Origin of the sequence: Pseudarthrobacter sp. AB1 (genome assembly GCF_014926485.1) — a bacterium.
In the GTDB taxonomy this organism is placed as follows: Bacteria; Actinomycetota; Actinomycetes; order Actinomycetales; family Micrococcaceae; genus Arthrobacter.
This window is the reverse complement of sequence record NZ_PZKO01000013.1, coordinates 1-57,024: the sequence shown is the minus strand read 5'-3', so window position 1 is coordinate 57,024 and position 57,024 is coordinate 1. Positions and strand designations below refer to the sequence as shown.

General features: G+C 64.2%; 52 protein-coding genes and 1 pseudogene (1 of these 53 only partly in view). 35 read left to right on the top strand and 18 right to left on the bottom strand.

All coding sequences use genetic code 11. The features are described 5' to 3' along the window. Positions 1 to 2,100, bottom strand: the 5' portion of a protein-coding gene (locus DAD99_RS04020) for a hypothetical protein (protein WP_193340446.1). 339 nt of this gene lie to the left of the window's left edge; only the first 2,100 of its 2,439 coding nucleotides appear in the window; it begins with the start codon at positions 2,098 to 2,100; its stop codon lies off the left edge, out of view. Between the two features lie 33 nt (positions 2,101 to 2,133). Further along, positions 2,134 to 2,850, bottom strand: a complete 717-nt coding sequence (locus DAD99_RS04015; protein ID WP_193340445.1) for a peptidoglycan-binding protein — start codon at positions 2,848 to 2,850, stop codon at positions 2,134 to 2,136. A gap of 176 nt (positions 2,851 to 3,026) precedes the next feature. On the opposite strand from DAD99_RS04015, the gene DAD99_RS04010 reads away from it, so the two are divergent. The 3 genes from DAD99_RS04010 to DAD99_RS04000 all read left to right on the top strand — a co-directional run bounded on the left by DAD99_RS04010 (position 3,027) and on the right by DAD99_RS04000 (position 5,005). Then, positions 3,027 to 3,416 carry a VOC family protein gene (locus tag DAD99_RS04010; protein ID WP_193340444.1) on the top strand — a complete coding sequence of 130 codons (390 nt, stop codon included), beginning with the start codon at positions 3,027 to 3,029 and terminating at the stop codon, positions 3,414 to 3,416. 51 nt (positions 3,417 to 3,467) lie between these two features. Further along, a complete protein-coding gene (locus DAD99_RS04005; protein ID WP_185262737.1) occupies positions 3,468 to 3,620 on the top strand; it encodes an LPXTG cell wall anchor domain-containing protein in 153 nt (50 codons plus the stop codon). Between the two features lie 62 nt (positions 3,621 to 3,682). Next, positions 3,683 to 5,005, top strand: coding sequence for an alpha-amylase family protein (locus tag DAD99_RS04000; protein WP_193340443.1), 1,323 nt, complete (start codon positions 3,683 to 3,685; stop codon positions 5,003 to 5,005). Positions 5,006 to 5,048: 43 nt separating this feature from the next. Here the strand turns inward: DAD99_RS04000 and DAD99_RS03995 are convergent. Beyond that, positions 5,049 to 5,314, bottom strand: a pseudogene (locus tag DAD99_RS03995) (dihydrofolate reductase family protein); the annotation flags it as partial. Between the two features lie 85 nt (positions 5,315 to 5,399). Here DAD99_RS03995 and DAD99_RS03990 point away from each other — a divergent pair. Next, positions 5,400 to 5,543, top strand: a complete 144-nt coding sequence (locus tag DAD99_RS03990; protein ID WP_156380336.1) for a hypothetical protein — start codon at positions 5,400 to 5,402, stop codon at positions 5,541 to 5,543. A gap of 633 nt (positions 5,544 to 6,176) precedes the next feature. On the opposite strand, the gene DAD99_RS03985 is transcribed toward DAD99_RS03990, so the two are convergent. Further along, complete coding sequence (locus DAD99_RS03985; protein ID WP_193340442.1) at positions 6,177 to 6,827, bottom strand: TetR/AcrR family transcriptional regulator; 651 nt, start codon at positions 6,825 to 6,827, stop codon at positions 6,177 to 6,179. A 63-nt stretch (positions 6,828 to 6,890) separates the two neighbouring features. On the opposite strand from DAD99_RS03985, the gene DAD99_RS03980 reads away from it, so the two are divergent. Next, positions 6,891 to 7,340, top strand: coding sequence for a nuclear transport factor 2 family protein (locus tag DAD99_RS03980; RefSeq protein WP_193340441.1), 450 nt, complete (start codon positions 6,891 to 6,893; stop codon positions 7,338 to 7,340). Next, a complete protein-coding gene (locus DAD99_RS03975) occupies positions 7,337 to 8,218 on the top strand; it encodes an SDR family oxidoreductase (RefSeq protein WP_193340440.1) in 882 nt (293 codons plus the stop codon). Before DAD99_RS03980 ends, DAD99_RS03975 begins: the two co-directional genes overlap by 4 nt. Positions 8,219 to 8,250: 32 nt before the next feature. Here the strand turns inward: DAD99_RS03975 and DAD99_RS03970 are convergent, their stop codons facing one another. Further along, a complete protein-coding gene (locus tag DAD99_RS03970; RefSeq protein WP_193340439.1) occupies positions 8,251 to 9,003 on the bottom strand; it encodes a metalloregulator ArsR/SmtB family transcription factor in 753 nt (250 codons plus the stop codon). A 453-nt stretch (positions 9,004 to 9,456) separates the two neighbouring features. Between DAD99_RS03970 and DAD99_RS03965 the strand changes: the two genes are divergently transcribed. Both DAD99_RS03965 and DAD99_RS03960 read left to right on the top strand, forming a co-directional pair. Beyond that, complete coding sequence (locus DAD99_RS03965) at positions 9,457 to 10,719, top strand: DUF1524 domain-containing protein (RefSeq protein ID WP_227007634.1); 1,263 nt, start codon at positions 9,457 to 9,459, stop codon at positions 10,717 to 10,719. Positions 10,720 to 10,765: 46 nt separating this feature from the next. Next, positions 10,766 to 11,437: an excalibur calcium-binding domain-containing protein gene (locus tag DAD99_RS03960; protein ID WP_193340437.1), complete on the top strand. Its 672-nt coding sequence runs from the start codon at positions 10,766 to 10,768 to the stop codon at positions 11,435 to 11,437. Positions 11,438 to 11,531: 94 nt separating this feature from the next. Here DAD99_RS03960 and DAD99_RS21505 read toward each other — a convergent pair whose 3' ends face one another. After that, positions 11,532 to 11,687, bottom strand: coding sequence for a hypothetical protein (locus DAD99_RS21505; protein WP_227007664.1), 156 nt, complete (start codon positions 11,685 to 11,687; stop codon positions 11,532 to 11,534). Between DAD99_RS21505 and DAD99_RS21500 the strand changes: the two genes are divergently transcribed. From DAD99_RS21500 to DAD99_RS03890, 14 genes are all read left to right on the top strand, one after another. Continuing rightward, positions 11,680 to 11,820, top strand: coding sequence for a hypothetical protein (locus tag DAD99_RS21500; protein WP_255527425.1), 141 nt, complete (start codon positions 11,680 to 11,682; stop codon positions 11,818 to 11,820). The genes DAD99_RS21505 and DAD99_RS21500 overlap by 8 nt on opposite strands. A 130-nt stretch (positions 11,821 to 11,950) precedes the next feature. Continuing rightward, on the top strand, positions 11,951 to 12,166 hold the full coding sequence (locus tag DAD99_RS21495; RefSeq protein ID WP_227007633.1) for a hypothetical protein: 216 nt from the start codon (positions 11,951 to 11,953) through the stop codon (positions 12,164 to 12,166). 85 nt (positions 12,167 to 12,251) lie between these two features. Beyond that, entirely contained in the window at positions 12,252 to 12,923 is a 672-nt protein-coding gene (locus DAD99_RS03945; protein WP_193340436.1) for a hypothetical protein, read from the top strand. Between the two features lie 180 nt (positions 12,924 to 13,103). Further along, entirely contained in the window at positions 13,104 to 14,498 is a 1,395-nt protein-coding gene (locus DAD99_RS03940) for an OFA family MFS transporter (protein ID WP_193340435.1), read from the top strand. A gap of 1 nt (position 14,499) precedes the next feature. Further along, positions 14,500 to 14,643 (top strand): hypothetical protein, encoded by a 144-nt coding sequence (locus DAD99_RS03935; protein ID WP_185263886.1) that lies wholly within the window; start codon positions 14,500 to 14,502, stop codon positions 14,641 to 14,643. A gap of 160 nt (positions 14,644 to 14,803) precedes the next feature. Beyond that, positions 14,804 to 17,146: a CHAT domain-containing protein gene (locus DAD99_RS03930; RefSeq protein ID WP_193340434.1), complete on the top strand. Its 2,343-nt coding sequence runs from the start codon at positions 14,804 to 14,806 to the stop codon at positions 17,144 to 17,146. After that, on the top strand, positions 17,143 to 17,544 hold the full coding sequence (locus DAD99_RS03925; protein WP_185262756.1) for a CU044_2847 family protein: 402 nt from the start codon (positions 17,143 to 17,145) through the stop codon (positions 17,542 to 17,544). Before DAD99_RS03930 ends, DAD99_RS03925 begins: the two co-directional genes overlap by 4 nt. Before the next feature lie 39 nt (positions 17,545 to 17,583). Continuing rightward, positions 17,584 to 18,948 (top strand): MFS transporter, encoded by a 1,365-nt coding sequence (locus tag DAD99_RS03920; protein ID WP_193340433.1) that lies wholly within the window; start codon positions 17,584 to 17,586, stop codon positions 18,946 to 18,948. Positions 18,949 to 19,002: 54 nt separating this feature from the next. After that, complete coding sequence (locus DAD99_RS03915) at positions 19,003 to 19,614, top strand: heme-binding protein (protein ID WP_193340432.1); 612 nt, start codon at positions 19,003 to 19,005, stop codon at positions 19,612 to 19,614. 491 nt (positions 19,615 to 20,105) lie between these two features. After that, complete coding sequence (locus DAD99_RS03910; protein WP_193340431.1) at positions 20,106 to 20,525, top strand: hypothetical protein; 420 nt, start codon at positions 20,106 to 20,108, stop codon at positions 20,523 to 20,525. A 4-nt stretch (positions 20,526 to 20,529) separates the two neighbouring features. Next, positions 20,530 to 21,765 carry a hypothetical protein gene (locus DAD99_RS03905; protein ID WP_193340430.1) on the top strand — a complete coding sequence of 412 codons (1,236 nt, stop codon included), beginning with the start codon at positions 20,530 to 20,532 and terminating at the stop codon, positions 21,763 to 21,765. A 107-nt stretch (positions 21,766 to 21,872) separates the two neighbouring features. Further along, complete coding sequence (locus DAD99_RS03900) at positions 21,873 to 22,325, top strand: OsmC family protein (protein WP_193340429.1); 453 nt, start codon at positions 21,873 to 21,875, stop codon at positions 22,323 to 22,325. Between the two features lie 221 nt (positions 22,326 to 22,546). Continuing rightward, the gene (locus DAD99_RS03895) at positions 22,547 to 23,647 is read left to right on the top strand and encodes a class I SAM-dependent methyltransferase (RefSeq protein ID WP_193340529.1); all 1,101 of its coding nucleotides are present in this window, start codon (positions 22,547 to 22,549) and stop codon (positions 23,645 to 23,647) included. Between the two features lie 326 nt (positions 23,648 to 23,973). Continuing rightward, positions 23,974 to 24,294: a GYD domain-containing protein gene (locus DAD99_RS03890; RefSeq protein ID WP_193340428.1), complete on the top strand. Its 321-nt coding sequence runs from the start codon at positions 23,974 to 23,976 to the stop codon at positions 24,292 to 24,294. A gap of 106 nt (positions 24,295 to 24,400) precedes the next feature. On the opposite strand, the gene DAD99_RS03885 is transcribed toward DAD99_RS03890, so the two are convergent. The 4 genes from DAD99_RS03885 to DAD99_RS03870 all read right to left on the bottom strand — a co-directional run bounded on the left by DAD99_RS03885 (position 24,401) and on the right by DAD99_RS03870 (position 27,356). Beyond that, complete coding sequence (locus DAD99_RS03885) at positions 24,401 to 24,658, bottom strand: hypothetical protein (RefSeq protein ID WP_227007632.1); 258 nt, start codon at positions 24,656 to 24,658, stop codon at positions 24,401 to 24,403. Positions 24,659 to 24,892: 234 nt separating this feature from the next. Next, positions 24,893 to 25,153 (bottom strand): SulP family inorganic anion transporter, encoded by a 261-nt coding sequence (locus DAD99_RS03880; protein WP_227007631.1) that lies wholly within the window; start codon positions 25,151 to 25,153, stop codon positions 24,893 to 24,895. A 114-nt stretch (positions 25,154 to 25,267) separates the two neighbouring features. Then, positions 25,268 to 25,780: an isoprenylcysteine carboxylmethyltransferase family protein gene (locus tag DAD99_RS03875; protein ID WP_193340427.1), complete on the bottom strand. Its 513-nt coding sequence runs from the start codon at positions 25,778 to 25,780 to the stop codon at positions 25,268 to 25,270. 4 nt (positions 25,781 to 25,784) lie between these two features. After that, entirely contained in the window at positions 25,785 to 27,356 is a 1,572-nt protein-coding gene (locus tag DAD99_RS03870; protein ID WP_193340528.1) for a serine hydrolase, read from the bottom strand. Positions 27,357 to 27,519: 163 nt separating this feature from the next. Here DAD99_RS03870 and DAD99_RS03865 point away from each other — a divergent pair, with 163 nt between their 5' ends. Further along, complete coding sequence (locus DAD99_RS03865; RefSeq protein ID WP_193340527.1) at positions 27,520 to 27,786, top strand: hypothetical protein; 267 nt, start codon at positions 27,520 to 27,522, stop codon at positions 27,784 to 27,786. A gap of 172 nt (positions 27,787 to 27,958) precedes the next feature. Then, positions 27,959 to 28,312: a type II toxin-antitoxin system HicB family antitoxin gene (locus DAD99_RS03860; protein ID WP_193340426.1), complete on the top strand. Its 354-nt coding sequence runs from the start codon at positions 27,959 to 27,961 to the stop codon at positions 28,310 to 28,312. 143 nt (positions 28,313 to 28,455) lie between these two features. Here DAD99_RS03860 and DAD99_RS03855 read toward each other — a convergent pair whose 3' ends face one another. Continuing rightward, entirely contained in the window at positions 28,456 to 29,295 is an 840-nt protein-coding gene (locus DAD99_RS03855) for a GIY-YIG nuclease family protein (protein ID WP_193340425.1), read from the bottom strand. Positions 29,296 to 29,476: 181 nt separating this feature from the next. Here DAD99_RS03855 and DAD99_RS03850 point away from each other — a divergent pair, with 181 nt between their 5' ends. Next, positions 29,477 to 30,220 carry a hypothetical protein gene (locus tag DAD99_RS03850; protein WP_193340424.1) on the top strand — a complete coding sequence of 248 codons (744 nt, stop codon included), beginning with the start codon at positions 29,477 to 29,479 and terminating at the stop codon, positions 30,218 to 30,220. A gap of 111 nt (positions 30,221 to 30,331) precedes the next feature. Here DAD99_RS03850 and DAD99_RS03845 read toward each other — a convergent pair whose 3' ends face one another. Together DAD99_RS03845 and DAD99_RS03840 are read right to left on the bottom strand one after the other, a co-directional pair. Beyond that, entirely contained in the window at positions 30,332 to 30,805 is a 474-nt protein-coding gene (locus DAD99_RS03845; RefSeq protein WP_193340423.1) for a hypothetical protein, read from the bottom strand. Between the two features lie 321 nt (positions 30,806 to 31,126). Then, a complete protein-coding gene (locus DAD99_RS03840; RefSeq protein ID WP_227007630.1) occupies positions 31,127 to 31,951 on the bottom strand; it encodes a FadR/GntR family transcriptional regulator in 825 nt (274 codons plus the stop codon). Between the two features lie 96 nt (positions 31,952 to 32,047). Between DAD99_RS03840 and DAD99_RS03835 the strand changes: the two genes are divergently transcribed. The 3 genes from DAD99_RS03835 to DAD99_RS03825 are packed head-to-tail and all read left to right on the top strand — an operon-like array spanning position 32,048 to position 35,124. Beyond that, positions 32,048 to 32,926, top strand: a complete 879-nt coding sequence (locus DAD99_RS03835; RefSeq protein WP_193340422.1) for a carbon-nitrogen hydrolase family protein — start codon at positions 32,048 to 32,050, stop codon at positions 32,924 to 32,926. A gap of 9 nt (positions 32,927 to 32,935) precedes the next feature. Beyond that, positions 32,936 to 34,294 carry an APC family permease gene (locus DAD99_RS03830; protein WP_193340421.1) on the top strand — a complete coding sequence of 453 codons (1,359 nt, stop codon included), beginning with the start codon at positions 32,936 to 32,938 and terminating at the stop codon, positions 34,292 to 34,294. Positions 34,295 to 34,341: 47 nt separating this feature from the next. Continuing rightward, entirely contained in the window at positions 34,342 to 35,124 is a 783-nt protein-coding gene (locus DAD99_RS03825) for a carbon-nitrogen hydrolase family protein (RefSeq protein ID WP_193340420.1), read from the top strand. 80 nt (positions 35,125 to 35,204) lie between these two features. On the opposite strand, the gene DAD99_RS03820 is transcribed toward DAD99_RS03825, so the two are convergent. Both DAD99_RS03820 and DAD99_RS03815 read right to left on the bottom strand, forming a co-directional pair. Further along, on the bottom strand, positions 35,205 to 36,878 hold the full coding sequence (locus DAD99_RS03820; RefSeq protein ID WP_193340419.1) for a thiamine pyrophosphate-binding protein: 1,674 nt from the start codon (positions 36,876 to 36,878) through the stop codon (positions 35,205 to 35,207). Between the two features lie 118 nt (positions 36,879 to 36,996). Further along, entirely contained in the window at positions 36,997 to 37,500 is a 504-nt protein-coding gene (locus tag DAD99_RS03815; RefSeq protein ID WP_193340418.1) for an Lrp/AsnC family transcriptional regulator, read from the bottom strand. Between the two features lie 93 nt (positions 37,501 to 37,593). On the opposite strand from DAD99_RS03815, the gene hisC reads away from it, so the two are divergent. Genes hisC through DAD99_RS22095 form a run of 3 tightly spaced genes read left to right on the top strand, consistent with a single transcriptional unit; the run spans position 37,594 to position 40,766 of the window. Next, positions 37,594 to 38,703, top strand: coding sequence for a histidinol-phosphate transaminase (gene hisC / locus DAD99_RS03810; protein WP_193340417.1), 1,110 nt, complete (start codon positions 37,594 to 37,596; stop codon positions 38,701 to 38,703). Between the two features lie 43 nt (positions 38,704 to 38,746). Continuing rightward, positions 38,747 to 40,159: an amino acid permease gene (locus DAD99_RS03805; RefSeq protein ID WP_193340416.1), complete on the top strand. Its 1,413-nt coding sequence runs from the start codon at positions 38,747 to 38,749 to the stop codon at positions 40,157 to 40,159. Between the two features lie 22 nt (positions 40,160 to 40,181). After that, complete coding sequence (locus tag DAD99_RS22095; RefSeq protein WP_305072176.1) at positions 40,182 to 40,766, top strand: hypothetical protein; 585 nt, start codon at positions 40,182 to 40,184, stop codon at positions 40,764 to 40,766. A gap of 132 nt (positions 40,767 to 40,898) precedes the next feature. Here the strand turns inward: DAD99_RS22095 and DAD99_RS21485 are convergent, their stop codons facing one another. Continuing rightward, complete coding sequence (locus DAD99_RS21485; protein WP_227007629.1) at positions 40,899 to 41,699, bottom strand: alpha-amylase family glycosyl hydrolase; 801 nt, start codon at positions 41,697 to 41,699, stop codon at positions 40,899 to 40,901. A gap of 121 nt (positions 41,700 to 41,820) precedes the next feature. Then, on the bottom strand, positions 41,821 to 43,668 hold the full coding sequence (locus DAD99_RS03790) for an SIR2 family protein (RefSeq protein WP_193340415.1): 1,848 nt from the start codon (positions 43,666 to 43,668) through the stop codon (positions 41,821 to 41,823). Between DAD99_RS03790 and DAD99_RS03785 the strand changes: the two genes are divergently transcribed. The 4 genes from DAD99_RS03785 (at position 43,655) to DAD99_RS03770 (ending at position 56,223) form a co-directional block, all read left to right on the top strand. Beyond that, complete coding sequence (locus tag DAD99_RS03785; protein ID WP_193340414.1) at positions 43,655 to 46,810, top strand: DUF3427 domain-containing protein; 3,156 nt, start codon at positions 43,655 to 43,657, stop codon at positions 46,808 to 46,810. The two genes, DAD99_RS03790 and DAD99_RS03785, sit on opposite strands and share 14 nt — an antisense overlap. A 541-nt stretch (positions 46,811 to 47,351) precedes the next feature. After that, the gene (locus tag DAD99_RS03780) at positions 47,352 to 50,570 is read left to right on the top strand and encodes a helicase-related protein (protein WP_193340413.1); all 3,219 of its coding nucleotides are present in this window, start codon (positions 47,352 to 47,354) and stop codon (positions 50,568 to 50,570) included. Beyond that, a complete protein-coding gene (locus DAD99_RS03775; protein ID WP_193340412.1) occupies positions 50,567 to 53,293 on the top strand; it encodes a DUF1156 domain-containing protein in 2,727 nt (908 codons plus the stop codon). The genes DAD99_RS03780 and DAD99_RS03775 overlap by 4 nt, the downstream gene beginning before the upstream one ends. Beyond that, complete coding sequence (locus tag DAD99_RS03770) at positions 53,290 to 56,223, top strand: DUF499 domain-containing protein (RefSeq protein ID WP_309233195.1); 2,934 nt, start codon at positions 53,290 to 53,292, stop codon at positions 56,221 to 56,223. The genes DAD99_RS03775 and DAD99_RS03770 overlap by 4 nt, the downstream gene beginning before the upstream one ends. A gap of 306 nt (positions 56,224 to 56,529) precedes the next feature. Here the strand turns inward: DAD99_RS03770 and DAD99_RS03765 are convergent. Next, positions 56,530 to 57,024: transposase (locus DAD99_RS03765; RefSeq protein ID WP_193340411.1), on the bottom strand; the 495-nt coding region annotated here is incomplete at its 5' end.

Here is a 57,024-nt window from a genome sequence, read left to right as displayed (position 1 = left end):
GGACAGGGGGACGTTCTGGAGGTTCCGCCCGAACTCGGCAATGTCGGCCCACAGAGCGTTGAGCCTGGCCGTTCCGCCGTCGCTCAGCGGCCCGTCGAGCGTGAGAACGAGTTGACTGGCCAGTGCGTACGTCAGGCAGCGGAGGCAGTTGTAGTTGGCGGCCGCGGAGAGATTCTCGGGCACGATCACATTGGCCTGACCCACGATGAGCACCACCTGGAAGCTCACGGCCACGGCGGCGCAGTCGGCGCAGCTGGCGAACGCATAGGCCTCGTTGGTGGTGTCCACGGGTTCGCCGTCTACGGCCCACACCAGCGCGAAGGCGACGTCGTAGACCACAGAGCCGTCCGTGGTGTTCACCGCCAGAGCCTGGTTGCCGTCCTGCTCCGGGGCAGCGGGCTGGTTGAACGGGAATACCCACGACGGCGCCGCGGCGGCACCGGCCGTCGTGCCGGGCGTTGCCCCGGCGCCCGCAGGAGCGGTGCGGGGCACCAGGACCGTGCTGAGCTGCGGGTTTTCCCGCGTCGGCTTCGCTGCTCCTGCGGGCCACAGGGCCACCGTCTTCCCGGTCCCGCCTTCCCGCAGGGCGGAGTACGCCGCCGTCGGAAATACGGCTGTGGTGACGTCGGCCAGAGTGCCGCGTTCGTACGGCTGCACCGGCCGGTAGGTGTCTGCTCCGGGCCACCAGGCCCAGGCCAGCCCGGCGGTCACCGCTGCGATGGCGGCCATCGCTACGGCCCGCTGCAGCGTCTTGCCGCGGGTTTTCTGCCAGAGTCCGGTGGTCAGCTGCCGGACCAGCCGGAGCAGGATGTAGCCAACGCCCAGGATGGGAAGTACGACGGCGGCGATCGCCAGGGTGCGCACCGCGGCTCCGGCGATGTCCCCGGTAGCCAAGCTTTCGGACAATTCCGACTGCTGTTTCAGGACGCTGGCCCATGCCGTGCCCAGGAGCCGCGGCAGCGAGAGGACCATCATGACCAGGCTAAGTACCAGCAGGGGCACCGTGACCAGCACCCATGCCGTGACCACTGCCCGTGCCCATGGCTTGAGCGCCTGGGCTGCGGGGTCCGTCCGGCGCCACGGCAGCAGCCCCAGCAGGGTCGGTTTGATGCGCTGGAAGAGGTCCGGAACGCCGGTGGCGTCGGCCAGGATGTGGTAACCGTCAAACCGCACCAACGGAAGCAGCTGCCGGATCATCTGGAGAATTTGGGTGACCACCACCAGCAACAGGGCGTCAAAGCCGGTGGCCCACCAGACACCCATGATGGCCACGGCCACCATCGCGTTGAAGTACAGCCCGCCCAGGTCGGTGCGGAGCCTGCCGCCCCGGCCCAAGCGGTAGGAGTCGGTGACATCGGTGAAAAAAGCGGGCCAGATCAGGTAGAGGCCGGCTCCCATGGCTCCCGGTGTTGCGCCGCCACGGCGTGCGGCGGCAGCGTGGCCGAACTCGTGGAAACCCGCGGACAGGACAGTCACGGCCAGGACCAGCAGCACAAGGGCCGGGTTGGCGAACGCGTCGTGGGTTGCGGAGGCGAGGCCCTTGACCATGAGCACCCACCAGCACGCGGCGATGAAGGCTGCGCACACGGCCGCCACGATGAGCGGGTTGAAGAGCACCGCGAACGGAGCCGTGAGCTTGCGGGTACGCTCCGGATCCGTCACGGTGTAGCGGAAGCGCATGCCCAGCAGGGGGTCGGCTTTCTTCACCTCTGGCTGTGAACCGTCGGCCAGTCGGAGCAGCCCCAGCGGCAGGAGCTGGGAGGTGATCAGGGTGCGGACGTTGTCCGCGCTGACCAACTTTCCGAAGCGGGCGCTGGCGTGGGCGGCGATCTGCTCTGTGGTCCGCTGGCCGTCCGTTGCCTCCAGCACCAGGTACAGCAGGCGTGTCAGCTGGATGGCCTGGCCATCTGCCCTGCGGACCAGCGAGGGCGGCTCGCGATAACCCGAACCCTTCGGTTCACCGAGCAGTTCGACGCCGTCGGCCAGCGTGGGAACGTCGGGCAGGCGGGAGGCCGGCTGGCCGACGCCTATAGCCGTAGCGGGGGCAGGAGAAGCCGGCGGGCCGTCCATCCTGGGCGGCCCGCCATGCACTGTGCTCATTTAGGTGTGCTCACGTGGGAGGTGGTGTCCGGACTACTGCCGGAGATCGGACTGCTGGTCGGCGGAGGCGGTGGCTTCGCCGTCGATGTTCTGGCTGATGATGGCGTCCTGCTGGGCCACGGCGAAAGCGTTGCTGTCGATGGAGCCGATGTTCGCCGCAACGGCCGCGTCGATCGGTGCGGCAACGTTGGCGTTGGCAGCAACGGCGCCGTTGATCGGGGCCGCGATGTCCGCCTGGGCGGCAAGGTCCACATTGACGTTCAGGAGGTTTCCGTCCAGGGCCGCGGAAGGATCCACCGGCAGGGCGCCGACATCTGAAGCGGGATCTCCGGGCAGGAGGCCGCCGTCGGTGGTGCCGCCTGCGGTGGTGCCGCCTGCGGGGGTGCTGCTGTCCGCGGTTCCGTCCCCACCGGCGGCCGGGTCGGCGCCCTGGTCAATGGTGCTGTCCTGGGTGGAGTCGGCTGTGGCATCCGCGGTGATGCCCTGGTCGATGATGACTCCCTGGTCAGCAAGGGCCTGGGCCTGGGATCCGAAGGAGAGGATGTTGGCGGAGGCAGCCGCGTCGATCGGGGCTGCGACGTTGGCATTGGCCGCGACAGCGAGATCGATGGGTGCCGCGGCGTTGATGCCCAGGTCCAAATCGGCGTTCAGGTCCAGGACGGAGGCCACTTCCTTGTCGGGGAGTGCCGTGCCGCCTTGTGCCATCAGTTCTTCGTCGCTCAGCGGGTTTAGTCCCTGTTCAGTGCTCATGCGAAACTCCATCTCCGGCACGGTCGCCGCTGCCCCCAGTGAGCAGTTACTACACCGATGTGCCTAATGCCCGTCAATAGTAAGCATGATGATCATATTTCGGCATCCCTGGGCGAAGCAAAAACTATTGAGTTTTCGTTGCGCACAGGACATCCGGCGGCGGTACTGTGAGGCGCATGGAGATGCGCCTTGAAGTTGTCCAGGTACCTGTGGCCGATGTCGACAGGTCGAAGTCGTTCTATACGGAGAAGCTGGGCTTTGTCCTGGACCACGATGTGGAGCACATCCCGGGAATGCGAGTGGTGCAGCTGACGCCGCCGGGTTCGGCCGCCTCGATAGTCATTGGTACAGGCATGACGAGCATGACGCCGGGCAGCCTCGAGGGCCTGCAGCTTGTGGTGCCCGACATTGGCGGGGTCCGGGACGAGCTCGTCCGCCTGGGCGCCGAGGTCAGCGAAATACAGGACATGGGCGGAGTACAGTTTGCGTACTTTGCTGACCCGGATGGCAACCGCTGGGTCATCCAGGGCGCAACACCATCGGACGTCCGGGCCGCACACCTCTGATCGGGGCCGTGTCGCAGACGGCCGGTACCGGCGGGGGCGTAGGATGCCGCTATGGGACTAATAATTGGGCTTCTGGTCATCTGGCTTGTTCTGTCGATCGTGGGCTTTGCCGTGAAGGGCCTCATTTGGCTGGCGATCATCGGCCTCATCCTGTTCGTCGCGACGGGCGTGTGGGGCTGGGTCAAGCGCAAGGCCAACGCCTGACGAATGGGATGCCGCGGATCTTTCTCGAAAGCGGTGGGTCATCCGTGAAGGGCATCAGCGCCATGAACGAACCTCACTGGGTCCAGCACGCCATCTGGTGGCAGGTCTATCCCCTCGGCTTCGTGGGCGCGGAGAAGACCGCAACGCCGGAACCCGCCGCCGACCACCGGTTGCTGGATCTTGTCCTGTGGCTGGATTACGCGGTGGAACTCGGGGCGTCGGGGCTGGCCCTCGGCCCCATCTTCGCGTCGGAGACGCACGGGTACGACACCACGGATTATTTCCGGATCGATCCCAGGCTCGGATCCGAGCAGGACTTCGACACCCTGGTGGCAGAGGCACACCGCCGCGGACTGCGCATACTGCTCGACGGCGTCTTCAACCACACCGGGCGCTCCTTTGCGCCGTTCCAAAATGTCCTCGTACGCGGGCCGGAGGCGGACACCGCCTCGTGGTTCTCGCTGGAGTGGCCCGACGGTACTGCTCCCGGCGTCGAACCCGCGTACCGCGACTTCGAAGGCCACCATCACCTCGTGGCGCTCAACCATGACGAGCCAGCTGTCGCCGATTTCGTTGTAGAGGTCATGGAGCACTGGCTGCGCCGGGGTGCGGACGGCTGGCGACTCGACGCCGCCTATGCTGTCCCGTCGTCGTTCTGGGCCCCGGTCACCGAGCGCGTCCGGTCATCCCATCCTGACGCGTACTTCGTGGGCGAGTACATCCACGGCGACTATGCAGCGGAGGTCCGGTCCGGCGGACTCGATTCCGCCACGCAATACGAGCTCTGGAAGGCCGTCTGGAGTTCGCTCAACGACGCGAACTTCTTCGAACTCGCAGCCGCGTTCGAACGACACAACGCACTCCTGGGCTCCTACGCACCGCTCACCTTCATCGGCAACCACGACGTCACCCGGATCGCGAGCAAGCTCACCGACGCAGCACTGGTGCCGCACGCCGTCGTCGTCCTGCTCACGGTTGGCGGAACGCCGTCCATCTACTACGGCGACGAGCAAGGCTACCGGGGCGTCAAGGAGGACAGGGCAGGGGGCGACGACGACGTGAGGCCGCTCTTTCCGTCCTCCCCCGACCAGCTCTCGGCCCTGGGAGGACCCATCTTCGCTGTGCACCAGGAGCTCATTGGGGTGCGCAGACGGAACCCATGGCTGCACCGTGCCACCACGGACGTCCTCCAGCTCTCCAACGAGGTGCTCGCATACCGCATCGCCGTTGACGCAGATGCGCTCGTGGTCGCACTGAACCTCTCGCACGACACCCAGCGGATCAGCGCCGCAGGAGCCACCTTCGTCGTCGCCGGACAGGCGACCGTCGATGTCGGTGCGGACGCCGTCCTCGTGCCGCCGCGGGGATGGGCCGTCCTGGGCTAAGACGGTTGCGAGAGGCCGCTCTGTCCAAGGTTGCGGCGGCCTTTCAGCGGACCACTCGATACCGCACGTGCGTCACGAGGCCGGTGCCGCTCACTTCCGTCGGCTCAAGCGAGACGTTCCCGACGCCGTCGAGCAGCCGTTCGCCCGCTCCCAGGATCATGGGCGAGATGTGGAGCCGCAGTTCGTCCATCAGCCCGATTCGATCCCGTCGGTCACGAAGTTGAACGTGGTGCCGCCCTGCATCTCCAGGGGCTCGCGTGGGTGATGAGTGAGGACGAAAACCTGTGCGTGATACGGCGGCTCCTCGCCCAAGGGCTCCGCAGTGCTTTGGTTCGGCCATAGCTCCGCCGTGTCCTAGGATCAACTCCCGCCGTGGCGCACATATGCTCGATATATGGGCAAAAACCAGCACAGCGAGTTGGAAGGGCAGACCTCCATCAACGAGCTGCTCGACAAGCCCATCGGCGACACCCACATCCAGCTGGTGCTGCCCATCCATGTCCAACTCCGGCCAGGGGAATTCCGCCGCGTGTCCTGAAGCGGCGGAGAACTGCCGTAGAACGACGACGGCGGCGGCGCTTGGGCGGGTGCCGACGGTCGCCACGAGGGCGGAGCGGACACGGCCAGTGCCAGTGGCGGTTATCGTGGGAAGCCTTTAGTGGCGGACCTTCCTGACTCTCAGGCCGCGTCGTGTCACCGGGCTTCCAGTTTTCTGGTCCGCGATCCGGCGGAGACGGCGCGTGCGAATGCCGGTCCGGGCGTGGGCCTGGTCCATCGGTTGCGTTGGATGTATCGGCCTCGATGCATACCGCCGTCGCCGAGAGCGGAGAATGACGACTAGCGCCACGCCCAGCCAGGCGAACGCTGCCCCAATGACGAGAAAAACCGCCGGGATAGTGTCCATAATTAAGTCTAGATCCCAATCCGTAAGCGCACTTATTATTTTCGCCGCCTGAGGATTGCCCGCTCCCGGCAGGCCTTAGGTCAGCTGGACGGAGGGGCGGGTGTTTGTGCGGGTCCGTCTGCGCGCCGGTAGATGAAATCCGGCCACCATGCAAGGGTGAGCGGCTGTCGTCCAGTGTGAACTAGAGACCCGCCAGGGATCTCGAGGGTGTCGATCTGCTCCTGGAGGAAGTTGTCCAACGAGGGATTTCCGTGGCTGCTGCAGTCTTCATTGGTGCCGCTCGGGGAGCAGGGAGACGACCATGAAGCGGGTGACGTACTGTGCAAACCGTGGTAGGGACCAGCCTCGCTTCATCACCAACAGTTCGTAGAGCTCCGCTGAGCTGCAGACCCAGAGTATGTCGGTCGCCTCGTCCTCGATGACGCCCTCGCGGAGGTAGCCGCGGTCCTTGAGGTACCGGGTGTGGTGCCGCATCCGTTTGAGGCGCTCGCCGTCGATCTCATCGAGCAGGCTTGCCATTTCCTGATCGTTGATGGCGGCCGAGCGCATTAGCAACCGGATCGGCGTGACCAGTGCAGCTACTTCGGCCGTGAGGAGGCCCCACTCACGCATGACGGTCTTTGGATCGCTCTCGTGTTCGCGCATGTCGTCGGAACGCTCGTAGGCGGGGACGGGTCCGGAACCGGCCAGGCCCCGCTCATAGATGGAGCGGACCAAACCCGCCTTGCCGCCGAACGCCTTGTAAACCGTCTCGACTGAAACGCCGGCCTCTGCGGCCATGGCGGCTAATGTAGCGCCCGCGTACCCGAGTTCGCGGAACTGCCGCTCGGCTGCCTGAAGGATGGCCTCCCTGTTGCGTCGGGCCTGTTCCAACCGGCCGCTGGAGTCGTAGCGACGTTTGCTCTTGACGTTTGCCATTATTCGTTCCATGCTGAAGTATCAGATACAGAGCACTGTATCAGAATCATTCGAGGAGTTGGAATGATCACCACAGCAGATGCCGCCGGAAAAATGCCGGAGCGCTTGCTTCGCTCAATAAACACCCACAAACTGGACGATCTCGTGGCATGCTTCGCCGACGATTACGTCAATGAGACTCCTGCCCACCCTCAGCGGGGTTTCCGCGGACGGAATCAAGTGCGTCGAAACTGGACTGAGATCTTTTCCCAGGTTCCGGATATCCGCGCACGGGTGCACAGCACCGGGGGGCAGGGCGACTCCCTGTGGACAGAGTGGGAGATGTCCGGGACACGAAGCGATGGCGCCCCGTTCCTGATGCGGGGTGTGGTCATCTTCTTCATTACTGACGGGCTCATTTCCTCCGCCAGGTTCTACCTTGAGCCGGTGGAGGACGTCAGCGGCGACGTGGACGCAGCAGTGAGCCGGGTGGTGGGCAAAACTCCCGAATCCAGGGAGAAGGAAACATTATGATTCTTGTCGTGGGGGCCACCGGACAGCTAGGTGGCCTCATAGCTCAAACATTGCTTGATGAGGGATTCCACGTGCGCGTCCTGGTGCGCGAACGTTCGGCATACGACGCCATTGTGAGCGCAGGCGCTGAACCTGTGACCGGTGACCTGAAGGAACCCCCCTCACTTCTGGCTGCCTGCGCCGGGATCGACACGGTAGTTACAACAGCCAACTCATCCGCCCGGGGAGGCAGCGATACCGTGGATTCGGTGGATCGCCTTGGCAACCGGAATCTGATCGAGGCGGCCGTCGACGCCGGCGTACGGCGCTTCGTCTTCGTCTCCAACCTGGGTGCCAGTCCCGACAGCCCTATCGCCTTCATGGCCGCCAAAGGCGAGACCGAGCAGCTGCTTCGCAGCAGCGGAATGTTCTGGACAATTGTTCAGCCCAACCTCTTCATGGATAAATTGCCGGTCATGGTGGTTGGTGTGCCGGCACTGACGGGTCAGGCGGTCACTCTCGTGGGGGAGGGGCGGCGGGTCCATTCGCTGGTGGCAATGCGCGATGTCGCACAGTACGTGCTTGCCGTAGTGAAGCGTCCGGAACAGGAAGGCCAGCTGCTGGTCATCGGGGGCCCGGAACCCGTCTCCTGGCGTGATGTGGTGACGGCATTCGAGCTCGAACTCGGGCTGCGGATTCCGGTGCAGACCGTTCCCCCGGGGCAACCGGTCCCCGGCCTGCCCGATCTGCTCAGCGGATTTCTCGCACTGCTGGAGACCTACGACTCACGACTCGACGCGACCGAACTGAACACGCGCTACGGAGTGGTGCCCACCACCCTTCAGGCCTGGGTGCACCGCTTTGTGCAGGAGTCCGCAGACGCCTTCGAAAAGGCGTAGTCCTGGCTGGGTGAGGCTCCCCAGGGTTTGTCTTAGGTGTACATGAGGGAGCCCGGGGTGGTGAGTTTTTCGCCGGTTTCGAGCCAGGTTTTGAGGCCGGAGAGGATCATGGGCCAGCCGCCGTAGAGCTGGTCGTTGGCGCCTTCGCGGAGTTGGTCGTGGGTGACGGTGAGGTGGCAGGAGTCGCCTACGGGTTCGATCTCCCAGGTGATGCGGGAGGTGCCCTCGGCCTTGACGTCCTCGCCCCAGAGTGCGGTCATGGATTGGACGAGCTTGCGCGGCGGGTCGACTTCGATGTTTTCGCCTTCGCCCAGGAGGCCGCCGGCCTTCGGGTTTCCCATCTCGAAGCGCCCCCCGGGAGTCCAGTCGGACGTGACGGTGTTCGCGAACTGGTACTTGCCGCGGATCTCGCTGTCCGTGATGGCTTCCCAGAGCCGTTCCGGGGTGGTCTTGATGTAGATTTCGAAGATCTTTTCCATGGGATGTTCCAATCTGGTTTTGAGGTCGCTGAGGGCGGCGGCCCATGGTTGTGCATATTTGCTGACCCAGCGGTCGTGGACCAGGCGGATGGGCACCGGATTGAGGAAATGGAGTTTCTCCCGGCCCCGACGGCGGGTGACCACCAGGCCCGCTTCCTCCAGCAGTTTGAGGTGCTTCATGACCCCGTAGCGGGTCATCTCGAAACGGGCCTCGAGTGCGTGCAGGGTCTGCCCGTCTTCCCGGAAGAGCTCATCGAGCAGGTCCCGGCGGGTGGGGTCGGCGAGGGCCTTGAATACGGCGTCCACGGTTCAAGAATAGGTGACTGAATGGTCACATGTCTAGGGCTGCGTCAGCTTATCCGGATATTTGCTGGAGCTGTTGTCACATTGCCTGGGAGTGGTCCGACGTGCGGCCTTCTCCGGAAGGCAAATTCCAGAACTCTATATCGGTTCTCCCAAATCGATAGAAATGTTAAATCGCGACGTTTTTCATCAACTTTTGCTCAAGACTCAATCAATGTTGTCCCAAGATCTTCGCAGATTCAGTTCCAAGGGCGCAGCAAGAAATAGGCTCGGCATCGACACAAGGTGTCAAAAGAGAAGGCCGTGCTTAATTGCCGGGCCTTTATTATTGGGGAAATAATGTCGAATCATCAGACCCTTTTCGGGTCAGCATCGTCTGCTCCTGTGCCCGGGCCTAATCCGCCCCGCAGGCCACGCGCTTCCACGTACATAGTCGGCGGCATCACGGCCCTCTTCATGATGATTGGTGCTTTCAGCGGCGGTCTCGGGGGCGCTCTGGTTTTCCTTGCTATCTCGGCAGCCCTTACCGGCCTCTACATCCTGGTGACCGGGCGTCGTTCCTGGGCGTGGCTTCCTGCCAAGCGGAAGGCAGGGGGCATCGCCCTGGCGGTCTCTTTCGTTCTATTCATCGCCGTCGCCGTCGCGTTGCCCCGGACCAACGCGGAGGATCTTCAGGCAGCCTCCTCGGACTCGAATGCCTCGCCAGGAACTGCAGCAGCGAGCGCATCCGCAAAAGTGACGCCGACGCCGTCGTCCGCTCCATCCGCGCAGGCGGCCGGCGCCCCGCTCGATCCTGAGACTCCGAGTCTCGTTGCGAACGGCGTAGCGGCTCCGAAGACGCAGCCCGCCTTTGCTACCAAGGCGATTGACCTGCTGGCCACCCTTCCCGTCAAGGGCCGGGCGCCGAAGACGGGATATGACCGCGCGCTCTTTGGACAGGCCTGGGCAGACGTCGACCGCAACGGCTGCGACACGCGGAATGACATGCTCAAGCGCGACCTCTCTGCGATCACGTACACCAACAGCGTGCCCTGCAAGGTTCAGTCCGGAACTCTGGCGGACCCCTACACGGGTACCACTATCAGCTTCCTGCGGGGGAGTGCCACCAGTAGCGCCGTCCAGATCGACCATGTTGTTGCCCTCAGCGACGCCTGGCAGAAGGGTGCGCAGCAGCTGACCACGGACCAGCGGACCGCCTTCGCCAATGACCCCCTGAACCTCCAGTCCACGGACGGTCCCACGAACATGAAAAAGGGCGACGGCGACGCAGCCACCTGGTTGCCTCCGAACAAGGGTTTCCGGTGCGAATACGTGGCGCGCCAGATTTCGGTGAAAGCAACGTACAGCCTGTGGGTCACCCAGGCGGAGCACGACGCGATGGCCAGAATCCTGGCCGACTGCTCGGGCCAGCTCGCACCAACTAACGAGCAGGCACCAGCGGTCGCGGCGAAGGCGCCCGCACCTGAGCCGGCACCGGTGGTGGCCGCTGCTCCGATCGCTCCCGCTCCTGCCCCGGCGGCCGTGGTGCCAGCCCCTGCCCCGGTTGCTCCCGCGCCTTTTGTTCCGGCACCCGCACCTGTTCCGGCGGCTCCGGCCGCCGTCTACTACGCCAACTGCACGGCCGCCAAGGCCGCCGGGGCCGCCCCGATCTATGCCGGACAGGCCGGCTATAGGGCGGCGTTGGACCGCGACTCCGACGGTGTGGCCTGCGAGAGCTAGCCGAATCCATCACTTGACCATTTAGAAAATTTTCCAAGGGGGAAAAATGAAGAAGACACTGGCATTAGTTGTGCTGACGGGCCTCATCCTGACGGGATGCAGCGGTAAGCAGGCGTCATCGACTGCAACCGCTGTTGCAGCCGTTGCAGATGCTGTCACGGTTCCAGGGGTGCTGAGCCTGACTCTGGACAAGGCCACGGAGCAACTTGAAGATCTCGGGTTCAAGGTCGAGGCAGCGGACACCGTCGACGGCAAGACGATCTTTTCAAAGAAGAACTGGCAGGTGACGTTCCAAGACCCCACGGAAGGTGCGCAGGTGGCAAAGGGCTCCACGGTGCACCTCGGAGTCAAGAACCTTGAAAAGGCTGCGGCGGAAAAGGCTGCCGCTGAAAAAGCCGCCGCCGACAAGGTGGCGGCAGAGGCGGCTGCTGCGGCAAAGGTTGTGGCGGACAGGGCTGCAGCTGAGAAGGCTGCGGCAGATCAGGCAGCCGCGCAGCAGGTTGCAGCCCAGAAAGCAGCCGAGGCAGCGGCACAGCAGGCGGCCCAGCAGACGGCCGTAAAGCCAGCACCCGTAGTCCAGGCACCAGCCCCGGCCTCGGCCTACTTCGCCAGCTGTGCTGAGGCCAAGGCGGCCGGGGCAGCGCCGCTCTACTCCGGGCAGGCGGGCTACCGGGCAGCGCTTGACCGGGACAAGGACGGCGTTGCCTGCGAGAGCTAGTGCTACCTCCCGCCGTAAATAAGTGTGCCGTGGATGCCTTCATTGCAAGAGGGTATCCGCGGCATCTCTTTTTCGCGGTTCGCCAACCAACCGGTCAATGCGTGGACAGCTCGCGCATCAATCCGACCTGCGACAGGAACTCCACCTGGTCAAAGTAGAAGCGGTGGGAGGTGATCTCGCCGCGTGTCGCTGGCGATATCGACACCGCCGAGGAAGCCGTCCAGGACGCGTACGCGCGTGCATTGTCCACGTGGGGTCCGCGCGGCATCCCGAAAAACCCCGGTGCGTGGCTCACGGTGACCGCCCGCCGTCGGGCCCTGGATATGCATCGACGTGCCGCGACGGCGCAGCGGGCGCTCCCCAAGCCTTTCGACCCGGAGTAGTATGCGGAGGACCAACCGGGCCGGGACTCGGAGGACATTGCCGATGACCGGCTGCGGTTGATCTTCACCTGCTGCCACCCGGCCCTCGCCTGTTGTCCAACTTAGCCGCGCCATAGCCCTCGGCTTCGCGGTGGGACCCGCGGAGGGACTGGCGGAGCTGGATGCGCTCGGAGCCGAGCCCCAGCTGGCCCGCTACCCCTACCTGGCTGCGGCCCGCGCCGACTTCCTGACCTGGCTGGGCCGTCCCGGCGAGGCCCGGGTTGCCTTCGAGGAAGCGTTGATCCTCACGGAGAACGACGCCGAACGGCGCTACCTCCGGACCCGCCTGAACGAACTGGCGGGTTGAGCCGGGCAATCGAGTGCCGCGGGAGAGTGCGACGGCGGCACGCCTCTTCGGTACGGCGGAACGGGGGCAGTGGGAGGATGAGTCCGTGGACCAATTCTTTGACTTCCTTCGCCACTACTGGTGGCTCGTCTTCCCTCTCAGCGGAATGGCCGGAGGGTGGGCAAGGCAGTGGTCCAAGGCCAGCGAACGCCGGCACCGTCGCCGTCTGGAGCTGTACAAGCTCAAGAACCAGGCGGTGCAGGCCGAACAAGCCAGCCAGGCCCAGGTCGCCGCCCTGATGGCAGCGCACGACGCCGTGAACCGGCGGTGGCTGGACTATGAGCTTGACGTGGGGAAACTTATCGACTTCCCGGTCATGACGGATGTACGGGAACCCCTTACCGTCGCATTCCTCCGGGCGAAGAAAGCAGCGGACGGTTTGCGGCCGGCCAGGCCGGAGGAGATTACGACGGCGGCCCGGCTGGCTGAGTACCGGACGGCCGTCCACGGCTTCGAGCTGGCATTCGACGTCGCAGAGCGCGAAGCCAAGCGGATCAAGGACAGCAATTTCACAGGTCCCGAACGTCAGCGGCTGGCAACGGCCAGGAAGCTGCTCAACCTCGCCCTGGACAATGCCGCCACACCGGCGGAACGGCAGACGGCCTACAGGCGCGCCCGGCGGGAGCTGGATGGACTGATCGTCCTCCCCGAGGCCACAGTGGCGGCACTGGAAGAGAAGATTGCCAGGCAACTGGGTGGGCGGGCGGCCCCGGAATAGGTGCACGCCCGGACTGGCTAAACTTGCCGTTCGTCGCGGATATCTTGCCGCTCGGCGCATTAATACTACGTTTGCTTATGATTTGCACCATGATTGCCCAAGGTAAAGGTCCGTCTTGAGGGTCCTTCGCCTCCAGATCGCTGGACACCGACGTCTTCGACAAGCAACGGGAGCAGAAATATGGGCTGGCTGGACCGTGAACGAACTATTGCCCCGCCGGGATTCAACCGCTGGCTGGTACCGCCCGCGGCGCTGGCGGTTCACCTCTGCATCGGCCAGGCCTATGCGACCAGCGTGTACAAGACGGCACTGGTCAAGCACTTCGATGCCAGCCTGACCGAAATCGGCGTGATCTTCTCCATCGCCATCGTGATGCTGGGCCTCTCGGCCGCGATCATGGGCACGTGGGTGGACACGAACGGCCCGCGCAAGGCGATGTTCACTTCAGCCGTGTTCTGGGCCAGCGGCTTCCTGATCGGTTCGCTCGGCATCTTCAGCGGCCAGTTGTGGCTGGTCTACCTCGGCTACGGCTTCATCGGCGGCATCGGCCTGGGCATCGGCTACATCTCGCCGGTGTCCACGCTGATCAAGTGGTTCCCGGACCGCCCGGGCCTGGCCACCGGCATGGCCATCATGGGCTTCGGCGGCGGCGCGCTGATCGCCAGCCCGGTGTCCACGGCCCTGTTGAAGATGTACGACCCGAACTCCGATGCCAAGGGCTGGGTGGCCAGCGGCGACTCCGTCGGCAAGCTCTTCCTGACCCTCGCGGTCATCTACCTGGCCTACATGATGTTCGGCGCCTTCACCATCAAGGTGCCCGCAGACGGCTGGAAGCCGGCCGGCTTCGACGCCTCGAAGGTCAGGAAGTCCGTGCTCGTCACCACGGACAACGTCTCCGCCAAGAACGCCATCAAGACCAAGCAGTTCTGGCTGGTCTGGATCGTGCTGTTCTGCAACGTCACCGCCGGGATCGGCATCCTTGAACAGGCCGCCCCGATGATCCAGGACTTCTTCCGCCAGTCCGACGGCGTCTCCCTGGTCAGTGCCGCCGTCGCCGCCGGCTTCGTGGGACTGCTGTCGATCGGCAACATGGCCGGTCGTTTCGCCTGGTCCTCCACCTCGGACATCACCGGACGCAAGCGGATCTACATGGTCTACCTGGGCGTCGGCGCGGTGCTGTACACCGTCCTGGCCCTCGCAGGATCCACCACCACGGCGCTGTACGTGCTGCTGGCCTTCGTGATCATCTCCTTCTACGGCGGCGGATTCGCCACCGTCCCCGCCTACCTGCGTGACCTCTTCGGGACCTTCCAGGTGGGTGCCATCCATGGCCGGCTCCTGACCGCCTGGTCCGCTGCCGGCATCGCCGGGCCGTTGATCGTCAACGCTTTCCTGGACGCCCAGGGCAAGCCCGGCCAGCTCACGGCAGTGTCCTACCAGCCCGCGCTGCTGACCATGGTGGCGCTGCTGGTGATTGGCTTCATAGCGAACCTGTTGGTGAAGCCGGTGGACGCGAAGTTCCACGAACCCCGCCCCGACCGCGGGCGGTCCCAAGAACCTGCCATGGAGGCCTGAAATGAGCACTGCACACACCCCCGGCGCGAAGGCGCCCGTGAAAGCGTCCACCGGAATGTTGGCGCTGGCCTGGGCGCTGGTGGGGGTCCCGCTGGCCTACGGGATCTATCAGACCCTGACCCGGGTGGCGGCGCTGTTCGGCTAGCCACCTGGTAGATGGCCGACCAGCCATCTTTGACAGGTCAGTGTGATCCCTTGTGAACTCCCGTTCCCTGGGCCACTCTGTAGTTGTGGGCCCCGTTCCTTTTAGAGCGCGGCGGCGGACGCCTTCTGGGGACGCCCTCCTGGTCGCTGGAGAGGTAGCCATGGACGGTGACATCGAGCTGGAACTCGCAGCCGCTTCGGAGCGGGGTGAGTACTCCGTACGCGTAGTGCAGGCCCCGGCGGGAGGCAACGCCTCCGGTGTCTTCCGGCTGGATGTGGAGAAGATCCTTGAGCGCCGGACCGAACTGGAATCCACCGTCCTGGCCTCGGCGGTGGCGGCACGCCGGACCACCCCGGTGGCAGAGCTTCCGGTCCGCGGCGTGGGCCAGCAGCTGTTCCAGGCGTTGTTCACACGGGAGGTCTACGGCACCTACCGTGCCAGCCTGGGCGCGGCGCAGCACAGTGGCCAGCCGCTGCGGGTGGTGCTGCGGCTTGCCGCGCCGGAACTCGCGGCGCTGCCGTGGGAGATGCTTTTTGACCCGGAGACGGAAACCTACCTGTGCCAGACCGAACCGCTCCTGCGGCACATCCCGGCACCGGACTACCACCTGAAACCCCTGGACATCGTGCCACCGCTGCGCATCCTTGGCCTGGTGGCGTCTCCGCGGGACCTGCCGTCGCTGGACGGGGAGGCCGAAAAGCGGCACCTCGCCGACGCCCTGGCCGGTCCGATCTCCGAGGGCCGGATCGAACTGGTCTGGGCGCCGGGCGGGACGTGGGAGGACATCCAGTCCAGCCTGCTGGCGGGGCCGTGGCATGTTGTCCACTTCATCGGCCACGGGGACTACGATTCCCGCAGCGACGAGGGACGAATCGCCCTCGTGGGGGCGGACGGCCGTGCCGCCATGGTGCGGGCCATCCGCTTTATGGCCCTCCTCAGTGTTGCCGCACCCCGCCCCCGGCTGGTGGTCCTGAACTCGTGCTCCTCCGGTGAGTCAGGTCAGGAGGACCTCTTCTCCGGCACGGCATCCACGCTGGTCCGCAGCGGCGTCAGTGCGGTGGCCGCCATGCAGTTCGCCATCAGCGACGGCGCCGCCATCGCCTTCGCGCAGGGCTTTTACGCGGCCATCGCCAGCGGCCGGGGCGTTGACGAAGCAGCCAGGATCGGCCGCATTTCCGTGATGGCCAGCCCGGACGGCACCCTGGAATGGGTCACGCCGGCACTGTACGTCAGGGGAGGGTCCACCCAGCTCTTCACGCTGTCGATCCCGCCCACGCCGCCTGTCCGCCAGCAGGACGGCCAGGAGCAGACAGCAGGCCAGCAACAGACGCTTGACGCGCTTCCTGACCGGCTGCAGGAGGAGGCCCGTGAGCGTGCCCGGCTCCGGTCGCAGCAGGCACAGCTGCGCGCCCTCTACGTGCAGGGCTCGGCAGAGCTGCGGGCAAAGCACTACGGCATGGCGATTGAGCTTTTTGATGACCTGCTGACACTCGATCCCGATTACCGCGATGCCGCGGCACTCCGGCTCTCGGCCGTGGAACGCCAGGAGCGTGCCGAAGCCTACGGGCGTGCCGGTGAAGCCGAACACGCCCAGGACTGGTCCACGGCCATCCGCGAATTTGCAAAGCTCCAAGGCGACCCCGCGTTCCCCGACGCCTCAGCCCGCAAAGCACAGTCGGAGCGGCGCCAACGGACCGCCGACCTGCAGGGCGAACTCGACTACCATGCCGAGAGCGGCAACTGGCAGGCAGTCCTGGACGTCGCGGCGGAGCTGGAGGCTTTGGATCCGGCCGCAGCGGCCCCGGAAGAACTGACGACGGCGGCGCGCGGCCACCTTGCCGCCGCGGCGGACCCGGTCCCGCCGCCCGTTAGCCGTGCGGACCGCCAGTCTCCTGTTCCGCCGTCGGAACATCCGTCAGTTCCGGATGCGCAACCGCCCACGGAACCGCGGGGCCTGGACCCCCGGTTCCTCGGAATCGGAGGGTCCCTCCTTGCGGTCACCGGTGGACTGCTCGCGTATTTGTTCAGTTACCTGCTTTGGTATGACGAAAACGGCTGGTGGTATTCGGGCGGATCGGGGACTCTCCAGTTCGTCTACGCGGTGCTGGTGCCGGCGGGCTATGTGCTGCTTCTGTTGTCCGGGCTTCCGGTCCGAACGGAGGCAGGCCGGGTGGCGCTGGCTGTGGCCATCGGAGCAGTGGCGCTGATAGGGATCCTGGGTTTTGGGTCCGAGGTCCAGTGGGCTGCTATAGCCTGCGGTTTTGTCCATGCGATTTTTGGAATCTGGGCGGGTGTTTTGGCCATCCGCGGCGGTGAAGGACGCAGGGTGCCGGGGTGGGTGCTGGTTGTCTCCGCCGGGTCCCTGCCGCTGGCGTGGATCGGATTGGAGGAGTCGGCCGTGATTGGCCTCGGGTTCATGCTGCAGAGCCTGGTGCTCGCGGCATGCGGCGGTGTCCTCCTGGTGCTGGCCCTGCAGATGAGGAAAGGTTCGGTCCGGGCATGACACGGCTGGTTGAATTCCCCACCGAGGACGGCGGCAGCGTTCTCCTGGAAGTTGCTGACGCAACAGGCAAGCTGGTGACCCGGGGCGGGGACGGCCATTCGGGTGTTTTTGCGCGGGCCCAGCAAACGTTCGAACGGGCCCTGAGCAACATCCGGCCTGCCGTCCAGGGGGTCATCGAAGAGCTCATCAACCTGCCGAACAAACCTGATGAGGTGAGCCTTCAGTTCGGCGTGGACCTGCACGCCGAAGCCGGAGCGTTCATCGCGGCCGCCAGCACCACCTCGAATTTCACTGTCACCCTCAGGTGGACCCGCAACGATGGAGCACGTGCCGGTACTGCCGCGGCCGATTCCACAGGCCAGGGGGCGGTAGGAAACTTGTCACACGCCGCGGAGTAGGTCCGTGACCCAAGGCAACCATGCGCCAGACTTAGGGGCGTGACGAACAAACCCCGTCCTGGCCTCGCGATCGCTGCGCTCAGCCTCGGCACCGCCCTGAATCCGCTGAACTCCTCCATGATCGCCGTCGCTCTGGTGGTCCTGCGGGAGGATTTCGCGCTCGACGTCGCCACCGTCACCTGGGTGATCACCTCCTTCTACCTCGCATCCGCGGCCGGTCAGCCGCTGATGGGACGGCTTGCGGACCGCTTCGGGCCGCGCCGCCTGTTTACGTTCGGGATGGCCCTGGTGGCCGTGACGTGCGCACTGGCTCCGTTCGCGCCCAACTTCGCGCTGGTCTGCGTGGCGCGGGCGCTCATGGCGGTGGGGACGGCGACGGCGCACCCGTCCGCCGTCGTGATGGTCACCGAACTGAGCCGGCTGGCGAAGCTGCCGTCCACCCGCCCGCTGGGCCGGATCCAGATGGCGAACACGTCCGCGGCCGCGGTGGGGCCCGTCGTCGGCGGTTTGCTGGTGAGCCTGCTGGGCTGGCAGGCGCTTTTCGCCGTCAACGTGCCGCTCGCGCTGCTGGCTCTGATTGTGGTGCACCGGGTGGCGCCGGCCGATTCCGGACGCGAGACCGGGAAGCTCTCAGCCCTGATCCGAGACTCCGACATCCCCGGCATCCTGGCCTTCGTGGCCTCGCTGCTGCTCGCGATGATGGCGTTGCTGAACGTGATGCCGGGATACCGTTGGTGGCTCCTGGGTGCCGCGACGGTCATTGCCGGGCTGTTCGCGTGGCGGGAGCTGCGCTTCCGCCCGCCGTTCCTGGACTTGCGGCTGCTGGGCCGGAACCGGCCGCTGCTGCTGGTGTATCTGGTGTTTGTCGTCTTCAGCGGCGTCTACTACTTTGCGTTCTTCGGCCTGCCGCAGCTGCTGCAGGAGGCCGGGCATTACGACGCCGGGCTGGTGGGCCTGCTGATGTTTCCCCTGGCGGCGATGTCCGTGCTGGTCACCCCGGTGACCGTCCGGCTGATTGAGCGGTTCGGTGTGCGTGCGGTGCTGATCGGCGGTGTGCTGATCCTGCTCGTTGCCTCCGGCGGGCTGGGGGCGCTGACGCTGTCCCTGTGGCCGCCCCTGGTGTTTGGGCTGACCGCGTTGATGGGGGTGCCGTACGGGGTGGTGAGCACGGCGTCGAACCAGGGCCTGTTCGTGTCCGCCCGGCCGGAGGAGAGGGGAGTGGCGGCCGGTATTTTCCAGACCTGCCGCTATCTGGGCGCCATCATGGCGACGGTGTTGATCGGGGTGCTGTACGGGCCCGGCGTGAACCAGGCGAACTGGGGGCTGATGGTCCTGGTGATGCTGGGACTGGGCACCGTGGTGCTGGCGTTGGCGGCGGCGTGGAAGCGGACGCCCGGGGTGTAGACGTGGCCCGGTGTCTGGCCGCCCGTGCCGGACGGGCGTAGGGTCTGGAGGACCATGACAGAACAGCAACCCCACGAGCTGGTCAACAGCTACCCGCACTTCGAGTTGCGCCGGTATCCCGCGCACGTTGTCGCCGAGGTGCACGTCAACACCACCTTTGACCGCGCCGGCAATGCTGCCTTCCGGCACTTGTTCAATTACATCAGCGGCAGCAACACGGCCCAACAGAAGCTGGCAATGACGGCCCCGGTCATCCAGGAGAGCGGCCCGTCACAGAAACTGGCGATGACCGCACCGGTGCTGCAGACCGGTCCGATGCCCGGCAGTGAGGCGCAGGCTGATTTTGTGATCGCCTTTGTGCTCCCGGCGGGCTTGACGGCTGAGACAGCTCCGGTTCCGACGAACCCCGACGTTCGGATCCGCACCGTTCCGGGTTCACTTGCCGCAGCTGTTCGCTTCGCGGGCAGCGGCACCGGCGCGGCCTTTGCGCGCCGAAACACGGGGCTGCAGGCCGCGCTGACCCTGGCCGGGCTGACGGCTGTGGGGGCTCCACGGTTTGCGCGCTTTGATCCGCCGTTCAAGCCGTGGTTCCTGAGGCACAACGAGGTTATCCAGGATGTGCAGGAGTCCAACGCTCATGAAACGACCGGCATCGCCCCCGCCTAGGTGCGCAGCGAAGTTCAGGCTGGACAGATGGACTAAGCTTCGCCACGCCGGCATTGTATCCAACGACTTTAGTATTACCCCAGAAGCCATTGACGCACGGCGCTGCGGCGAGGATGATATTGAATTGTAGGCAGTGGCAGCCGGAAAGGTAAGAGGCCCTGCTGGTGACATTCAAAAGGGATTTGTTATGACCCAAAATCAATTTCGGAAATGGCCTGCGCGATCACGCCACTGGCAGGACCGGCGAATAATTCCTTTTTGGATAAGTAATGGGGAGAGTATCGGGCTGGGCGATGCGGTTAAAGACCTGACAAACTTTGCCGGAATCCCGCCGTGCAGCGGCTGTGAACAGCGAGCAGCTTTCCTTAACAGGCTTTTGCGCCTGCCGCGGTTCCGGAAGCGGAACCGGTCCTAGGTATCGTGTTTCCCCGGCAACATGCCGGGATGCCGGCCTGCCCGCAGTGCGGCCGGCAGAGTGTCAGGAGGCGGCCATGCCGCAGCAAGTAGTGGTAACGGAACGTTATTGGTGTCCCGGGGCGTGGCCCTGGGAGTGGTTCGATACCTGCACGCGCAAGGTGACCAAGTGGTGCTACGACTTCAGTTGGGTCGAGGAAACCGGCTACGGGCTGGCCAGCCATCTCAAAGGGTGCGAAAACGGAATTCTTTACAGTTGGTGGGCGTTTTCCTTCAACATCTGGGGCAGTACCCAGTATGGTCCGGGAAGAATGTGTTTTACCAGCAAATTGAGTTCGTCGGGGCGCTGCGCCGCATCGGCCGTTTCGGGGCTGACCGTGACGGCGGAAGCGCCGCGGATTCAATCCAGGGCCCGCCACCAAATCCGCAGGCCGGTGCACCGTCCATTACCGGATGAAAAAGAGCATTCCACGCGTGATGATGAGAGTTCGAAGTAATTCCATGCGCGCCACACTGAATTTGGAAACGGTGCTGCAGAATGTGCATTGCCATGACGAGGGCGATGGGTGGGGAAATGCGGAGCCGTATATCTGGACCGTATTCTTCAAGGTGGATGGGGACAACTTCGCCGTCGAGGCCGGGTCCGGGCTGATCGGCTCGCCCACCATCGTGTCCAGCAACGGAAGCCACGGGAACCTGGGCAACACGGACGTGGACGCCGGGGACGATGTGCCGGTGCCGGACGCCGTCGGCCTCTGGTCCACCAAGCTGAAACCCATCCCTGTCAACGATGCCGGGCTGCGTGCCCTGCTCGGCGCGGACGATGTCCCCGCCATCGCCGGCGTGGTGGTGTCCCTGATGGAGGAGGACGGCTGGCCGGACTCCCTGGCCAACACGGGGTACTCGGCGTTTGTGGATGCCGTCCAGCTGGCTGTGGTCAAGGTGGTCGCGAGTTTCCAACACGCGCTGGCGGCACCTACACCGCAGGAGATCAAGGACCAGATCGAGGTGGTGAAGACGTCCGCCGCCACGTCGGTCAAGGCGGCGGTCAAGAACGCCATGTCCGGTTGGGAGCTGATCTGGTTCGGGACGTTCGGGAACAACGACGACGGGATCGGCACCGAAGCGTTCACCACCACTACCGATGAGCTGGTGGCCGCACCGGTGATCGCGATCAACCGGCGGTGGTCGGGGGATGAATCCGGGGACGGTGACTGGGAGATCAGCGGGGTGTTCCGCGGCTTCCCGCAGCTGGACTGCCACCTCGAGAAGTTGTTCTCGTTCAGCGCCGGCAGCGAGGCCCGGCAGGAGGAGTCCCGTGCCAAAAGCTTCGACGCGATGCGGGTCTTCCGGGACGGTGCGTTCCGTGAGTCTCCGGGCCTGGGGGCGTGGTGGGCGGAATTCGCCGCGGCGAGCCCGGCACTGGCCATGGTCGCGGAGCAGCGCCCGGACGTGCAGGAGGCGCTGAACGGGCTGGTGCACGACGCCGGCACCTGGCTGGGGGACGGGGCGGAACGTATCGGCGGGCAGTCACTGGAACGCCTGAACACCGTCCTGGATGCCCTGGCCGCGGACGCGCCCGGCCACCGGGCCCGCGTGCTCCGGCAGGCCAAGCGCCTGGTGAAGCGGCTGGACGGGGCCAGCTTTGAGGATGCCCTGCAGTACGCCGCCGAGATGAAACCCGTGGGCAGGACACCGCGCAGGGACCAAGCCCAGCAGACCGGGGTGCGTGCCTAGGAGGGCGGCCCGGTCGGTACCGAAACGTTCACCAGCCCACGGGGCAAAGCGGCGTCCGCGGGCCATGTCCATGATGCACCGTTGCCTGCTGGTGGCATCATGGTCCAATGAGCGAAAACAACAATCCCACGCTGCGTTCCGTCGAGCTGACCCGGGCGGCAACGGCCCGTTACGTGGCGCGCAATGCTGCGGGCGCGGAACTTGAATTCGGCCACGGCGAAGGCCTGCTGAGCCCGGTGGAGCTGCTGCTGGCGGCGATCGCCGGATGTTCGGCCATCGACGTGGACACGGTGACGGCACGGAGCGCCGAGCCCGCGTCCTTCCAGGTCTCGGCGACCGGCCACAAGGTGGTTGAGGACGGTGCCAACCGTGTGGACGGCCTGCACCTGTCCTTCAACCTGAGCTTTCCCGATACGGCCGAGGGGCAGAAGGCCGCCGGCATGGTGGAGCGGCTGGTGGACCTCTCGCATCAGAAGTACTGCACGGTGTCACGGACAGTGGAGCACGGAACTGCCGTCACCAACGAGGTCCACGTCGCGGTTGGTGACACCGAAGGCTGACGGGCCGCCGGACGAAATCCGGCACCGGATCCCTGCCCCTGTATCCTGAAATGTAGGTTGAAGGGCCCCAGCGGCCATCGACCAAGCTCAGTTCGTGACCGGATGACGGTCCGGAACCTTGGAACGGACCTCTTATCAGTACCGACACACCAGCTCCCGTGGGAATCCCGACGTCGGCCCTCCAGCCCGCGCGCACGGCTGCGGCGGATGATCCCGCCGTCGTGACCTGGGCCGAAGCGGGTGTGAGCTTGACCGCGCGATGGCGGTCGGCGAACGGCAGGCCGGCGCCGACGCGCGTCGAGGTGGTCACCGACTCCCTCACGGCCGATGAGGCGAACCGGATGGCGTCACAGGGGATCGCGATGCTCTGGCACGGTGACTTCCACAACGCACGTCAGATCCTCAACGCCATGGACCGGCGGGTAGGCGCCGGAAAGAAGATCGCAGGAACTCCGGCCGAGAAGTTCTACCGGCACCGCCAGACCCGCTCGCATCGTGCCCGCATTCTCGGCCTGCTGCTGATTCCCCTTGATCCGGGCCCGGTGGTGCCGCTGCGCCGTGCACCGGATATCCGGGAGGCCGCCGCTGAAGCGTACGGCGATATCGGCGAGTCTTCCGTTGTGTCCCTGCATGAGCTGGTCGGGGCCATTGGCGCCCACGAGTGGCGACGGAACGGCGTCTACGTCGCTGCCCTGCAGGACCGCATCCACCCGCACTACGGCACGTTCTTCCCCACCCGGAGTGAGTACGTGGACCTCGTGGCCGCCGCGCCGCTGCCCTCTGAGGCGCTGGCGTTCGACGTCGGAACCGGCACCGGGGTGCTCGCTGCCGTCCTCGCCCGCCGTGGCGTCCACCGGGTGGTCGCGACGGACAATGAACCGCGTGCCATCGCCTGCGCCGGTGAGAATTTCCGGAACCTCGGTGTCCAGGACCGCGCGGAGGCCGTCCTGACCGACATGTTCCCGCCCGGACGGGCGCCGCTCATCGTGTGCAACCCGCCCTGGATTCCGGCCACGCCGCATTCGTCCCTGGACAGCGCCGTCTACGACCCCGGCAGCAGGATGCTGTTCCGCTTCCTGAACGAACTCCCGGACCACCTGGAGCCGGGCGGTGAGGGCTGGCTCGTCCTTTCCGACCTGGCCGAGCACCTTGGCCTGCGGACGCGTGAGGATCTGCTGGCCGCCATCGAGGCGGCTGGGCTGAAGGTGATGGACCGGCTCGACACCAAGCCCACCCATCCGAAGGCATCGGACCGCGACGATCCTCTGTTCGAGGCGCGCGCCGCCGAGGTCACGTCACTGTGGCGGCTCGTCAGCCGATAGACACAAGCTTCCCCGTAACGTGCGCTCCACAGGTGGAACGCTCCGATGCTGTTCTCTCGCCGATGCCAGGGACGAGGTTCGGGCCCGGAGAGGTATCCCCGTGTATTGACGGCCTGAAGCCCGAGGAATAGCGTCGGCGGTAGCGGGGTCATTCACCCCGTTTCCACGGGATAAGGGGCCGGATCTGGGCCGCTCCTGCACGGCCATGGAGCCAGGTGAGGAGGATTCTGTGCGGACGTCATCCTGTATCAAACGTACCCGGGGTCCGCGGCTGCCTTCCGGATGGCCGCGGAATACCGGGACAGGGATCCAGGGAAGGAAAGACCATGCCGAAGTACCTGTTTGAAGCGACGTACGTGGGCCAGGGAATCAAGGGGCTCATGCAGGAAGGCGGCACCAAGCGGCGCGAGGCTTTGAAGGAGGCCCTCAGCTCCGTAGGGGGAACGCTGGAAAGCTTCTACTACGCCTTTGGCTACTACGACGTCCTCGGCGTTTTTGAGGCGCCGGACGATGCCAGTGCCGCAGCACTGTCGCTGCTCATCAATTCGACGGGGAACGTCAACGTCCGCCTGAAGCCGCTCCTGACGGTGGAGGACCTCGACGAGGCAGCCAAGAAGACCCCGTCCTACCGGGCCCCGGGACGGTAGGGGAGATTGGCGCTTTGGCCAGCGGCCGCCGTCGTAATTTACGACGGCGGCCGCTGGCGGCGAGGCTCGACGGCAACGGCGCCGTCAGCAGTGGCTCAGCGGGGGCCTATGGTTGCACGGAGTCGAAGAACGTGTAACCGGGGTCCGCCTTCCCGGTCTCGGCCTCGCGTGCTTTCATCCTGATGAAATCTACATCCTGCTGGCTGAGGTGGGTTTCGCCGTGGGGTTCCTCGTTGAGGGGCTGGTCCGTGGCCGCACTGATCTCTGCGGACAAGGTCCGCGGAAGGATCGCGCAGCCGGGGTTATCCATCAGCCACTGCGTAACTGTGGAGGGCAGCCGGTGCCACTCGTCTTGGACGCGCATGTCGGACATGGTGTGCCTTTCGGGGTTCTGTGGTTTACGGGAGGGCCGATACGGGGACCGGGCTGATGGGAGGACGTGGAAGGGCCGTGCCCGGAGGAGTTGCAGGAGAGGGGCTCATTGCCGGGGAACCGCATGTCCCGTCACGGCGTCCCGACGCACTTGCGAGTCTACGCCCAATGGGGCATGCCGGGGCCTGAAAACCTCAGGCAATCCGAGTGCCCTGGACCTGCTTACTCAGGCGGCGCCCCGCTGGCCTCCAGCCGTGACCTTGCCTTGTTTGGCCACGGCCGGGCGGCAACGTACGGCCCATCCGAACGTCGCGTAGAGGCCGGTCACCGGGGGAAGGCCGGAGGCTTGGGCGTACGCCATGCCCGCGGGGACCAGGATCGCGAAGAGCGCAGCGCCCGCCACCAGGCCGTGGCGCAGCCTTTCGGACCTGTAACCGCGCAGGGCTGGCGGGACCCACCAGGCCCGCGTCTTTCCGAAGCGGCGCATCTTCAGATCATGGCCCACCAATGCCCCTGCCCGCCATCCGTAGTTGGGCGCCGTCCGGAGGCGTACGACGGCGGCGCTTGAGTTCCAGCCGAAGGAACCTACGTGCGGGGGAGCCTAACCGCGCGGCAGCCCAACGTAGCGTGGAACCCGCTCCGCGTAATCAGGGTAGGACTGCGGAAACAGGTCCGCGAGCGCGGCTTCTTCCTCGAGGACAAACCGGTGCTCCACCAGCAGCTGGGCGGGCAGCAGCGCGAGGACCCAGGCTGAACCGGCCAGCGTTCCCGCGCCGATTTGGATGAGCCACCAGCCCACATACATCGGGTGGCGGGTTATGGCATACGGGCCTGTGGTCACCAGCTCCTCCGGCCGCTCCAGCTCGAAGGGGCCCGCCGAACGCCGCCGGCGTTCAGCCAGGGCCCAGGCATTCAGGCCGGCGCCGGCGAACATAAGTCCCGCCCCCGCCAGCCTGTGGACGGAACGGGGGCCGGGAAGCGGCAGGGGACGGAGCCTGGCAAGGAGGATATTGAGGGCCATCGCTGCCACGACGGGAGCCGGCAGCGGAAGGTTGTCGTAGGCCGCCTTCACCCGTCCCGCCAGGGTGCGCACGGAACTGGGTTCAGCTGCCATGGTTTCAGGGTACGCCGCGTGAAGCGTGGCGCAATGCCTCGATGACCAACAAGACGGTCCGCGGAACGGGCCAGAGGATGGCCAGCCCCAGCACCGGCACCAGCGTGACGCCGACGTCCGGGAACTGGCGGATGATGACCAGCAGGCCGGTGTCGAACCGGGCGGGTGCGTAGATGAGGTACAGCCAGAGGGCAAGGGCATCAAGGGCGAGGGCGACGGCGGTCCACGCCGGGAGAGCCCACCGGCCAAGCCGCGCGAACCGCCGTCGGAACAGGACCGAAAGCGAGAGCCACAGGCTCAGCAGCTCCGCCAGCAGCAGGGCCAGCGAGACTGCCCAGCTGGACTGCTGCAGCCAGTCCTCGATAACCACGGCGGGGATGGGGGAGTGCCCGTGGAGGATCCGCAGGATGTTGGTGTCGATGGCCTTGAGCCGGGACGGGGCGGCAGTGTCGTTGCCATTGATGACCAGGGCCACGCCCAGGCCGGACGCAGGAACCACGGCCAGGTACGTGTGGCTATTGCCCCATTCCCCCTGGTGCTCCAGCAGCAGCGGCAACTCCCCAGCGGCGGGCGCCGGGGCCGCAGGATCAACGGATTCCACGAGCGGCCGCGTGAACCAGCCCATGCCGTAGCCCTTCGCCTCGTCCACGGACGTCCGTGGCTCGAACATCTCCGCCACGCTTCCCGGCTGCAGGATCCGGACGTCCCCATACCGGCCGCCGTTGAGCAGTGCTGTCAGCAGGCGGCCCAGGTCCTCGGCCGATGCGTACAGGGTGCTGGAGGGCATCCCCGCGGCGGGCGCCGGAACGTCGGTCTCAACCCAGAACGAGCTGAACCAGCGGTAATAGCCCTCGGCCGCGTTGTCCTCCCGGGCGGCTGCCGCCGTCGTATGGCTGTGCACCATGCCCAGGGGCCCGAGGACGTGCTGCTTCAGGTACTCCCCGAAGGGCTGGTTGGCGACGGTCTGCACCAGGAGGCCCAGGATGTTGTAATTGGCGCTGGCGTAGTGGAATCGCTGCCCCGGTTCGCCGGCCAGCGGGGAGCCGGCCAGCGCACGGACCGCTTCTTCGAGGGCTTCCGGCTCCTGGGCAAGGGACCCTTCGAAGGCCGTGTCCCTGGAGGACATGCCGCTGGTCTGGTGGAGCAGGTGCCGGACCGTGATGTCCGGTGACCGGGGATCGTCCAGCGTGAACCAGGGCAGGTAGGCCCGCACCGGCTCGTCCAGCCGCAGCCGCCCGGCCTCCACCTGCTGCATCACCGCGATGGCCGTCAGGGACTTGCTGGTAGAGGCCAGCAGCACCGGCGTCTGCGGAGTCATCGGCCGCCCGGATGGTGCCGCATCGCCGAAGGCGCCGGAGTGCACCTGCCTGCCGTCACGCACGACGGCGATGGCTGCACCGGGAATCCCGAGGGTTTCGAGCTGGTCCCGCAGGAAGGAGTCCACCGCAGCATAGGCCTGTTCAGGATTGTCTGGTTCCGTGGCGGTCCCTGCGGCGGCAGCCGAGGGAGTGGAACTTCCGAGGGCCACCAGGAAACACAAGAGCAGGCAGTGCGATGACCAGGACATTGTCCGCATGGCTACACCTGCTTCGGCTGACAGTCCCTTCACGGTAGGACCTGTCCCGGCGGAAGACAATGCCGCTCGACGAGTGGTTGCGGGCCCATCCACTTGTGGCTGGCATCTGCCCGGCGCAATCTGCGTCAGACTGGAACTTGGTCCCTCAATGAAAGCCGATCCATTGATTACCCTCCAGCAGGACGCCCAAGGCTTTGTCCGGATGAACCGGCGCTACCCCAACAGCGTCCGCATCAGGACCACGTTCAGCGACGGCAGCACCGGTGAATTCTCCGGCCGGGCCCTTAACAAGGTTTACGATGCGGCTCCGGCGGAATTCCGCGCGAAGAACGGCCTGGATGCGCGCGGATACTCCAGGACGCCAGCGGGTCGAACGAACTCCGGCAACAAGATCGATTTCGTTCCGGTCCATCCTGGGATGGGGGAGTAAGGCTAGGAGGAAGGACCATCGTTCCGTTTTGTCGGCCGGTAGCCACAACGCAATTTTCAAAATGCCCTGGGTGGGAGATCCCAGGATTAACTTGCAGAACAAGAATGGCAAGGCCAAGCCATACCAGGTGAAGCAAGCCATCGCCGCCATTGATCGGAGCAAGGAGAAGTAGATGTCCATTCGAAAAGCAGCTGCTGCGCCGTCTGCGGTGGCGCAGTACCGGTACTCGGTCCAGTGGTCGCCGGAGGATCAAGAGTTTGTTGCCACTGTTCTCGAATTCCCTTCCCTCTCCTGGCTAGACGAGGACCAGTTCGAGGCGCTCCGCGGCATTGAACGCCTGGTGACCGACGTCATCGATGAACTTACACAGTCGGGTGAGCCCGTGCCCGAGCCGATCGCGACGCAAAAGTTCAGTGGCCGCCTCAACCTCCGGGTCCCTCCCGAACTCCACCGCAGACTGGCGATTGAAGCGGCCAATCACGGAATGCCTCTTAACAAGTACGCGACAGAGCGGCTGACAGCCTAAAGTCCCGCCCGTTCTCGTCCCCTTCCTTTTAGGCCTGTGGACTAGGCATAAATGGTCGGTGCTGGTGGCGGGACGAACAGTCCGCGTCGGTGGCCGCAGAAGTGAATCTGTCGCCGTTGCTGCCATAAATTACGCGCTGGCGCCTAGTTCCGGTTGTGGCCGGTCTGGCGGGACAACAGTGCCCTCTTGAAGTGGGCTTCGGCAGCGTCCACCTGCGCACTGGTGGCGCTGGGCGCAAAGACCCGCAGGATGCTGAACTGGAAGTAGCGTGCGTGGCTGGCGTCGGCCCCGGCCAGTTCGCGGAGGGCGACGTTGCCGCCGTGACCGTTTCTGGCATATTCGCTCCAGCGTCCGAAGAAGCGTTCGGCACCATCGGCTTTGCCTACGTAGAGTTTGCCGGTTTTCGTGTCGGAGATGAGGTAGATGCCCTGGACGGAACTGAGAGCTGTCTGCCACTGACGGTAGCGGTCATCAGCGACCACTGCTTGCAGTTCGTCGAAGCTGATGAGAAGTGAGTCGAAGCCGGGAAATGGCTCTGTCTGCGGGTCGGCGAGCTCGACCACGGGCATCAGACTCGCGGTCTTGCCTGTCTTCGCCCAATTGACCGTATCCGCAGTCCACTCAATAACGAGGCGGTCCGCCATGGCAGAGAAAACCCAGGAAGGCCGAAGGTCAAAGAATCGGCAAATGTCCGTTCGCTCGCTGTGGACTTCACCATGATTCTCGAAGGCAGTAATGAACCGTGCCCGCCGACCGGAGGTGGCCAGGAAGTTTAGCCAGATTGGCGGTGGCGTTCTTCCGACTTTGTTGTTGTGCCCCTGTTCCTGCGTGTACGGCAGTAGGTTTGGCCCCATGGCATCAGCCCTGGTTTCGAGTCCGTCAGGGTTCAGTGTGTGCCGGATGACCAGTACGTCACTCTGTTCCAGCCCGGTGGCCTGGAACAGGTGGCCAAGTCGCAGTTCGCCCGCGGGATTGTTCTCCATGAACAGCCTTTACATGATCGTTCCCCGAGAATACGGGCACGGTCACAAGCTTATGTACACGTTCGGTGATTGATTGCCTTGACGCCCGGCACAACTGATTTGGCGTGTTCCACACTTGGAGGGTCTTACTTGAGCTATCGTCGCGGCAGTATATTCGCGGCGCCTAGTCAACGGAGTTCAATTGGAAATTTCAAGCACGGCCTCCAGCTCCATCGTCGGGAAGCTGCTCGAGGAAATTTCATGGGAGAAGGCGCGGGACTACAGAAAGGGCGGCCAAGGCCGAGAGAACGTTTTGACCGCCGAAGTGCTGGTGGGCTTGGACTTTTTGCCCAGGACGGAGTTCCTCGGAGGCGTCCTGCGATCTGCACACGGCGCCAGCGAAACCAGATCAGTGGTTGCAGCCGAAGCCGAGGAGCTGCGAATGCATTTTCTTCCGGGCGATCTCCGGCTGGGATCTGGCAATTACAAAGGGCAGCTCTTCGTTCAGCCGGACGCAGTCTTTGAGACGCCGAGCACGTACACACTGGTCGAGGCCAAACGAATACGGTATGGCAGTTTTCAGCCTGAGCAACTCGCTCGTGAATATGTAGCGCTCATGTCCAACACGGGCGCCTCGAAACCTGTTCTTTTACTTCTCGGTGTAACGCCACCGCTTCGAGTCAAAGGCTACGGACTTCTAGAGATCCACGAAGCTGTTGGCCACTTCCTTGGGCCGGTTCTCGAACGCACAGGCGACGAAGCCCTCCCGCCAGAGTCCGAACTGCTGAAACGGATCCCTGAAATCTTCTGTTGGATCTCGTGGGAGGAATTGAATGAGTGCATTGCCCAAGCGGCAGGGGAACATTCGGCCCTTCACCCCTCGGGTGCAGCCTCGGTTCGCCGCATTGCCGCTTTCGTGCGCAACGCAATAGTTTGGCACGGCTGAAGCGTACGACAACTATCTGATCGCGCCCGCCGCTTGCTGGGACGATGACCCCGACGGCCTCGCCGTTGGCATAAGGCCCAAAGTTGCTTTTGGTGAACAAGCTAGGGGTAATCACCCGGTGCCGTCGATGCGGTTGGCATACGGTCGCTGCCCATCGTGCTTCGTCTTGAAAAGTTCGATTAACAGGCTTTCGGTTTCGACGGGATCACGTTCCCCTGTGACGAGCCAACAAATTTTGAGTTCTTGGGCGTCTGCCAACTGCCATATGGCACGGCCGCCACTGTGGCCGCTGTTCTTGCCATTGCCGAAACGACGGTACTTATTCAGGCGCTCATAAATTCCAAGCTTGCACTGCGCTCTGCCTATGTAAAGGATTTCACTGTCCAGTACCCAGGCTTTCCGCAGGAGGTCTAGTGGGTAATGGCTTCCTTTCCGGCCAGACCCCGGTGTGAGGAATTGCGGCTCAAGGGTGCCTTCGCGCACTACAGCGTATACACCATGCTCTGTGGGAACTGGTTCGCTTGGTATTTCGCTGAACCGAATAAAGCCCTTAAAGTCCTGATCCTTCAGCGATTCGATCATCATGTGTCTAGAGTGGAGGACCGTTCTCTAAGTGGCAATCGGCTCGAGCATCAGGGACGCACACCGGGTGGTTTGATTGAAACCGAAGCACACGGGCAGTCGAGAGGCTCAAGAGCGAGCACTATGAGGGGTTACCTGTTTTCGAACGGCCAACCATTGTCAGCCGCTAGCTTCGCTAGGTAGCTTCGTCGGATGCTCCAAATCCCGTTCTTCTTTGGCGGATCCTGCCATGCACCCGCTGTATCCAAAGTCCCGCTGGCCTTCATTTTCCGAAGATGAGCTCGAAATGTTTTTCCGGAGAAGCCTACTAAGTCGGCTGCCTCGTCAGCAGTCAGAGGGTCCTTCATGGTTTCGTCCTTCCTTACTTGATGCGACTTGGTTTCCTTTTGCATTGTCGTGAGAAACGGTAGTAGGCGCTAGCCCCATAAACATCGTTCGGTGCAGGATGTCCACGTGCTTCCGGGAAACCTCCACGGCTTCCTGAATGTCCCCGGCGCGGAGGGCGGCCACCAGGGCGATGTGGTCGCGGTTGGACTTGTGCAGCTTCTCGATTGGGTAGGGGATGAAGTAGTCGTAGAGCTCGGCGAGTGTCTCGTGATAAACCTCGACGGCGGAGTCCAGGCACGACGCAGTGCCCACCAGTTGATGGAACTGCTCGTCCATCCGGTGGTAGTAGGACCAATCGGTCGCCTCAGCCATTTCCCGGGTCAGCCGCTCCAGCTCATCCAGCTGCTCAGCCGTGGCATTAACGGCCGCGTAATGCGTCACCGCGCACTCGAACAGCAGACGCCGGTCCACCAGCCTGTTCACCGCCTGGGATTCGGCAGGGGAAGCAGCAAGCTCTGCCAAAACATCCGTAGGTGGTGAATCCGCCACAAACGTGCCGCCGGCCCGGCCCCGCCTGCGCACCACCACACCCTGCTCCGCCAGGCTGGCCAAGGCGCGGCGGGCAGTTATCGGGCTGACCGAGAGACCCAGGGCCACGTCCTCCTGATCCGGCAGCCGCTCGCCCGGTTTCAAAAGCCCCAGCGAAATCGCCATCCCGATCCGCATCCGCACAGCATCCATCGCACTGCGGCGCTCCATGCCGGGCAGCCTGCCGGTGCCGAGGCGGGGGGGATCAACGGTGTCCTCCAGCTGACGGGTCATATCCGCTACTTTACGGCCCACACCGGCCCCCTTCCCTTTATTGGATCATGCTGATCTAATATAACCCGGATCACACCCCAACGCGGAGAAAAACCCATGCAACGCATCCTTCCCCTCATCGCCGCCCAGGCCCGGCCGCGGCTCATCGGCGAGCCTGTCTCGGCCTTCGGGGACGAGGTCAAAGAAGCCCTGGCAGCCCAGCCGCACAGCAAGCTGGTGGTCTTCCCGGAGCTGCACCTGTTCGGCGATGAAAACCCGGACCTGCAGCGCACCGAAATGCTCCAAGCAAGTGCCGAGCCCCTCGACGGGCCACGGGTCAAAGAGCTCAAACAGCTCGCCAACGACCTCAACATCTGGCTGGTCCCGGGCAGCGTCTGCGAACGCGGCCCCGAAGGCCAGCTGTTCAACACCCAGCTGGTCCTTTCCCCGGAAGGGGAACTCGCCGGCTACTACCGCAAGATTTTCCCATGGCGCCCGTTCGAGCCCTACGATCCCGGCGACAGGTTCACCACCGTGGACTTGCCCGGCATCGGCAGGGTGGGCCTGAACATTTGCTACGACGCCTGGTACCCGGAGGTGTCCCGTCAGCTCGCCTGGATGGGCGCCGACGTCATCCTCAACGTCGTCAAAACCACCACCCCGGACCGCAAACAGGAACTGATCCTCGCCAAGGCCAACGCCATCGTGAACCAGGTCTTTATGGTCAGCGTCAACTGCGCAGGCCCCACCGGCCAGGGCAAGAGCATCATCGTGGACCCGGAGGGCAACACCCTCGCTGAGGCACCCGACGATCAGCCGCAGCTGCTCACCGCGGAACTGGACCTGGCCGCCGTCGACCGCGTCCGCACGCACGGCACGGAGAACCTCAACCGGCCCTGGTCGCAGTTCCGCGAGGGGGAGCCCGCCGTCGAACTTTCCGTCTACCAAGGCCGGATCAACCCGGCCACCTGGACACCGCCGTCCTACAAGCCCTAAGGAAACACCGTGACAACAACCCTCACCCGCACGCTGAAGCTGCCCTCGCTGGTCCTGTTCGGGCTGGCGTACCTGACCCCGATCATCGTCCTGGGGATCTTCGGCATCATCGCCGAAACCACCGGCGGCGCCGCGCCCGCCGCGCCCGCCGCGTACCTCGTGGCGCTCGTGGCCATGCTGTTCACCGCGCACAGCTACGGCCGGATGGCCATCGCCTACCCCGTGGCCGGCTCCGCCTACACCTACGTCCGCCGCTCCATCGATTCCCGCGTCGGGTTCCTGGTGGGCTGGGCCGTCCTGCTGGACTACCTCTTCCTGCCCATGGTCATCTGGCTCATCGGCGGCTCCTACCTGAGCGCCCAGTTCCCCGGCATCCCCATCGGCGTCTGGATCGTGGGCTTCATCGTTATCACCACGCTGCTGAACATCCTGGGCATCAAGGTGGCGGACAAGGCCAACTACGTGCTGATGGCGTTCCAGCTGCTGGTCCTCGTGTTCTTCGTGGCGCTGGCCATCGGCAGCGTGGTGTCCGCCAACGGCGCCGGGGGACTGGCCAGCACGCAGCCGTTCTTCAACGACACGGCCAGCTTCGCCACCATCTCCGCCGGGGCGGCCATCGCCGCGTACTCGTTCCTGGGGTTCGACGCCGTCACCACCCTCACCGAGGAAACCATCAACCCGCGCCGCACCGTGCCGCGCGCCATCATGCTCGTGGCCCTGATCGGCGGCGGCATCTTCGTGGCGGTGTCCTACGTGACCCAGCTGGTCCACCCCGGCGGGGTCTTCGAGGACTCGGCGGCTGCGGCCAGCTCCATCGCCCTGCAGATCGGGGGGCAGCTGTTCGGCGCCGTGTTCCTGGCGGGGCTGGTGGTGGCGCAGTTCGCCTCCGGCCTGGCCGCGCAGGCCAGCGCCTCCCGCCTGCTGTACGCGATGGGCCGCGACTCGGTCCTGCCCAAGGCGGTCTTCGGCCGGCTCAGCGAGAAGTTCCACACCCCGGTGGCGAACCTGGTGGTCACCGGCATCGTGGGCCTGATCGCGATCTTCCTGGACGTGGCCACGTCGACGTCGTTCATCAACTTTGGTGCCTTCACCGCCTTCACGCTGGTGAACGCCGCGGTGGTGTTCCACTATGTGCGACAGCGCCGGGCCGGGCAGCAGCTGAACCCGGTGTCCTACGTGGTGGTCCCTGTGATCGGCGCCCTCATCTGCGCCTACCTGCTATCCCGGCTGGACAGCAACGCCATTACGCTGGGGGTTTCCTGGGTGGTGCTGGGCGTGGTGGTCCTGGCCCTGATCACGCGGGGCTTCAAGGCCTCGCCGCCGGAGATGGCGGCCACGGAGAAGGCGACGGTCGAGGCCGCCGCCTGACCCTGACAGTTTGAAGTGTGGCCGGTGGGCCCAGGGAAGGAATTGCCGTGAGGATAGCGCTGGGGCAGCTGGAGTCGGGCGCCGACATCCGGGCCAACCTCGCCGTGATCGACCGGTTCGCCGCCGAGGCAGCGCGTGACGGCGCTGTGCTGGTCGCCTTCCCGGAGTACGCCACCTACGAGAAGAAGAAGGTGGACGCGACGTTCCCGGCGGTGGCAGAGCCGCTGGACGGTCCCGTCTGCCGGGAGCTTGCCGACATCGCCGCCCGCCACCGCATCGCGTTGGTGGCGGGCGTGGTGGAGACGTCGGACGAGCCCGGCAGGGCCTACAACACTTTGGTGGCTTTCGGGCCCGACGGCGGCCAGCTGGCTTTCTACCGGAAGATCCACCTTTTCGACGCACAGGGTTTCGGGGAATCCACGTTCATCAAGCCGGGCCCCTCCATCGACCCGGTGGTGTTCGAGCACGGGGGAGTGCGGTACGGGCTGATGACCTGTTATGACCTGCGGTTCCCGGAGCTGGCCAGGTCACTGGCCGACGCCGGCGCACAGGTCCTGCTGGTCTGCTCGTCCTGGGTGCCGGGCGAGCACAAGACGGAGCAGTGGCTGGCGCTGAACACGGCGCGGGCGATCGAGAACAGCGTGTATGTGGCGGGGGTGTGCCAGGCGCCGCCGGTGTCGGTGGGCCGAAGCGTCCTGGTTGATCCGATGGGTGTGGTTGAGCTTGACCTTGGGCTGGATCCCGGTGTGCGGACAGTGGATGTTTCGCCGGAGACTGTGGCCCGGGTGCGGGAATCGTTTCCAATGTTCCGGCAGCGGCGGCTTCAATAGCTTCACCGTGGTGTGGCTGGCCAGTACGGTCCCGTCCCGGGCAGCCTTCATGCGGACACGTCAGGTGGTGGATCTGTGAATCAGCCCGCCACCGCCGCCTTCGCCTTCTGCTTGGCCTCCATCCATTCGCTCAGCCAGGGTGCCCGGACGCTGGACGTGATGCGGCAGTCGGCCACGAAGGTTCCCTTCGCGCCGGCGTCGATCCAGTCCCTGAGCTCATCAAGGTCCGCCAGTGAGCGGATGATGGCCGACTCGGCACCGAGGGCGCGGGCGATGCCGCTGAAGTCCACCTCGGGGATCAGCATGGGCTTTTGGGTCAGGCCCTGGGAGCCGTACTGGTGGATTTCGGCCCCGTAGGCGGCGTCGTTGTAGATCACGACGACGGCGCTGCTCGCCGCACCAATGAGCGATTCGAGGTCGGACAGGCCCATCAGGAAACCGCCGTCGCCGGAGGCCAGCACCAGGGTGCGGCCGTCCTCCAGCGCGCGGGCTGCCCCGACGGCGCTGGCAAGGCCCAGCCCGATGGCCTGGTAGGCGGTCCCCACCATGACCAGGTCCTGCGGCCGCGGAATCTGCCAGTACATGGGTGCCCAGCCGACGAAGTGCCCGCCGTCCTGGACCACCGTGCGGCGCTCCGGCAGCACGGCATCGAGTGCCGTGGCAAGGGAGCGCGGGTCCAGCCGGCCGTCCGGGGTCTCGTCGGAGCCTGGGTGGTGGGCCGGTCCTTCGGCCAGGCGCTTGCGGGCTTCCGCGCGCCAGGCTTCTGCGCGGCTGGCGTTCGGCGAGGCCGGGGCGTCCAGCATCCTCAGGATGTGTCGCGCGGCAGACTTCACGTCCGCGCTGACGAACGTATCCACCCGGGGGTGCGTCGGCTGCAGGGCGGCGTCGATCTGGATGACGGTGCTGTCCGGGCCGAGCAGGTGCCCGAACCGCATGGTGAAGGGGCTCAGGCTCGCCCCGGCCACGAGGACCACATCGGCCTCGCCCATGAGCCCGGCCGCGGTGTCGGTGCCGAAACCGCCCGCGACGCCCAGGTACCCCTCGCCTTTGAGGAGGTTGAGCGCCAGGGCGGTTCCGGCGGTCAGTGCGCCGAGGCGGTCGGCGAGTTCCCGGAGCTCCGGGCCGGCTCCGGCGAGATGCGCACCGCGGCCGGCCAGGATCAGCGGCCGCTTCGCCCCGGCAAGGAGGCGGGCTACCTGCCCAAGGCCGCCGTCGACGTCGTCCGTTACCTGAGGTGCCAGCGGCGCCAGAAGTTCTTCATCCGCAGCCTCGAGTGCCGCGAGGTCGTAGGGGATGGCAATCACGACGGCGGTGCGCTTGGTGAGCGCGTACTCCACCGCCTGCCGGGTGATGGCGCCCGCGGCGTCGCGGGTGACGGTGAAGGTAGCCGCGCCGAGGCCCGCGGCGATGGCCGCCTGGTCTACGTCCTGGGGCCGGGCGCCGCTGCTCGGAGCGTCCCCGGTGACCAGCACCACGGGGATCTGCGCCTGGACCGCCTCGGCCAGGGCGGTGAGCGCGTTGGTGTAGCCGGGGCCGTAGGTGGTGGTGCCCGCTGCGAGGCGTCCTGACGTTCGGTAGTAGGCGTCGGCCGCGGCGATGGCGGCGCCTTCATGGCGGACGGGGGAAAAGCGGAGGCCCAGCTTTTCCGCGGCGTCCAGGAAGTAGACGTTTCCGTTGCCCATGACGCCGAAGACGTCGCTGAGGTAGCTGCTGAGAACCTGTGCCACGCGGCCGGAGACGGTAAGAGTAGTCATGCAGGAAGCTTGTGGGCTGGTCAGCAGATAGGCAAGAGAGGCGGGTTTGGTTGGGATATTTGGCAGGACGATGCAGGCCTAAGTGAAAATATGCCCACTTGTGGCGTGGGTCACCCATCTAGCTGGAAGGGCGGGATTCCTGCTCGGAGAGCCGGCTCAGGAGGCCGTCGTAGCGGGGCGGCATGAGTTCCAGCACGGAAATGGCCGTGCTGGTCCGTTGGATCCCCTCGATTTCCAGGATCTCGTTGGTGATGCGGTAGAGGTCGGCCGTGCTGCGGGCCACCACCTTGGCCATGAGGTCCGCATCCCCGGTGGTGGCGTGCACCTCGATGACCTCCGGAATCGCGGCGAGCCCGTCTTCCACCGCACCTGTCCGGGTCTGGCTGATGGACAGCGAGAGGAAGGCCATCAGGTCATAGCCCAGCGCGGCCGGATCCAGCCTCCGGCTGAAGGTGCGGAGGGCGCCGCTGCGCTCGAGCCGTGCCAGCCGGGCGTGGACCGTGTTCCGTGCGACGCCGAGCGTCCGCGAGAGTGCCAGGGCGCTGGCTTCCGGATCCTTGTCGAGGGCCAGGATGATCCTGCCGTCGAGGGAATCCACGGTGCGAGAGTTCGGGATGGTCATATTTTCACCACGGTTGCTAGAAGTTGAGCAGAAGTCCCAATGGGATGAGGGTATCTTGCATTGTGGGGCGGGTCACAATCATGATCGTTCCTCATGACCAGTGATCAGCTCCTGACCGCACCGGACACCGCGCTTCCCACCCTTCGTGGCGCTGTGGCCGGACTTCCGTCTTACGTTCCGGGCCGCCGCGGCGCCGGCCTGGACATTGCGGCGCTCGCCAGCAACGAAAGCCACTACGCTCCGCTGCCTGCTGCCGCGGCTGCGGTGGCCGAAGCGGCCGGCACCATGAACCGCTACCCGGACAGTGCCGCCGTCGAACTCCGTGAACGGCTTGCCGGGCACCTGGGCGTCACGGCCGGGGAGGTCGCGGTGGGGCCCGGCAGCGTCGGCGTCCTCCAGCAGATCATCACCGGACTGTGCGACGCCGGGGATGACGTGATCTTCGCGTGGCGTTCCTTCGAGGCGTACCCCATCCTGGTTGAGCTGGCAGGCGCCCGGCCGGTCCGCATCCCGCTGGACAGCTTTGAGGGCCATGATCTCGATGCCATGGCCGCGGCTGTCACTGCCCGCACGAAGGTGATCCTGCTCTGCACCCCCAACAACCCGACCGGCGTGCCGATCAGCCATGAACGGATCGAGGCGTTCCTGCAATCCGTCCGCTCCGACATCCTCGTGGTGATCGACGAGGCCTATGTGGAATACGCCGAAGCGGGCAGCGGCCCCGATTCCCTGGCGCTCTACCGCCGGTACCCGAACGTCTGCATCCTGCGCACCTTCTCCAAGGCGTACGGGCTCGCCGGCCTGCGCGTGGGCTACGCCGTGGCGGCGCCGGCCATCGCTGAGGGACTGCGCCGGACCGCCCTTCCCTTCTCGGTGAGCGCGCTGGCCCAGAAGGCGGCCGTCGCATCGCTGGACGCCGGGGAGGAGATGGAAGCACGGGTCGCCGCCGTCAAGCAGGAGCGCACCCGGATGGCCGAGCAGCTGGAAGCCCAGGGCTGGAACCTGCAGGCGAGCCAGGGCAACTTCCTGTGGATCCGTACGGATGACCGCCTCCAGACGAAGCTGGTGGACGCGTTTGACCGCGCCGGCATCCTGGTCCGGGCGTACCAGGGAGACGGCGTGCGGATCACCGTAGCCGACCCTGCGTCCAACGATCGCGTGCTCCGGCTCCTTGAGGCTCACACAGTCTCGACAATCGACTGACCTGAAACCCCAATCCGTTCCACCCACAACCAGAGGACTCCCCATGGAACAACAGACAATGACGTCTGGCCGCGCACTGGGCGCCGCACTCAAACCTCGCCAGCTCACCATGATGGGGCTCGGAAGCGCCATCGGCGCGGGCCTGTTCATCGGCTCCGGCGCCGGCATCCAGGCTGCCGGCCCGGCCGTGCTGATCTCCTACCTCGTGGCCGGCACCCTCATCATCCTGGTGATGTGGGCGCTCGGCGAGATGGCCGCCGCCAATCCGGACAGCGGTGCCTTCTCCGTCTATACCGCCAAGGCCTACGGGCCGGTGGCCGGTGCCACGGTGGGCTGGCTCTGGTGGCTGCAGCTGGTGGTGGTCATCGCGGCCGAAGCGCTTGGTGCGGCAGGCCTGCTGGCCACCATCTTCCCGGCCCTCCCGGTGTGGCTGATGGCCTTCGTGTTCATCGTGGTGCTCACCGCTGTGAACCTCACCAGTGTGAAGAACTTCGGCGAGTTCGAGTTCTGGTTCGCCCTGCTGAAGGTGGCGGCAATTGTCGGGTTCCTGCTGGTGGGCGCGGCCCTGCTGTTCGGCTGGCTGCCGGGCGTGCAGTCGCCGGGCCTGTCCCACTTCACCGGTGCCGGGTTCGCGCCCAGCGGTTTCGCCGGGATTGCCACGGCACTTTTCGTGGTGGCATTTGCGTTCGGCGGCACCGAGATCGTGTCCGTTGCGGCAGCTGAAACCGCCGAGCCGGCCCGCAGCGTGAAGACAGCAGTCCGCACGGTGCTGTGGCGCATCCTGGTTTTCTACATCGGCTCCATCTTCATTATTGCGGCCGTGGTTCCCGTCGGTTCGGCGGGGCTGAAGAGCCCGTTCGCCGCGGTACTGGACGTCGCCGGCATGCCCGGCGCAGCCACCGCCATCACCCTGGTGGCGGTGGCAGCACTGCTCTCAGCCCTCAACGCCAACCTCTACGGCGCCTCCCGGATGGCTTACTCCCTAGCGGAGCGGGGTGAAGCGCCTCGTCTGCTTGCTTCCGTGTCCAAGGCCCGGGTCCCGGTGGTGGCAGTTCTGGCCAGCGTCGCGTTCGGCGTTGTCACGGCCGTGCTTGAGGTGGCCTTCCCCGAGAGGGTCCTCCCCGTCCTGCTCAACATCGTGGGCTCGACGTCCCTGCTGGTGTGGACGTCCGCGCTCCTCGCCCAGCTCGCGCTGCGCCTCCGGGCCGACCGCGAGGGAACGGAGCTTCCCCTGCGGATGGCCGGCTTCCCGTGGCTCACCGGCATGGGTCTCCTCATCCTCGCGGCGATCTTCACAGTGGGCTTCATCGGCGAGGACTCCCGGCCGCAGCTCCTGAGCACTTTCGCACTCGTAGCGCTTCTGGCGGTGGCGAACTGGCTGCACCACCGTTCGGGCAAGGTTCCGGCCGTTGTCGAATCGTCGGAGGGTGCTAAGCAGCCTTTGCTCATGGACTGAATCAGGCGCTTTGACCCATTTCGTGGGTTCCGTGCATGCGGAGGGCGCGTCCGGCTTTGGCGGGCGCGCCCTTCGCCATACGCGCTCGTTCCTGGGGTTCGACGCCGTCACCGCCCTGCCCGAGGAGACCATCGACCCGCGCAGGACTGTGCCGCGCGCCATCATGCTGGTGGCACTGATCGGCGGCGGCACCATCGTGACGGTGTCCTTCGTGACCCAGCTGGTCCACCCCGCCAGCGTGTTCGAGGACTCGGCCTCGATGGCCAGCTCCATCACCCCGCAGATCGGCGGGCAATTGTTCGGCTGGAGCCATCCCTCTTCGGCCAGCGGTTCTGCGCTGAGCAGCACTGTGCCGGACGGGAGCCTGACCGGTTCGGTCCCCATGGCAACGGCCACCAGGAAGTGGGCGCTCCGTTCGGAGACGAGGAGGCCGCCGGCCTCGATGCGCCAGGTGCCGCCGTCGTGCGCGGTAAATACACCCTTCTCCCACAGTTGGCGACGCAACTCCAGGGCACCCCTGGTCAGGTTCAGGCCAGAGTGCAGGTCTTGCTGCTGGAGTTCGATTGCGTGGGTGCCCCAACCGGCAGGCTGCGGCAGCCACGGTTGAGCCGCGGGCTCAGCCAGCGAGAATCCGTGGTTCAGCGCAGCACCTTCTGTCCACGGCAGCGGCACACGGGCTCCGTCGCGGCAGACTCCGCCGCGCGCCCGCATCGGATCCACCCGGGCAGCGGGCGGGACGTCAACCTCGGGCAGGTTGAGCTCCTGCCCCTGGTAGAGGTAGGCCCGGACGGGGGAGCCCCAGGAGGGCCACCAAGGCGGCGCGGGACCGCAGCGCGCCGACCTTCCCGCCGCCGAACCTTGTCTGAGACCGGACGATGTCGTGGTTCTCCAGCGCCCAGGTCGGAGTGGCCCCGTGCATTTGCCGCACGGCCTCGAGTTCGTTTCCGGCTTCGGCCCAAGCCGCCGGATCCCAGCCGAGTTTCACAAACGCGAAGGCAAACGCCTGCTGCATCTCGTCGGCGCGGGTGTAGCGTGCGGCGCGGGCCGGCTCCAGGTTGACCCCGCTCACCAGCAGGCGATGAGGTTCATACGTCTCGGCCAGGGCGCGCCAACAGCGGTAATCCTCGTGGACTTCCCCCTGGTCGGAGACCTGCGGGTTGGACCGCAGTCCCTCCACCACCCCGCCCGTCGAGGGAGAATCCGGCAGGCCCTCTGCCTTGAACAGGGCATGGGCGACGTCGATCCGGAGGCCATCCACGCCGTTGTCGAACCAGAAGCGCATGACACCATCGAAGTAGGCTCCCACCGCAGGGTTGTGCCAGTTCCAGTCCGGCTGCCCAGGCGAGAAAAGGTGCACGTACCAGTCCTCATCGGTTGAAGATGCCGGGTTGGCGCGGCTCCAGGCCCGCCCGCCGGAGACGCTCTGCCCGTTGTTGGGCGGGACGCCGCCATCAGCGCTCCCGGCGCCAGCGCCGTCGTGGACCCCAAAACCCGGCCCGGGACGAAGTGGAACATGTCCCGTTCCGGCGAGCCCGGCCAAGCCGCACCCGAGAATCGGGGCTGAGCATGTATTCGACCGCGACGGCGCAGGCGGTGAAACGGGGACCTGTCAACCGTGCCGGTCTCCCCTGTACCGGGTCGGGGTCTCGACTTTCGGAGGCTCAGCCATCTAGGTAGTCATCTCCCGATTCCCAGCCGAGCTCCACAAGGGCATCCTCAAGCACCGACCAGATTTCGGACGACTTTTCAGGTCGCTGCTCTCTCGCGAGAGCCAGCAGTTGTTGACGAAGACCCCGCTCCTCATGACTCAGCCCTTCTGTGTACAGCGGGGCCAAGAGGTAGGAATGGCTGTCTGAGGAAAATGCCCCGAGAGCATCTAGGAATATCTCAAGCTTTCTTCCTGCTGCCAGCACTAAAGCTGCTGCAGATTCTTCGTCGACGGGCCCCTGAGGGCGCGCATCATCAGTAACTGATATGAAGTCGAGTTGTCCTTGCCAAATATGCCTCTTAGAGTCAGCAGCGTCGAGGCTCAGTACCGTTCCGAAGGGTCGAGGTTGGTTCAACCTTCGCTTGGGAAGTGCGCGTCGTACGTCATGGATAATCTCGTGAAAATGATCGTCTTCTAGTCCAAATCCGACGAACAACATATGGTGCGTAACGAGATGCGCTTTGACTAGGGCAGAAAGTGCTTGGCGATTCGTGTTGTGGTCTAGGTAGTCATCCCGAGTCAACACGATCGATTCTGGTTTAGTCACTGTCCCGTGGAGTTTGAGTAGCCATCGATCGCCGGCAACGGGGTGATCGTCGGGGATGACCGTGCGCGCGAGTTCTGCGTCGCGGCAGGCGTCTTCGAACAGTGCATCATAGTTGAGAGTAATGGCGCCCGAAGAGGGCATCGTGGAAATCAACGCCGGCGCTAGTCCGTAACGGCTTTGTGTGACTTCAGCGCAAACCGCTTCTCGAAAGCCCATGGGAATAGACTTCCTCTGCCGTTCGAATAATCTTTCAAGTATGCCAGCTTGGTCAAGGAGGGGGAGTTCTCTGAACGTGACTGGGTCGATGTCTCCGAGATCGACGTGGCCCGTTAGACGCTTCAATAGGGTTCTCCAAGAAGGAGACCCAGCGCTCACGCTTACCCCGGCGCCCAGGAACGGAACGAGGCGGCCTTTCTTAGCTTCTTCGCCCAGTTCGGTGGCACGTGATAATTGCTCGGCACGGAGTGATCCCCAGGAGTCGTCCCGTGCCGCACGGCGCAGTTTCTGCGCAAGCGAAAACGCGGACTTATCCCGAAGGACAATAACAAAGTCCACGTTGTAGTCCTGGCTGGCTGAGGAGGCTGCTTCGAGTAGGGCTGTCAGCATCGCGCCCAGGTGCCTATCGGCACCTCCGCCTTCAGTCCCAAAAAAAGGAACGGCCAGCAACGGCAACGTTCGAGGGCGGGCTCGGGCCGCTATGGCGTCCACGGCGGCCTCAGCGAAAGCATGGATGCGCTCCTTCAAGGCGCCACTGGGCCACAAGTTGTCCACGGTAACGGACGTTAGCACCGGCAGCGGAGCATCTTCGGTCCACCCAAGAATTGCCTGGGCGAGTTTGGATCCGTCGCGAAAGTCCGCGCCGGCCGATTCTTGGGCATAGCTATCCAGAAAAGGAATCCTGCCTGTCCAGCTTTCTCGAATCCTTACTTTGGTGCTGGTTGGGAGGAGCCAGGCATCGCAATTTAGATGCAGTATGTCAGCCATAGCAACGAATACATGTGGAACTGGCGCCTCAGTTGGACTCGAATCTCTGTTCATGTCCGGAATTTTACAGGGCGCGGACAACGTCAGTTCCTGCAGAGTTTCGTCCAGTGCGAATTCCGCATTGCAAGGAATAAAGAGACGTCTAAGGTCGTACCGGGAGCACATAGGGAACCGCCGGGTGCCGGCGAAGCCGTCGGTTCCGACATTTGACAAGACCGCATTGGTCATTCGCCCGTGTACAAAATAGCCTGGCGCAGTGACTAATTTCATTGGGGGAGTGTCGGCCGAGCAGTTGCCCGAGGGTTTGTACGAACTTCTCAATACGGACGCGTTAGGCAAACTACTTAACAACACGGCAGAACTACAGCCGATCTTCGAAGAAGTCGATGAGGAAGACTCCCCGGACATCCTTTCCCGCCACGTCGCCGACGCCGTCAGGCGGGCACTCGTCGCAGCCAAACCGGACGATCGCGTGGCTCTCGCGAACAAGTTCCTCAAGGAACTGAACACCACGGACCGCATAGCCTCCGGTCCCACTCAACTTCAGTCCCTCAACCGCCCGGACACCCTCAAGCGCCGCCAACTTCGCCGTCCCACAACCAAGCTCAGTGATTCGGCACTCCTCACCAACAGCAAGGACGAGCCGAATCTCGCCGCGGAGCTCCGGGCCGAGATCGAGTCTGCCGACACTGTGGATCTGCTCTGCGCCTTCGTCCGGTGGACCGGCCTCCGCCTGCTCGAGCCGGCCCTCAAGCGGCTCAAGGAACGGGGAGCCCGCCTGAGAGTCCTCACCACCACTTACATGGGCGCCACGGAACGCCGCGCCATCGACGAGCTTGTCAACCGCTACGGCGCCGAGGTGAAGATCAACTACGAAACGCAGGCCACCCGTCTCCACGCGAAGGCCTGGCTGATCGGCCGCAACTCGGGCTTCGACACCGCGTACGTCGGGAGCTCCAACCTCAGCCAGGCTGCGCTGCTGGATGGCCTGGAATGGAACGTCAGGCTCAGCTCAGTTGGCACACCCACTCTCCTGCAGAAGTTCGAGGTCACCTTCGACAGCTACTGGGAGCAGCGGGCGTTCCAGAGCTACGATCCGGAACGCGACGGCGAAAAGCTGGACGCAGCATTGGAGCGCAACGGCGGCAGGCGCACCGCAGCGCCGGACGAAGCGACAGGGCTTGAAGTCCAGCCGTACCTTCACCAGGAGGAGATGCTCGAGGACCTGGAAGCCGAGCGCCTCAAGGGCTTCAACTACAACCTGCTAGTCGCCGCCACGGGTACCGGCAAAACCGTCATTGCTGCCCTGGACTACAAGCGCCTCTGCGAGGCTGCCGGCCGCGATCTGAAGCTGCTCTTCGTAGCTCACCGGCAGGAGATCCTCAAACAGGCCATGCGTACCTACCGTGATGTCATGCAGGACGGTGCTTTCGGCGAACTCTATGTGGGGGAGCACAAGCCGAAAGAGTGGAAGCATATCTTCGCCTCCGTCCAGTCAATGTCCTCGCTGGGCATCGAGCAGCTGGAACCCGACTTCTTCGATGTCGTCGTGATTGATGAATTCCACCACTCTATGGCGCCCACGTACCGGCGCCTGCTGGATCACTTGAAGCCGCAGCAGCTTCTCGGACTCACCGCGACGCCGGAACGTGGCGATGGAGTCGACGTCGCCAAGCAGTTCTTCGACGGGCGCACCGCGAGTGAGCTCAGGCTATGGGACGCCCTGGACGCAGATTTACTGGTGCCGTTCCACTACTTCGGAGTCTCGGACGACGTCGACCTCAGCCAGCTGGAATGGAAGCGCGGCAACTACGACACCACCCAACTCAGCAACCTCTACACCGGCAACGATGCCCGCGCTGCCAAGGTGATCCGCGAACTACGCGACAAGGTCACTGGCACCGACCAGATGCGGGCCATCGGCTTCTGCGTCTCGATCCACCATGCTCACTATATGGCCGAGGTGTTCAACCGGGCCGGCATTGCCTCCGTTGCTGTCGATGGCAGCACCAACGACGTCGACCGCGCGGCCGCGCTGGAGCGCCTCCGCCGGCGGGAGATCAACTGCATCTTTGCCGTCGACCTTTTCAACGAAGGTCTGGACCTGCCGCAGGTGGACACCATCCTGCTGCTCCGGCCCACGCAAAGTGCCACGATCTTCCTCCAGCAGCTGGGACGGGGGCTGCGCCGTGCTGAGGGCAAAGCCGTGCTGACAGTCATGGACTTCATCGGCCAGCAGCGCCGAGAATTCCGCTTCGATCTGCGCTACCGAGCGCTGACCGGTTATGGGCGCAAGGAGCTGGAGAAGGCTGTCGAGGATGAGTTCCCTTACCTGCCGTCCGGCTCCCAGATCGTGCTGGACAGGGTGGCGCAGAAGGTGGTGCTGGACAACATCAAGGCACAGCTGCGGTTCAACCGGGCACAGCTGGTCCGGGACATCGCCTCGCATGCCGAGACGGAGTTGGAGGCATACCTCGAGCGGTCCGGGAACGACGTGAAATCGATCTACCGGTCGACGAGGGATTCATGGACTGGCTATCTTCACCAGGCTGGGCTTATCGAAGGTTTCTCACCTCTAGAGACCGTACTCCGCGGGAAGGTCGAGGCGTTGTCGGACACGGAGGAGAAGAAGCTGCTGGCCCGCATGGCTGCGTTTATTCATGTGGACGATCCTGAACGCGCCGAGGCTTACTCGATGCTGGTCGGTCCGCATGCGCCCCGCTACGCGGAGCTTGGCATGCGGGGGCAGTTGTTCGCGCGCATGCTGTTCTACACGCTCTGGGACGACGGCGGCGGGTTCAAAACGTACGACGACGGACTCGACTACCTGCGCGGCTACCAGTTTGTCTGCAACGAGATCCGCCAGGTTGTGAAGCTCGGAGTGGCCGCGTCCAAGCACGCGGCCAAAGGGCTCGGCGCGGGGCTGCAACATATTCCGCTGCTGTCTCATGCGACGTACCGGCGTGAGGAAGTCCTGGCCGCACTGCAATACGGGTCGCTGGAGCTCGGCAAGAACGTCCAGCATCGGGAGGGTGTTGCCTGGTGCCCTGCGACATCCACGGACGCCTTCTTTGTCACCCTGAACAAGGATGACAAGAAGCACTCGGCGGCGACGATGTACAAGGACTACGCCATCAGTCCCGAGTTGTTTCATTGGGAGTCGCAGAACGCGACGTCACCGACGAGCCCGACGGGCCAGCGATATCTCGGTCCGGCCGCGCACGACTCGAATGTTCTGATCTTCACGAGGGACACGGCTGAAGACGAGACCGGGCTGACGGTACCGTACAGGTGCCTGGGCCAGGTGGATTACGTGCAGCACGCCGGCGAGAAGCCGATCGCAATCACGTGGAAGCTGCACCGGGCCATGCCGGCTGATGTGTTCGCAGCAGCGGCGGCCGTAGCTAACTGATGTGCCCCCGACCTTACGACTCATAATCGTGAGGTCGGGAGATCGAGCCTCCCCACCGCTACAGGCTAAGCCCCCGGAATCCCCGAGATTCCGGGGGCCTCTCTATGTCTGGGGGAGAACTGAGCTTACGCAGCGTTCCTTCAGCTCCCCTGAAAATCTCCGCGTTTCTCCTGGTTATGGATGATTTATGGATGATTTATGGATGTTTTGGCCAATCCCCACACTGTCTTGCCGGCAAGGCGCGTCGGCGCCAGAGGTTGCCGGTCAGGGAGCGTCTTTTGCCTCTACAGCTGTAGTGACGTGCGGAGCGATTCTGGAGCTTCCAGGCACCGCTAGAAGACTCAAAGAGACTTGACGCGGCTGCAGGTTGACTCTTCCAAAGCCACGTCCGCTGGTTGTCCGTGTACAAGCCGAGTCAAGACGTCGAGGCTAACCGAGAGGCTTTGCTCCTAGAAAAGTGCATGCGCGCATTTTACGACTCACTGTCGGATAGGTCGATAAGTCACGCGACCTATCCCGTCACCACCGTAAGGTGCTAATTATGACTTTTGAGAAGGGGCAGCGAATCCACATTCCTGGGAAGAATCTTCCCGAGTGGGTTTCCGTGTACGCGTCTCTCGACTCACCGCTAGGCCGCACCATCTTCATCGAGACCGACAGCGGTGTGTACACGCCCGTTGAACTGACCGAGGCTGAAGTCAAGGAGATTCGCACACTCGACAGCGACGGCGGAGCCAACTCGGCGCGAGTCCTCGCCGGAATGTGGAGCCAGTGGATGGCCGCGGCCGGAGCTAACGCGGACACCACAGTGCTCGCCTCCACGCCCCTACGGCCCTACGCGCACCAGTCCACGGCGGTGTACGGTGCCATGCTCCCGCAACCTCGGCTGCGTTTCCTACTTGCCGACGAACCCGGTACCGGAAAAACGATCATGGCCGGTTTGTATCTCCGTGAGATGCAGAAACTCGGATTCGTCAGCCGTGCAATCGTGGTTTGCCCCGCCGGACTCGTGACCAAGTGGCAGAGCGACTTCGAGCGGTTCTTCGGCGGGGAGTTAAGGCGCATCACCAATGAAACCATCCAACAGCACGGGCTTTCGGACCCCCACGACATGTGGGTCGTGTCTCTTGAACTGGCCGCCATGAACCCGGCAGTTCAGGAAGCGATTCGGCCCGACAGGGCAGGCTGGGACGTGGTGGTATTCGATGAGGCGCACAGGCTTACACCCACCGCAGAGACGTTCCACCAGGTCGGGCGACTGCTCGCACAGAACACTCCACGCGCACTGCTCATGACCGCCACGCCTCACCGGGGATCAGAGTGGTTGTTCCGGCACCTTCTCCACCTTGTCGACCCCGATGTCTATCCCGACCCCGGAGACGACCCGAAAGCCGAACTTCGGCCTATCAAACCCGGCCCAGTCCACTTCCTCCGAAGAATGAAGGAAGACCTTGTTGACTACGACGGGAGGACGCGGCTCTTCCGGGGGCGAACCGCCCATAATGAAATCGTTCCCCTAAACGCTGTCGAATATGCCTATTACGAAGAAGCACTCCGTCTCGTTGACGAGTTTTTCCCGCCAAGCGCTGTGCCCTTGGCACGCATGGTCTACGGCAAGCGAGCGGCTTCCTCGCTCCATTCGCTGCGAGAGACCCTCAAACGGCGGCGGGACCTCATGGGAAGTGAATCGCCAGCCGAGGCAGCCCACCGCCTGGACCCGTTTGACGAAGACCCGTCGGGCCAGGACGAAGCCCGCGTCATCGCTGAAGGGTCTCGGGCTGCCAAGGCTGAGCGAAAGGCCATCACTGGACTTCTCCGGCGTCTAGAGCCGCTCCTGAGTAGCTCTGACCTTGACGTCTCCAAGTGGAAGCCGCTGATCACCGACTGCTTCGCAAATAACGGTGTTCTGCCCGGCAATAGCGAGCAGGCGGTCATCTTTACCGAATACGCTGATTCCGCGGACTGGATCGTGGCAAGGCTGCGAGCGCAAGGCTTCACCGCGCAGCGGTACTCCGGCAGGGATAGCCATGCGAGCCGTGACGGAGTCCGGCTCGACTTTATGGCACGCAGATTCCAAATCATCGTTTCTACCGACGCAGGCAACGAAGGAATCGATCTGCAGTCAGCCCATGTACTCGTCAACTACGACATCCCATGGAGCTTGGTGCGCCTCGAACAGCGAATGGGTCGCATTCACCGCGTCGGACAGACAAGAGACGTGCAGTTGTACAACCTAATCGCCAAGGGCACGCGCGAAGGTGCGGTCCTCGAAGTCCTGCTCACCAACTTCGTCAACGCCGCCAACCAACTGTCGGGCAAGATGTTCGACTCCCTCTCCCTCGTGGCGGAACTGTCAGGGCTTTCTGAGAACCGCCTGACAGGACTTATGTCCGACAGCTACGGAGACGACCAGGACAGGCGCTCTGAGGCGTTGCGGGCCGTTCAGGCCATAACCACTGCGCAACTTCGCAGTAACGCCCAGGAAGCTCATCGCGTCGAAGCAGCGCTCGCAACAACTGTCAACATCGCCGAGGCCATCCGCCGACGCAACGCCGAAGCACTTGAGCGGATCAACCCTGCCATCATCGAGGAGTATCTACATCGGCTGAACCTCGCCAAAGTTCTGTCCGTCGTCAAGACGGCAGCAGGAGATGGGATCCTCAGGATCCAAGGTCAAGCCGGACCACTCCCCAACTCCTTCGGTATGGACCGGTCCGCCCTCATTGCAACGAGCGGCAAGGCGCTCAGTGAAGCACAGCGCGGTGGCGCGTCTCTGGCGAATGTCTTCGCCTTGGGGCCCGGTGAACCGTCCTTTAACGATCTTGTCGGCTACGCACGCGACGAACTCGGACCCGACGTATACCGCGGCGGACTGGTCACCGACCCCACCACCATCGGCGACTACGAGCTTTTCGCCTTCCACGGAACCATGGCCGACGCCGACCAGCGGCGCAGCACGCCGTGGGCGGCACTTATCAGAGTAGATCGCGTCGGGGCACGACGGGTCGCGTGGGAAACTCTCGCGAATCTAGTCCCCGGTGCGGGCGTGGCCGGCCCTGTCCACCCCGGACGCCTTCTGGACGCCCAGTCACGAGCCGATCAGCTCGCCGAGGCAGAGCAGGACGCCCACCGCGAAACTCTGCACGCGTGGCTCGCACAGGCCGAACGGGAACTGCTCGAGCTGCCAAGCAAAATCAGCCGCGACATCGCCGACCGCAGCGAACGGCTCGCCGTGCGCGCTCAAATGGACAGTATGGTTAATGCCCGGTTAAATGGGCTTCGCCGCATGACGCAGGTGACCATCACCGACGTCCGGCTCGCATCGCACATCAAGGTCAAGTCCGCCGGCATCCCGCCGGATCCCACCGAGAAGGACAGTGAAAACATCGCCATGCGGAAAGTTCATGACGAACTCGTCCGGGATGGCTTTGCAGTTGCTGATGTACACCTCGAAGGGCGCGGGTACGACCTCTACGCGACTCGAGGACAACTTCAACGGTGTGTGGAGGTCAAAGGCGTGTGGACATCCGCAGCCAGCCAGGGCATCCGCCTCACGGGTAACGAGATCCTGACTGCTACCCAACAACGCAACGACTACTGGCTCTACGTCATCGACGAGTGCTCGAACGGAGAAGGAAACGTGTACGGCGTTTATCGCGACCCGGTTTCGACCTTTGACGGACTCATCAAACAAGAAGCCATCTTTGCTGTACCAGGATCTGCTCTCAAGGCGGCACGCAATCAGGAGAACGACACATGACCCGCATGATCGAACGATGGTTCCCCTGCGCGGAAGTTAGCGACGCGTCCACCGCCGGGTGGGGCAGCGGCAACACGGAATCGGCGCTTTGGGTCTGGTTTGCTAAGCGGCCCCTCGTTCAGGCAAAAGCAGCAGTGCTGACAAGCCTGCTCCCGTGGCCGGACCATCCGGACGAGCAGCAGCGGCTGCGGGACCTGGTCCGCAGGGCACTCAACGGGTACGAGGCTGCCGCTCGGGAGATCGCGGATGAACTCGCTAAGTCCTACCCTAACGGTGCCGCCATTTTGGATCCCTTCTCCGGTCGCGCAATGATTCCACTCGAGGCGGCTCGACTGGGTGCCCGTTCCTCGGGAATCGACTACTCGCCATTCGCCACTTTGGGTGGTTCTCTCCTGGCGGACTTCCCACTTCGCGACTGGTCCGCGGAACCGCCGATTCCCTTTGCTTCAGGACAGACCTCATTCGGACCGCGTCTCCTAGATGATGTACGTGGCGTGCTCAACGAGGTGGGGCAGCGCTTCACAGCAGAGATGCAGCCCTTCTACCCGGAGTACGAGGGTAAGCAGCCTTGGGGTTACCTTTGGGCTTCAACTCTGCCGTGTCAGGAGTGCGGCAACCGCTTCCCACTCGTCGGGCAATTGCTCTTGCGTCAGCCGCGACTGAAAAAGGGAGACTCAGGACAGAGTTTCCGATTGGTGGTTGATCAACAGGCCGGCACGTTCAGCGCAGAAGTCCACGAAGGCACTCCCGTCGGAACTCCTACAAGGATTCAATCCGGTAAGAGCAAGTATTCGTCCTCGGGGCGCGTGGCGGTCTGCCCATTCTGTGAGCACGTGCACCCGAAGGCCGTCCACACCAGGCTCAGCGCGGAAGGCCAGCGGCGAGATGCCCTCCTGGTTGCCGCGGACATCGACGAATCCGGAACGAAGGTGTTTAGGTCTCCCACCGAAGAAGAACTCACCGCAGCCGAGGCCGCCCAGCACGCCGTCGCGCAGGAAAAGCCCTTCGATGAGCTCTCGGCTGTTCCCGATGAGGCCATCCCGGCTGGAAACACATGGACGATTCAGTCAACGAATTACGGGGATCGCGTGTACGGGGACCTGTGCGTCTCGCGCCAGAATCTGACTCTGGTCAGCATCGCAAGAGCCATCAATTCCGTTTCCGAGGATATCCTCGAGGCAGGCGTATCCCCGGACTACGCGAAAGCGCTCGCTGGCTACGCGACCGCGGCGATGATGCGGAAAATCCGTCGCTCGACACGCGGAGCGCGCCTTCAAATCACAGGTGGCGCACGAGTCGGCGACATCTTCGTCAATCAGTCGTCCGTGGCGTTCTCTTATGACTGGTTCGAGAGCGCGCTTTCCGACGGTCCCGGGTCCTGGTGGTCACTGGCGGACCAAACCGTCTCTGCGCTGAAAGGATTCCTGAACCGGCAGGGTGGAAGTCCGGCCTACATTAGCCGTGGTTCGGCAACGCAACTGTCATTCCGCGACTCATCGCAGGATGCAGTCGTTACCGATCCGCCTTACGACGACATGATCGATTATTCTGATTCGTCTGACTTGTTCTATGTGTGGGCAAAACGGGCGATGGCTGTCGCTGACCCGTCGCTGAGTTTCACACTCGACCGCAACGGTTTGCAAGACAAAGCGGATGAGATCATCGTCAAGCGCGGCGGAAGCCAGTCGAACGACCACCGCACGCAGCAATTCTATGACGACACGATCAGTCAGGCCTTCGCCGAAGCACGGCGCGTAGTCAACAGCGACGGGGTGGTCACCATTGTGTTTGGCCATGGTGACCCCGATGTCTGGCACCGACTCCTGACCGCCATTACTCGCGCAGGGCTCACCCTCACAGGCTCCTGGCCGGCAAAGACGGAGCAGGGCGGAGCCGCGGTTGGTTCAGCCAACATCGTGACGACGCTGACAATGGCCTGTCGTCCGGCACCGGCAGGTCGCGAGCCTGGCCGGGCCAACGTGGTCGAAGCCGAAGTCAAGCGTGAAGTCAGTGCCCGCGTTCCTGACTGGGAATCAGCCGGTTTAGCTCCGACCGACCAACTCATGGCCTCAGCTGGTCCGGCGATGGAAGTCGTCGGCAAATACAGTGTTGTTCTTGACAACTTGGGCGAGCCAGTCGAACCCGACAGATACCTCCTCGTGGCGCGACGAGCCGTAGAGCAGGCAGCCTCGGTGCAGATCGATGATTTGCCAATAGAAACCTTCGACGCGCGCACCCGGTTCGCCCTCTCCTGGGTCCGTCTGTATGGGAGAACTGTTGCGCCGAAATCCGAGGCTCGTTGGCAAACCCTCGCCTCTGACCTGCCGGCCGACGCTCTAAAGGGTGTGCTGAAGGAAGCAAGCAGTGGTGTCCGACTTGCCTTCGGCAGTGAGTTCAAGGCGCACATTTCAGACACATCCCACGTCATAGACGTCGCTCTGGCGATGGCCAACGTGTGGACAGACGGGCTTGATGCTGTGGCGGACGTGCTCGCAGCGTCAGACCGAAGTCTCGACGATCCCTACCTCTGGGCGGCGATGTCCTTCTTGTCTTCCCGACTGCCGGAAGCGGATCAAGACGGGATCGCGTGGACTGGCCTCGTAAGGAGCAAACGGGGCATCGGTTCTGCGACTCGCCACGTGGTTACGACCCAGAAGCGTGCCGATGAAAAAGCGCAGGCATGGACCCTGTTCGATGACGTTGTAGACGGAGCACAAAAGTGAGCAAGACGGTGACACCATGGTGGGAAACCTTGACCATCCGTCCGGAGATTATCCATGCTTCGGGCCAGATTGACGATGTGCAGATGTCCCTCTATCAGGCGGTCTACGGGGAAGGCTTGCAGCGCCCACCCTACGCGGATGCTGCCTACTACGGGAAGATCACACACCCGTCACCGCAGTTCATTCAGTTGCTTGCTAACGTTGCCGTCCGCCTAGCAGGTGGTGCTAACCACACCGCCGCGCCGGCCCTCTGGCGATTGGATCAGGCCATGGGGGGAGGCAAGTCACACGGTCTGATTGGGCTTTACCACCTTGCGGCGGACCCCAAGAACCTCAGCGGTACGGACGTAGGCAAGCAGGCACTAACGGAAGCGTGCAGCATCGCCGGGGACCGAATCCCCAGTGATCTGAACAGCCCGCAAGTCGTTGTCCTTGCATGCGACAACATGACCGCAGGCAAAGGCGTCTATGATCTCGATGGTCCCGCCGTCACGCTGCACGAGCGTTTCCTTTGGAGGCTGTTCGGCGGAGACAGGGCCATGTACGACCGATACAAGGACCACCATGCGGACAAGAGCAAGATCGTCGATGCACTTAGGGCCGTCAACCGCCCTGTCCTAATTCTTGTGGACGAGATCATGGACTACATCCGACAGTTGTCCGATAGGGCCCTGCACGACTTGGCGATTAGGGATCTTGCGTTCCTGCGTGCATTACTCGATTCCGTAAACGACGTTGCAAACGTCGCAATGGTTGTGGTGATGATTGCGTCCGAGAAGGACAGCATGGACCTCGACCGCGAGGGCCAGTCGCGACGCGGGGAACTTGACCAGTTGCTTGTGCGCAACGGCAAACCTGCCACCATCAACGACAACACCGACTTCGCTGCGATTCTTCGACGACGACTCTTTGAGGCTCCTGCGCCTAGCGAGGTCGTAGAGGCCACAGCGAAGGTCTTCGCGCACTCGATGAACGGGTCGTGGCAGTCAAAGGTATTCGACACCCTCGGGGCCAGTTGGACCAAGACGTGGGAAGAGGAAGTTAGTCGCTGCTACCCTTTCCACCCTCAGCTGATCTCGCTCGCCGAGCAGGAGTGGTCCAAACTCTCCGGCTTTCAGAAGGTGAGGTCGACTATTCGGATATTTGCAGCCACGGTGTATACGCTGTCGAAGCGGACCGAGAGGGGAGAATGGGCGCCACTGCTCATCGGTCCTGGTGACTTACCGCTCTCGCAGGATAGTGTGCGTGAAGCGATCATCGGGTCCGGTCTCATCGCGGATCCGCGCGCGCAGTCCAACTTTCGCAGCTTGGCGTCCGCCGACATTGTGAGCGGCGATGACCAGACAGGGTCAGCACGCATCTTGGATAAGGAGCGCAACGGCTCTTCGTTCGATACCGTAAACCCCCGCGTTGCTGAACGCGGTGCAACCTGCCTCTTCTTGTGTTCTGTCGTCGGTTCACGAGGGGGTGGCCGACAGGGAGCAAGCGAGCCCGAGCTCAAGGCGGCCATGTTCACACCGTCGGCAAAGTTTGGGCTCGCTGACGCAGACTCCGTCCTTAACGATCTCAAAGATGTCGACGGCGGGGGACTGGCCTCGGTGGAAGTCATCCCAGGCAAGGGGGGTCACCAGCCGCGCCTGGTCATATCGACCCGGCAGACGCTAAACATGCTGGTGCGCGCGGCTCGTGGAACTATCAGTGAAGAAGAACGCGACGCAGAGATCGCAAACGCGGCAGAACGCCTCTCATCGTCGGGGCCGTTCAAAGTCGCCATGTTCGTTGCTGGCGACCTGTCCCGCTCCCCTCGGGAGGTGCTCGAGACTGCAGGCATCGACGATGCACGCTCCACGCGCCTCGTAGTCCTTGACCCCCGGCAGTTTTCCCTTCTCAACGGAATCGACAAGGATACACGCGCAGCTGTGCGCGCAGCGATGGGCTTGGGCGAGGACAAGTTTCCAGTGCAGTGGGCGTCGTCTGCTGTCTACGCCATAGTGAACACCCAGAGACGGGGCCTTGCCAGGGGTGCCGCGGTCACCTACCTCGCATGGACGCGTGTATGCGAGATGTCGGACGTCCAGTCGGACCCTGAACTCGCCGACAAGGCGAGATCCGAAAAGGTGGAATCGAAACGGAACCTCGAGACGGCGATCCGCAGGGCCTACCAGCATGTCATGTACCTCGACCTAGCGGACGAGTCCAACGGCGAGGTGCGCATCGAGAAGACTATAACGTTCGAACACGAGAATCAGTCGTCGCTCGACGGCACGACTGTTTGGATGGCGCTGTTCGAAGCGCAAAAGGTAGTGGACGTCGGCACTTTCAACGCTAAGGCATTGCTTCACAACCTTCGCGCTAACGACTATGGCAAGCCTCTCGACGAGGTTCGAGACCTCTTCTGGGGAACACCACGAGTGCCGCTGCTGCCGGGCGGCGAATCTGACTTGCAGCGCGCCATATACGAGGCAGTTGCAGCCGGATCGATTGCTCTAGTCGGTAATGACGGCGTGGAACGAAGCGTGACGGGCCCATCGGAAATCGGAATCGGACAGTCCGGCGTGCGCCTGTCGAAGCCCCTGCCGCCGGAACCTGAAACACTGACAGAAGAACCCACCCTGGGCGACACCCCAGTTGACGAGGAGAAGTCAGTACCGCCGGGCCGCGAAGGCGAAAAAGCAGGTGGCCAAGATAAACTACAGCGTCCACCTGTGGCGGAGAAGCAGATTGCCTTCTCGCTTCGCACAAGCCTGTTGCAGGACCAGCCGAGGGACACACTTTATGCCTTGCTGCAGGCCCTTGCCGACATGGTGGACGAGGGCAAGTCGTCGTACGCTGAAGTGATGTTCAAAGTCCGCGTAGATGGTGCATCCGCCGACGCAGTGGCCGATCTGGTACGCAAGGCAGGGGGCAACCCCGATCTCCGAGACGTTTAGGCGCACCAACTGCTTCTCCTCGCTGGTCTTCGCCCGTCGAGCAACATAAGCCCACCCGTCGCAGTCCCGTGTGTGAAGCGCCGATAAGCTTCTGGATCTCAGCCACGCTGTTGCCCTTCGCATGTTAGCCCGGATTTTTCATCGGACGGCGGTCGGGGCGCCGGGTCCGGGTTTTTGTCGTCCCGGCGGGCTGGATCGGATTTAGGGCGTGGCTGAAGGGCCCCGGGGTCGCGGGGCGGGGCGCGGGCTTCCACTGATCCCGTTGGCGTGCTCTTTCCGGCTCGTTGGTTGACGGGGGCTGCGGTGTCAGGTCCGCAGCAGGTGTGCGGGGCGGTTAGCGGCTGCGGCGATCCGGCTGATCGCTTCGAGCAGTGCGGCGATGAGGGGTTTCTCCGGTGCGGCGTCGGGCAGCAGCAGGTGGGTCCGGCGGGCGCGGGTGATGATCTTGCCGGCGGTGGCGAAGAGCCGGTAGCGCCAGCGTTTGATGTCCCAGCCCCGTGCCTTGTGGCCGTCGGGCAGGGCGGTGAGCTGGAGCCAGGAGACCAGGTTCGCGGCCAGGACCGCGAGGTTCGCCCAGGCCTGGTTCGCGGCGAAATCGAAGAAGGGGAGCTTGCTCAGGCCGGTGTTCTTCAGCGTCTTGATGCGGTTCTCGGCCCGGCCGCGGGCCCGGTGCCGGGCGTCCAGGAACGGTCCGTGCCAGCGTGGGGCATTCGTCAGGAACGCTGTTACACGGTGACCGTCGATGTCGAGCAGGGTCGGTGTCGCACCGGGGTGCAGCGGTTCGGCGCGCAGGAAGATCTT

What these genes read in the sequence shown, in the direction of transcription:
- DAD99_RS04015 (WP_193340445.1), bottom strand. Translation starts at nt 2,850, where the DNA reads ATGAGCACTGAACAGGGACTAAACCCGCTGAGCGACGAAGAACTGATG.
- DAD99_RS04010 (WP_193340444.1), top strand. Translation starts at nt 3,027, where the DNA reads ATGGAGATGCGCCTTGAAGTTGTCCAGGTACCTGTGGCCGATGTCGAC.
- DAD99_RS04005 (WP_185262737.1), top strand. Translation starts at nt 3,468, where the DNA reads ATGGGACTAATAATTGGGCTTCTGGTCATCTGGCTTGTTCTGTCGATC.
- DAD99_RS04000 (WP_193340443.1), top strand. Translation starts at nt 3,683, where the DNA reads ATGAACGAACCTCACTGGGTCCAGCACGCCATCTGGTGGCAGGTCTAT.
- DAD99_RS03990 (WP_156380336.1), top strand. Translation starts at nt 5,400, where the DNA reads ATGGGCAAAAACCAGCACAGCGAGTTGGAAGGGCAGACCTCCATCAAC.
- DAD99_RS03985 (WP_193340442.1), bottom strand. Translation starts at nt 6,827, where the DNA reads ATGGCAAACGTCAAGAGCAAACGTCGCTACGACTCCAGCGGCCGGTTG.
- DAD99_RS03980 (WP_193340441.1), top strand. Translation starts at nt 6,891, where the DNA reads ATGATCACCACAGCAGATGCCGCCGGAAAAATGCCGGAGCGCTTGCTT.
- DAD99_RS03975 (WP_193340440.1), top strand. Translation starts at nt 7,337, where the DNA reads ATGATTCTTGTCGTGGGGGCCACCGGACAGCTAGGTGGCCTCATAGCT.
- DAD99_RS03965 (WP_227007634.1), top strand. Translation starts at nt 9,457, where the DNA reads ATGATGATTGGTGCTTTCAGCGGCGGTCTCGGGGGCGCTCTGGTTTTC.
- DAD99_RS03960 (WP_193340437.1), top strand. Translation starts at nt 10,766, where the DNA reads ATGAAGAAGACACTGGCATTAGTTGTGCTGACGGGCCTCATCCTGACG.
- DAD99_RS03940 (WP_193340435.1), top strand. Translation starts at nt 13,104, where the DNA reads ATGGGCTGGCTGGACCGTGAACGAACTATTGCCCCGCCGGGATTCAAC.
- DAD99_RS03935 (WP_185263886.1), top strand. Translation starts at nt 14,500, where the DNA reads ATGAGCACTGCACACACCCCCGGCGCGAAGGCGCCCGTGAAAGCGTCC.
- DAD99_RS03930 (WP_193340434.1), top strand. Translation starts at nt 14,804, where the DNA reads ATGGACGGTGACATCGAGCTGGAACTCGCAGCCGCTTCGGAGCGGGGT.
- DAD99_RS03925 (WP_185262756.1), top strand. Translation starts at nt 17,143, where the DNA reads ATGACACGGCTGGTTGAATTCCCCACCGAGGACGGCGGCAGCGTTCTC.
- DAD99_RS03915 (WP_193340432.1), top strand. Translation starts at nt 19,003, where the DNA reads ATGACAGAACAGCAACCCCACGAGCTGGTCAACAGCTACCCGCACTTC.
- DAD99_RS03910 (WP_193340431.1), top strand. Translation starts at nt 20,106, where the DNA reads ATGCCGCAGCAAGTAGTGGTAACGGAACGTTATTGGTGTCCCGGGGCG.
- DAD99_RS03905 (WP_193340430.1), top strand. Translation starts at nt 20,530, where the DNA reads ATGCGCGCCACACTGAATTTGGAAACGGTGCTGCAGAATGTGCATTGC.
- DAD99_RS03900 (WP_193340429.1), top strand. Translation starts at nt 21,873, where the DNA reads ATGAGCGAAAACAACAATCCCACGCTGCGTTCCGTCGAGCTGACCCGG.
- DAD99_RS03890 (WP_193340428.1), top strand. Translation starts at nt 23,974, where the DNA reads ATGCCGAAGTACCTGTTTGAAGCGACGTACGTGGGCCAGGGAATCAAG.
- DAD99_RS03885 (WP_227007632.1), bottom strand. Translation starts at nt 24,658, where the DNA reads ATGCGCGTCCAAGACGAGTGGCACCGGCTGCCCTCCACAGTTACGCAG.
- DAD99_RS03880 (WP_227007631.1), bottom strand. Translation starts at nt 25,153, where the DNA reads ATGCGCCGCTTCGGAAAGACGCGGGCCTGGTGGGTCCCGCCAGCCCTG.
- DAD99_RS03875 (WP_193340427.1), bottom strand. Translation starts at nt 25,780, where the DNA reads ATGGCAGCTGAACCCAGTTCCGTGCGCACCCTGGCGGGACGGGTGAAG.
- DAD99_RS03870 (WP_193340528.1), bottom strand. Translation starts at nt 27,356, where the DNA reads ATGCGGACAATGTCCTGGTCATCGCACTGCCTGCTCTTGTGTTTCCTG.
- DAD99_RS03860 (WP_193340426.1), top strand. Translation starts at nt 27,959, where the DNA reads ATGTCCATTCGAAAAGCAGCTGCTGCGCCGTCTGCGGTGGCGCAGTAC.
- DAD99_RS03855 (WP_193340425.1), bottom strand. Translation starts at nt 29,295, where the DNA reads ATGGAGAACAATCCCGCGGGCGAACTGCGACTTGGCCACCTGTTCCAG.
- DAD99_RS03845 (WP_193340423.1), bottom strand. Translation starts at nt 30,805, where the DNA reads ATGATGATCGAATCGCTGAAGGATCAGGACTTTAAGGGCTTTATTCGG.
- DAD99_RS03840 (WP_227007630.1), bottom strand. Translation starts at nt 31,951, where the DNA reads ATGACCCGTCAGCTGGAGGACACCGTTGATCCCCCCCGCCTCGGCACC.
- DAD99_RS03835 (WP_193340422.1), top strand. Translation starts at nt 32,048, where the DNA reads ATGCAACGCATCCTTCCCCTCATCGCCGCCCAGGCCCGGCCGCGGCTC.
- DAD99_RS03820 (WP_193340419.1), bottom strand. Translation starts at nt 36,878, where the DNA reads ATGACTACTCTTACCGTCTCCGGCCGCGTGGCACAGGTTCTCAGCAGC.
- DAD99_RS03815 (WP_193340418.1), bottom strand. Translation starts at nt 37,500, where the DNA reads ATGACCATCCCGAACTCTCGCACCGTGGATTCCCTCGACGGCAGGATC.
- hisC (WP_193340417.1), top strand. Translation starts at nt 37,594, where the DNA reads ATGACCAGTGATCAGCTCCTGACCGCACCGGACACCGCGCTTCCCACC.
- DAD99_RS03805 (WP_193340416.1), top strand. Translation starts at nt 38,747, where the DNA reads ATGGAACAACAGACAATGACGTCTGGCCGCGCACTGGGCGCCGCACTC.
- DAD99_RS03790 (WP_193340415.1), bottom strand. Translation starts at nt 43,668, where the DNA reads ATGAAATTAGTCACTGCGCCAGGCTATTTTGTACACGGGCGAATGACC.
- DAD99_RS03780 (WP_193340413.1), top strand. Translation starts at nt 47,352, where the DNA reads ATGACTTTTGAGAAGGGGCAGCGAATCCACATTCCTGGGAAGAATCTT.
- DAD99_RS03775 (WP_193340412.1), top strand. Translation starts at nt 50,567, where the DNA reads ATGACCCGCATGATCGAACGATGGTTCCCCTGCGCGGAAGTTAGCGAC.